The sequence below is a fragment of the Acinetobacter bereziniae LMG 1003 = CIP 70.12 genome (assembly GCF_000368925.1).
Taxonomy (GTDB): Bacteria; Pseudomonadota; Gammaproteobacteria; order Pseudomonadales; family Moraxellaceae; genus Acinetobacter; species Acinetobacter bereziniae.
The window spans coordinates 565,996-623,666 of the sequence record NZ_KB849755.1; the positions used below are offsets into that span (position 1 = coordinate 565,996).

Below are 57,671 nucleotides of genomic sequence, written 5' to 3' on the forward strand. Positions count from 1 at the left end.
AGCGTTGCTTCAGGTAAACTGCCTAAATATGCAGGGCTCATCCCAAAGCTTGCAACCCAACCTACTGAGCCATCCGCTTTAGACAGTTGCTCAATCAATTCACAAAACTGTTTTGGTGACCATTCATTGCCACCAAATCGTTTCGGAACCAAAGCACGATATACACCAATTTTTTTGAGTTTCTCGATAATGTCCTGACTAACATAAGCTTGATTGTCAAACTCACCTGTACAAGCACGCTCGCGTATTTCCTGACATAAAGCGTCTAATTCTGCTGTTTTTGTGTCCATTACAAAATCCTTTGTCGCTAACTGATTCATTACCTGCTTCCTTGTAATTTATTGCCCTGCCTGAACGATGTATTTCGCAATTGCACAGAGATACTCATCTGCATTTTGTTTTGCCACGATTTGTAAACCGATCGGTAAACCTGATGCTGTTTCTAGGGGTATTGAAATTGCTGGGTGTCCTGACAAATTAAAAGGACGAACCAAACTGGTTAAATTCAAAAACGCCACTGTATTTTCAGCCTCACTCACTTTGGGTGGAATCTGTGGCAAGGTTGGTAAAATCAAGGCATCGAATTGCGCCAGTAAAGCATCAATTTCAGCCTTAAAATTGGCTTTGATTTGTTCTGCTTGTTGGACTTGATCCATTGTTGTTTGTGCAGCTTTGAGTAATCGACCGTTGACATCTGCTCCAACCAGTCCTGTTTCGGTTAAAGCTGCATATGCCTGCCAGTTTTCATAATTGATAATCTGCATACCTGCTTCAAATGCTGGATCAAACCATTTTGATTTCACCTTAGTCAGTGTCAAATTAGCCTTGGCAAGATAATTCTGAATGGATTCAATCACTACAGCATCAGCACTGACATCAAGCCAAGCGAGTTTTGGTGCCTGCGCTAAGTCCGTTAAAGGGTGAAAGCTTGGATCAATAATCTGCATTGCGGTTTCAATCATGTTGACTGACATTGCAAATGGTCCAACACAGTCCAAAGAACTTACAGCTGGATGCACACCTTGACGACTGACTCGATCAAACGTTGGTTTTAAGCCATATACACCACAGCATGCAGCCGGCATACGGATTGAACCGCCTGTATCAGTACCTAATGTAAAATCAGCCAAACCTGCTGCTACGGCTGCCGCAGAGCCACTTGAGGAACCACCAGGGATCAACTCAGGATATTTAGGATTAATTGCCGTACCAAAATGATGGTTAATGCCTGTAATGCCAAAGGCAAGTTCATGCAAATTGGTTTTCGCAGTAATTTGACAGTCGGCTGCCAAAATACGATCCACAACTTCTGCATTTTGAGTCGCAGCAGGTGTATTCATTAACGCTTGGCTACCTGCCATCGTTTTCATACCTTGAATGTCGATGGAATCTTTGACCATCACTTTCAAAGCACCTGTGCCTTTTTGTACCTCTTGTACAACGATATTCATTCACTTTTCCATGTATTTTTATAGTTAATACAAATATCGGAAAAAGTAATGTAATTGTCAAGATATTTTTATTGATAAACAACAAAGAAAAATAAATTTAATTTTTGTATAATGGGAAATGTCCATTTTTATAAAGTTATTACTTGGCTATGCTGACTCATTTAGAACAATTTCTACCTAACAATGAACCAAGCAGTTTACAAAGCTACCCTTTTTTCTGGATCTCGCAAGTTAACGGAAAATATACCCAGCTTATTGAAAAATCGATTAAAAAATTAGGTATAGATAACACGCGTCGTAAAATTATCTTGAGTACTAATGCTTTAGAACAAGCCAGTATTACAGAGATTGCCAATCTTTCTACGCTCAAATTAACCACGGCAACCAAAGCGATTTATCGTTTAGTTGAAGATGATATTGTGCAAGTTTTTTCATCAGAGGCTGACGAACGAATCTCGATGGTCAAACTGACTGATAAAGGTAAAGAACTGGTTGAACAAATTAATCAGATCAGTCAGGTGACTTTGTCTGGGATTCTAAATGCCTTTGAAGATGAAGAACTTCATCAGTTAAATGCTCAACTCAAAAAACTGTTTAACCTCATGCCTTCGAGTTAAATTTGATCGTAAAAGCTCATCTCTATCGAGATGAGCTAAGCAGCAAAGTTTAAACGGCATCATTTTGTAAGATATTAAACTGTGGTTTTAAATGCTGGCTGGTGATTCGATCTGCAAATTGATGTAACACTTGCTGTTTGTAATCAGCAATATCGACCTGATCATAATTATAAAAGCCTTGTTTTTCACGTAAGCCATTGCGTTGTTGACGCATATTGTCAGCAATGATTTCAGGTGCTTGATAGCGATCTCCTAGCTCCCTCTGCAAATATTGTGAGGCATAATACAAAATATCACCACCACCCCAATCAATGAATTCTAATAATCCCAAAACAGAAAAGCGCAAACCAAATCCTGTACGAATAGCAATATCAATATCTTCAACAGAGGCTACGCCTTCTTCGACCATTCTTGCTGCCTCATTCATTGCCAATGCTTGAATCCGTGGCACGATATACCCAGCTTTAGCATTACATACAACAGGAACCTTGCCGATGTCATGCAAAAAGTGTTTTAAGTCAGCCACCACCTCATCTGAAGTTTCTTCAGAACGGCTTAATTCCACCAAGGGAATCAAATAAGCAGGATTCAACCAGTGTGCATTGATCACTCTCTCAGGATGAGAAATCATTTGCGCAATATCCGTGACCAAAAAGGTAGAGGTTGTCGAAGCAACGATACAATTGGCTAAAATATAGGGGTCTAGCCAAGCAAAAATTTCCTGTTTGAGTGGTTTTACTTCTGGAATAGCTTCAAGTAATAAATCACAATTGGATAAGATCTCGATTGATGCATCTCGGCTTAAAATACTAATTTGCTTATCTATGAATATATGCTGTTCAGCATTGATAAATTTTATTGTTTCAAGCAATCGAAGCTCTTTTTGCAAATCGCTCTGGATTTGATTGTGATAATCTTGGAATTCTATTTCACTTCGTTGCCTAGCATCAATTAACGCGACCTTAAGCCCTGCGTAGGCAAAAGCAATCGCCATTGCTTTTCCCATTCGACCCGCACCCAATATTGCAATCTTTGAAATTTTCCTCATTTTAAACTCCTTGCAATAAGATCGCTTGCAGTTCAGCTTTACTGTGATGGGCTAGACCTAAATTTTCAAAGGTCCGACCTTCCAGATATAAATCTTTTCCAGTAATTGCAGAGGCAATATTCAGCAAACCCTCTGCCACAGGTGTTGCGACACCCGCCCAACGTCCCACCGAAACTAAAAAGGATAATCCTAAACGCGTGTCTTCCAACATATAACGATGTGACTGTAGATCAATATCTTCTCGCCAATCTCCACTATCAGTTAATTTGCCATGCGCACCTCGACCATACATCCATTCATCTCCCTCATCGGCTTTGTTATAGTGATCCGCCAAAGGGAAATGAGGTGCAGCATAACCTAGTGCCTCACGTACTTGCATTCGCTCAACATCGAGCTGATTGGTCACACGGCGAATTGAAGGTTGCGTACCTTCATTGTGAATATCCCAAGCTTCAAAATGCTCTAGCGGACCAGCATTCATGAGGATCAAAGGAGGATGAATAATTGGACCAGCATTCATCAATGCTCCGCTTAAACTATCTTCAATCGGCTCCACACTTGGATAAGCCTGCTTAAGCTGCTGAAAAGCATGTTCTGACAATGCGCTGGGAAACACACCCGTCGGCAATCTTGTAGCATAACCACTAATTACAATTTGATTGACTCCATGTTTGCGCACTAAATACGGTAAAGTCCCCGTTTCTGCAAAAGCCACTTCGGCATGGTTATCAGCATCTCGCATGGCTTTGGCGAAAATAAAACTACCAAATGTTGCCGGAGGTAAAAACACCACTTGCCCTGCTTTAAAAAATTTTGCCGCTTGTTGGGCTAAATCTTCATGTGTGGTCGCTGGCAAAGGAATAATGATCAATTCGGCATGTTGGATCGCAGCTTGCAAATCATCAGTCAAGTTGATCTGACTCTGTTCAAATCCCACTGTTAAGCTTCGATCTCCTTGATAATCCTTAACCTTCAATTGCCCTGTCATGGCGAATTGTTTTAAGACTGCTGAATCACGACGCCATAACACCACGTCATGTCCTTTTTCTGCCATTTCTGCTGCAGCTGCATAGCATCCATGCCCACCGCCAAGTATTGTAATTTTCATGATCTCTCCTGATGATTCATTTTCAATTGATCATAGGTGAGCCACAATCATCTGGCTTATCCAAATGCGCATGGCTTATTCAATTCACGCAGGCATTTTTTAGTTGAGCTGAGTATTCATTTTTAAGGTCTGAGAAGGCAAACATCCATAGCGCTTTTTATAAATTGTCGAAAAATGTCCAAAACTTTGGATACCGTAACGCAATAAAATATCAGTTACCGTTTCATTGATTTGTGTCGCTTGCAAAGCCTGATGCACATGCTTCAATCGTTGTTCACGAATATACTCTACTGGGGTTTGCTGTAAATATTGCCCAAAGCCTTTTTGTAATGTCCGGATCGACACATCACAGTGTTGACTCAAGTTTGACAATGAAATCGGTTGTTGTAATTGATCTTGAATATACTGTTGGGCTTTTTTCAGATACCGTGGTAAAAGCTGCTGACCTTGTATACGCAACTGCTCGCTATAGTTGTTTGGAATTTTGAGTAAAATCAATTCAATCAGATACTGGCTAAAGCTACTCGAAATAAATTGCCAGTTGTGAATATGATAATAAGCATGACACAGATAATTGAGCGTTTCGATCACAGCATCTATGCGCTCATTCGTACAAGACGGCGAAGTATCAAACTGAAGTGGTTTATGAGCAGAATGTCCCAACATCTTACATAACTGTGCTTCTACATCGTGCTGTGACAATTTTAGAATAATATTGCGACAATCTTGGTTGGTGATAATCTGTTGCCGTGTATAAGGATGTGTGACGGACATGATTCCAGCGGATTGCAGCACATGTTGGTTTGCCAGACTGACTTTGCATTGTCCTTCAAGCGTAAGTCGAAATAAATAAAAGTTAGATCGCTCATCAATCGTAATCATCACAGGCGCACTATATTTCAAATCGTAGAGCGCATTATTTCCAAAACTAAAACCATTTAATCGTGTATTCAATGGTTCTCTTAAAGCAACATCAAAATGATGCGGACATAAGTAATGGCTAATTTGTTCTTTGATGGTCTGATAGTCATCAGACTTCAATAATAAAAATTCATCCAGATAATGAAGGTGATTCAGTTTGACAGATATTTCCATCATTACACTCCCTTGTTATGGATTGATCAAATCAACAGCAACGCCCATCACTAAAGAATGGGCGCGGGTTGGTCATCAAACATGACTAAATCATGAAGCATGTTCCCTTTGCATACTGTCACTAAATGCCTGACAGCCTTTTTTCAATAAAATAAATGCCAATATGCATGAAATTGTTCCCACAATACTCAATGAAGTTCCGACCATCAGTGGGTTTTCAAAAACTTTATCGCTAATTAATGCCACCAAAGTTGTACCTATTCCAACAGCAACCAGATTACTGATGAGTAAAAAGATGGCAGAAATTTGAGCACGGAGTTGATTTGGTGCCAACATTTGCATCGCTGTCGTTGAAATTGGCATCGGAAAAGATGCAAAAAACATGGCAGGGACAAGGAAAACAACTGAGAGCCATAATTGATCGACGTGGGTAAATATCATCATCGGTAAAATTAAACCGACAATTCCAATGACACCAGTAATCATCGGTGCATCTTTACGACCTTTTTGAATAAACCAGTCATTTAACCAGCCTGCACAGAATACCCCTAAAATATTTGCCACCAATAAAACACTTCCAAGCATATAGCCAGCTTCTGTTGGGGTCAGTCCAAATTTACGCATATAAAATGCAGGTGACCAACTGATTAAGCAGTACAACGCCATCGCATAAAATGTAAAACCTAAATAATGACATTTAAATGTTTGTGCATGTTTTTTGATGAATTTGAAAGCATCAGCCATGCTGGTTTTTTCCACTTCGCCTTGTGCATTTAAACGTTGTCCCTTACGTTTTGGTTCTTTGACGGTGAGTAAAACCAATAATCCAATAAATACCCCTGGTAAACCGACAATAATAAATGCCGCCTGCCATGCTTTTAAGGCTCCAAATACAGGAATCAAGATCGTATCCATATTTTTGAGCAAACCAATCACGTACCCACCGACCAGAAAGGCAATACCACCTCCGACAAAAGAACCGATGGAATAAACTGCCACCGCTCGTCCCAATTTATCCTTACTAAACATATCACTAAACATCGAATAGGCTGCTGGGGATAAGGCCGCTTCGCCTACACCTACGCCCATACGACTTAAAAACAGTTGAATAAAGTTTTTACTGAGCCCACAAAATGCTGTTGCGATACTCCAAAAGACCACACCGATTGCAATAATTTTTGGTCGTGAAAATCGGTCTGCCAAATAGGCCAAAGGTAAGCCCATAAACGCATAAAACAATGAAAATGCTAAACCATGTAATAAGCTAAACTGAGTATCTGATAGACCAAGATCGGCTTTAATCGGTTCAATCATCAGTGCCAATATCTGTCGATCAATAAATGAAAATATATATGCCAACATACACAGTAAAACGACATACCATGCATATATATTGGATTGAGCCCTTGTTGGCTCAGTTGTATGAGTATCCATCTTTCTTCCTTGTCCATGCCATTTTTCTAATGGGTCTACTTATTGAAGAATCTTGCGACCAGAACACATCTCCTTTTCCAGTCAATCTTCAATAAGGTAAATCATCCTGTCATATAATTATTATTTTTACATGGAATTTTCCATAATAGTTCAGGTATAAAGTTATACCTTTTTTGCTATTTTGGCTATTCCCGATTTTCCTCAGTATGATAAATAATTGAAAAATACTCTATAAACATCTGATATATTTAGTTTTATGATATTTTTTTGCTTACAGAATTTTCTGACCAAAATATATTTTTTAAATTTATATTGAATTTTACATTTATTTTTGCAATAAAATAAAAAGAGAGAAAAGCTTTCAACGGAAATGGATATGGCACTTTTAAAAGAACACGCAATCGAAAGTATACATACAATGCATGTATTGATCGAAAAGATTTTTACTGGACAACATTCAGAACAAGATCTTCCTCTGCTGATTGATTATTTTGCGGATCATTTTGAAATGGTCGGTGCAGCAGGAAAACGAATTAAACTCCAAGAAGTCAAAGGGCTGTTTGCAAATAATCAAGGAAAGATGCCCGATCTTCAAATTGAAATTTATGATGAGCAAATTCTGACACAGAGCTCAGATACCATCGTACTTAGCTATACTGAGAAACACACCAAATCTTCGGGTGTACTGATTCGCCGTTCATGTGCACTGATTGAGGAAATTGAAGGAAAAATGCGCTGGAGTTATTTACAAGAAACATTCTTATCTTAAACATAACCATCATCAATAAATCATGCCCTGTATCTAATTGATCTGCTAAATGTATATGGGGCATACTCTATTTTGTGATATTCCTCTTTTACTGCCATTTAAAGTTGTTGCGGCTTAAAATGTATTTGTCTTTTTATCCCTTAAAAAAACAATCTTCGATGCATTCAACCCTCCATAAAAATAAATTTATTTCCTCTCATGGTAAAACCCTCTCTTTATTTAGTTTTTTTCTCAATACTTCCGATCTCAACGACAACTGATCATTAAAAAATCACATCATTTTAATGTCTATATTGCATATGAAATTTTAAATTGTTCATAAAATCAAGCAATAACACACCCATCAAAACAATCTAACATTTTTAAAATGTACTCAAATCTGATTCTCTCATCTCGGCAGTATAAGAAAAAAATCGTTTTTAATTTTCTGTTGACATCATCAAGATTAAATTATATACATTAATAACGATACGAATCGTATCATTATAGATAGAATGATAAACGGGATGTTTAAAAATGATCGGACTAATTGGAATAGTCATATCCTTAATGTTGCTGATGTATTTAGCCTATAAAGGATTTAGCGTTATTGTACTTGCTCCACTACTCGCTTTATTTGCAGTGGCTTGGAGTGGATTAAGTAATGAGTTGCTTGGTTTTTACTCGCAAGTGTTCATGACAGGTTTAGGCGGTTATATCATCAAATATTTTCCACTGTTTTTATTGGGTGCAGTATTTGGAAAATTAATGGATGACTCTGGTTCAGCCCAAACCATTGCCAACTTTTTTGTTGATAAATTAGGACATCGTCGTGCAATGTTATCTATTGTGCTGTCCTGCGCTATTTTGACCTATGGCGGTGTTTCGCTTTTTGTAGTTGGTTTTGCTGTATTTCCAATTGCCTCAGCACTGTTTAAAGAACTTGGTATCCCGAAACGCTTGATTCCAGCAGCGATAATGCTAGGTGCGCTCACCTTTACCATGACTGCTCTGCCTGGCACTCCTGCGATTCAGAATGCGATTCCAATGCCTTTCTTTAATACCGATCTATATGCCGCACCGGGTCTGGGCACTTTAGCGTCAATTTTTATTTTGCTGACAGGCATGTGGTGGTTAAACAAGCGTCTTGCACAAGCAGACCTCAATAAAGAAGGCTATGGCAACCATGTTGAAATGCATGTTGAAACAAAGTTGGTGAAATCAAACCCAAGTCTGATCATTGCATTTGCCCCAATTTTAATTGTGATTATCACCAACTTAGTGCTGACTAAATTGATTTTACCTTCGCTGGACACTGCCTATTTAGCAACAGATAAGTTTGGTAATACTTCATTGAATTCAGTGATTGGATTATGGGCAATTATCTGTGCCTTAGTCTTGGCGTGTGTGAGTATTATTGTTCTCAACTGGAAAGCCATTGTGGATATTAAAGATTCCATTCAACAAGGTGTTTCCTCTTCCTTTTTACCCATATTCAATACTGCCTCGGAAGTTGGCTATGGTTCGGTCATCGCATCATTGGCTGGTTTTATTATCTTACGGGACTTTTTGGTCGGCATAGCACCGAACAATCCGCTGATCTCGGAAGCCATTGTGATCAACGTATTGGCAGGTATCACAGGTTCGGCATCTGGGGGATTAAGTATTGCACTCAATACCATGGGTGAAACCTATAAAAACCTTGCGATTGAGCACGGTATTTCTCAAGAACTTATGCACCGTGTCGCTTCTATGGCTTCTGGGGCACTTGATTCTCTGCCTCATAATGGCGCTGTAATTACCATTATTACCTTATGTGGCTTGACGCACAAACAATCTTATTACGACATGTTTGTGGTTGCGGTCATTATTCCACTGATTGCGCTATGTGGCGTAATCACACTGGGAACATTATTCGGTTCATTTTAAAAACACATCATCCATTACGAAAGGAATTAAAGATGTCTCATTCAGTTAACCTTCCAAGGATTATGGAAGTTGGAAAAAATGCCAGAGCGAAGCTCCCGGCGATTCTTGAAAGTTTAGGTGCAAAAAAGCCACTGATCATTACCGATAAAATGATGGTTACGTTGGGTTATATTCAACAGATTCAAAACATTCTTGAGACAGCAGGAATTGAGAGTGACTATTTTGATGAAACGATTCCTGAACCGACTGCAGGTTCAATCGAAGCTGGCGTTCATCATGTGCAAACTCATCAATACGATGCGATTATTGCAATCGGTGGTGGTAGCCCAATTGACAGTGCAAAAGCGATCAGTATTTTGAGCAAACATGGTGGAAAAATTTCGGATTATAAATTTCCTCGTCAAGTCAATGAAATGGGACTTCCAATTATTGCCATTCCCACAACAGCAGGAACAGGTTCGGAATGTACCCGTTTTACCATCATTACCAACGATCTCACCAGTGAAAAAATGCTCTGTGCAGGTTTAGGATTTCTCCCTGTTGCCGCCATCATTGACTATGAACTCACCATGTCCTTACCTGCTCGTACCACGGCAGATACTGGTATTGATGCATTAACGCATGCGATTGAAGCCTATGTCAGTAAGAAAGCCGGACCATATAGTGATGCTCAAGCAATTGCAGCGATGAAACTCATCGGACCAAACTTGCAAGTTGTTTATCATCAGCCTGATCACGAACAAGCTCGTGAAAAAATGATGCTGGGCTCTACTTTTGCAGGCATTGCCTTTTCCAATGCTTCAGTCGCTTTAGTGCATGGAATGAGTCGTCCAATTGGTGCATTTTTCCATGTTCCACATGGCTTATCCAATGCCATGTTGCTGCCGATGATCACTGAATTTTCAATACAAGCTGCACCTGAACGCTATGCAGAATGCGCTAAAGCAATGGGCTGCGCACATCTTGATGATTCAAATGACGTGGCAAATCAAAAACTAATTAATACTTTAATCGAAATCAATCGCGATCTCAAAGTGCCGACTTTGGCGGAGTTTGGTGTAGACAAACAATATTTCGATGAGGTAGTGCAAACCATGGCAGAGCAAGCGCTGGCATCTGGTTCACCATCCAACAACCCTATTGTTCCTACAGTTGAACAAATGGTCTCGCTCTACCAAAAACTTTGGTCATGACTGAACACCCTTTTACTATTTTTTATCACAATGAGGATATCCCAACATGGAATTAATCGGACATTTTATTAACGGTGCTTTAAATAATGAACACAGCAGAACTCAAGCTGTTTTCAATCCATCACTCGGTACGCAAACAAAAGAAGTGGCATTAGCGACCAAAGCTACAGTTGAAGAGGCTATTGCTGCTGCTGAAGCTGCATTTCCTGAATGGCGTAACACCCCTGTGATCAAACGTGCTCGTGTCATGTTCAAATTCAAAGAGTTGCTTGAACAAAATGCTGAAAAAATTTGCCAATTGATTGGTGAAGAGCACGGAAAAATAGTACACGATGCAGCAGGAGAATTACAGCGCGGTATTGAAAATGTCGAGTATGCCTGTAGCGCACCAGAGTTTTTAAAAGGTGAATTTAGTAAAAATGTAGGACCTTCAATTGATTCATGGAGCGAATTTCAACCTTTAGGTGTGGTTGCAGGGATTACGCCTTTTAACTTTCCTGTGATGGTGCCTTTGTGGATGTTCCCGATGGCGATTGTCTGCGGAAATACCTTTGTCTTAAAACCGTCTGAACGTGACCCATCTTCGACCTTATATATTGCACAATTACTCAAAGAAGCTGGACTACCTGATGGTGTACTCAATGTGGTCAATGGTGATAAAGAAGCAGTGGATACTTTACTGCATGATACACGTATCCAAGCTGTGAGTTTTGTGGGCTCAACACCAATTGCAGAATATATTTATAAAACCGCAACAGCGGCAGGTAAACGTTGCCAAGCATTGGGCGGCGCCAAAAACCATGCCATCGTTATGCCAGATGCAGATATTGATAATGTCGTAAACTCATTACTTGGTGCGGCTTTTGGTTCATCAGGTGAACGCTGTATGGCATTATCTGTAGCGGTTGCTGTAGGAGATGAGATTGCAGATCAAATGATTTCAAAGCTCTCTAATGAAATCGGTACATTGAAATATGGTCCATACTCCGACAAAAACAATGACTTTGGTCCCGTCATTACTGCACAACATAAAGCAAAGGTTGAGGGTTATATCAGTAGCGCAGAACAGCAAGGTGCAAAAATTGTTGTTGATGGTCGAAATGCAGCACCAGTTGGCTATGAAAATGGTTTTTATGTTGGTGCAACATTAATCGACCAAGTTCAGCCCAATATGACCAGTTATAAAGAAGAGATCTTTGGTCCAGTACTGCAAGTCATTCGTGTAAAAACCATGCAAGAAGCCATGAATCTGATTGATGATCATGAGTATGGCAACGGAACGTGTATCTATACTCGTGATGGTGAAGCTGCCCGCTATTTTAGTGATCACATCAAAGTCGGTATGGTGGGTATTAATATTCCGCTTCCAGTTCCTGTGGCTTATCATAGTTTTGGCGGATGGAAACGTTCATTATTTGGTGATTTAAATGCATATGGTCCAGATGGTGCTCGCTTCTACACACGTAGAAAAACCATTACTCAACGTTGGCCAAGCACCAATGTCCGTGAAGGCGCACAGTTTGCTATGCCGACATTAAATTAATCCTATTAACTGATGTTACGCACTTGATTTAAATTAAGTAGGTGAAAAAGAAAAAGCTAAATTTACACGACGGAGTCTTACATCCAAAGTTTAAATTTATGGAATAGCCTTCGGCTCGAGGTACTTTTGTTTTGTCAAAAGTACCCAAAACCATTGTCATCCGCAGAACTCGTTCACTATCGTCAAAATATTCAAAGTTTCGCAGAAACTTTACTTATTAGAAGGAGTCCTGCCTCAAGCAATTGCGGATGACGTTTTCGCGTATCCATATTCTTCTAGCTCCAAAATTTAATTTTAGAGTTACTGCGTAACATCAGCTATTAACTTTGTTTTAACAAAAGCAGGCTTTATCGCCTGCTTTTTTATGCAACTTCAATTAATTTATTTAAATCTTGCGCCGCTTGACGTAGTAAAGGTTCAAACTGCAACAGATCTTCAAGCGATTTTCGGATGGTTGGTGCATGTACATATAAGCAGGCAATAATCGTATCACCACGCTGAATCGGTACTGAACATGCCACCATACCCGAAATAAATTCCTCATTGTCTGTTCCAATTTTATTTAAATAAATCTGGTCTAAATTTTCTTCAAGTAATACTGGGTCAGTAATGGTATTTCGAGTGAGTTGCGTAATCGGTAAATGCTCTAAAATACTTTTTCTACGTTGACTGGGTTGAAAACTTAAAAAAAGTTTTCCACTTGAACTACACCATAAAGGAACAGTTGAACCGACAGGTAAATACACCTGCAATGGCCAGTTGGCTTGTACTCGGTCGGTATATAACATTTGATTATTATTTAGGATGGCAATGCCACAAGTCTCATTAATTTGGTCTGAGAGTTTTTGTAATATCGCCAATCGTTCCATTTTTCGCGGCTCTTGCTCCCAAGAACTTAGCAGCAATTTATAGGTTCGATCACCCAAGATATATCCACCATACATATCCGTTTTAACGAATTTTTCTTGTTCCAGTGTCTGTAGTAAGCGATGAATACTGGGTTTTGGTATATCCAGTTCAACGGAAAGATCGAGGGGTGTTGGTGGATGTTTTGCTGTTGATATGGCTTCAATAATGTCTAAAACGCGTGTAATTGATGAACCTTTTTTATTCATTCTGATGTTCCCAACAATTCAATCTGGTCAGTCTATGTTCTGCACTTTGTTTATCATAACAGATTGTATCTGATAAATAATAATTGAGGTTTTATCAATAATTCCAAAGATAGACATCAACCGCCTTATAGACGACTTATATTTAATATTTGGGGCTGTACTTGATAAGGTTTTTCTGAAAGTAAACCCTGAAAGGTCATACATAATCATTTCAAACAAGATGGATTCTAATGAGGATTCAGTAACTTACATGAATCCACCTCAAAAGCATTATTCAAGATCAATGCGTATTGGCATTCAACAATAATGAAAGTGAAAAGATTTTAGTTTGAATCCGTTCCCTCCCTACAAGCATCATTTGATTGACGAAACAACTTGCTTTTATTGCGTCATCATCATCGTTCATTTTTTAATTTTGACGACACCATATGAAGACATCATCGTTAAATTACAATTTAGTCATTTTTAAGAAATTTTAAACATAGAAATAAAAGTGTCATGATCCGTGGCTAGACTCAAATTGAACAAAAAAAAGCCATTATTATTATTCAAAGGGTGTTTGATCTATGTTCTTTCTAAAAACAACCAAGAGGAAAAAACTTCTCGCATTCAGCTTGTTAGCAATCCTCGGCGGTACAACCATTACAGCTTGCTCGGACAATGACAAAGATAATCCGCAAGTGGTTACACCAGTAAAACCAACGACGAAGAATGTCATTTTCTTCTTGGGTGATGGGATGGGCATCACCACCTTAACCGCTGCACGCATCTATTCAGTGGGAGAAGATGGCGATTTAACCATTGATCGCTTACCAGAATCAGCTTTTGTACGGACCTTTTCTGAAGATGGTCAAGTCACAGACAGCGCTCCATCTATGGCTGCATATATGACTGGCGTGAAAATGAAAAACGAAGTTATTTCTATGCAAACAGGAACTGTTGCGACACCACCCAATAGCAATGGAACAAGTAACTGCGACAGTGCTGCCGACAATAAAGATAAAAAACCAGCAGAAACCCTACTTGAACTTGCCAAGTCAAAAGGAATGGGAACAGGCATTGTTACCACAACACGTGTTACTCATGCTACGCCTGCAACCACATATGCTCATGTTTGTCACCGTGATGCAGAAAACGATATTGCAGCACAACTGGTTCCAGGGGGCAAAGGCACAGGTTATGCAGCATATAACACTAAGCTCAAAGATGGTGTCGATGTCATTTTGGGTGGTGGTTTAAGACAATTTAAACCTACCTCTGCGGGTGGAAAACGTGCCGATGGTCGTGATCTTATTCAGGAAATGCAAAAGCAAGGTTATAACTTTGTTGCAAATGGAACTGATTTTGCAAAAGTCGATCCAAGCAAAACTCAAAAACTTTTAGGCTTATTTAATTCTAGTCATCTCAATTATGACCTTGATCGATTGAATAAAAAAATTGATGAACCGAGTCTTGCCGACCTTACCAGCAAAGCGATTGATGTACTACAAGCTAAAAATAAAAGCTTTTTCTTGATGGTAGAAGGTGGACGTATTGACCATGCACTCCATGACACCAATGCAAAACGAGGGCTTCAAGACACTGTGGCATTTGACAATGCAATTAAAACTGCAATTGAAAAAATGAAAAAAACAGACCCTGAACTCAAAAATACATTGATCGTCGTCACTGCTGACCATGACCATACAATGGTTCTGAATGGCTATGCAAAGCGTACAGGGAAATATGTTAAAGGTGGAGAAACCAGTGTTCTTGGACTGGTTAAAAACTATAACGGTGAAGGTGTAGCAAAAGATATTAACGGAAATCCGTATGCCATTATCGGATTTGGTACAGGTAAAAAACGCCTTGATTTTGATCGTAAAGAACCACGTGGTGCGCTCGTCGACAACGATATTTGTAATCCAGTCAAAGGACCTGTTGGAAATTATAAAGACAGTCTCGGTACAGACATCAGTACTGTTGGTTGGTGTACAGGGGTTGCCTCAGATGACTTTCAACAAGAAGCCGTCGTTCAAACAGGTTTTGCTGATGACGAAACACATGGAGGAACAGATGTATTTTTAGGTGCAATAGGAGCTGGATCTGAAAACTTTTACGGCAGCCTTGAAAATACTGAAGTGTTTCAACGTATTCGAAAAGCCATTGGTCTATAAACAAGGAATATAACCATGTCAAAAAATATAAAACGAGACAAAATCAACCTTGGGGCGTCCATCATTGCTGCCACATTATTACTGAGTAGTATGTCTGTTCAAGCAGCGGGTGAAGCCAAAAATGTGATTTTCTTTCTAGGTGATGGTATGGGACCAACCGTGGTCACTGCCAGTCGAATATATGCTTATGGTGAATCAGGTAAACTCACCATGGATACATTTAGCCGTGCTGTGCGTATCAAAACCTTTTCTGAAGATGGACAAACGACGGATAGCGCACCTTCAATGGCAGCCTACATGACAGGACAGAAAACCCGTAATGAAGTGATTGGGATGAGTCCTGGTACAGTAGCCGTTGAACCAGCAGCAGGTAAAGCACCTGATGGGACAAGCGTTCGGAATGCTGTAAATCGTTGTCCAGAACCTGGTTCAAGCACTGCGGCAGGTACAGCTGCAATGACAATTCTTGAATTGGCAAAAGCCAAAGGCAAAAAAGTTGGGGCAATCACCACAACTGAACTGACCCATGCAACCCCTGCTGCAACTTTTGCACATGTATGTAATCGAAATGCCCAATTTGAAATTGCCCGTCAAATTATTCCTGGTGGGGCTGGCTACAACAGCAAACTACTTGATGGTGTGGATGTATTGATGGGCGGTGGTCGTAATCACTTTACCCCATACAGCCCTAGCAATAGCAGAGGGCGTATTGATGGACGTAATTTATTAAGTGAACTGTCGGCAAAAGGTTATACCGTTGGTGCAAACAAAGCCGAAATGCAATCTGCGCCACTCAACAAAAAATATATTGGTCTTTATACGGCAACCTCTCACCTTGCCTATGATCTGGATCGCTTGAATGGTAAGGCACCAGATCAACCTAGTCTTGCAGAAATGACCGTAAAATCACTTGAGATGCTACAGGCACAAAGTGGCGACAAGGGTTATTTTTTGATGGTCGAAGGCGGTCGTATTGACCATGCCCTGCATGGCACTAATGCCAAACGTTCACTACAAGACACTATCGCCTTTGATAATGCGATCAAAGCCGCTTTAGACAAAGTGAAACAAACTGATCCTGATCTCAAAAACACCTTAATCGTGGTCACAGCAGACCATGACCATACCCTAACCTTTAATGGCTACAACGCCCGTACAGGAAAAACTACAACGACTAATCCGGGGATTTTAGGCTTAAGTTATTTATATGCTGTTGCCAACACAGCTGCCGCACCAAATCGCATTTTGGCGGATGGAAAACCACATGCTCCTGCCCTTGATGTAAATGGCAATAATGGATCAGTACTGGTATTTGGTAATGGTGGTGGTCCTCGTCCGACTTCTCGTGTCAACATTTCTGAACAAGATGCTGCTTCTGATGATTATCTACAAGAAGTTGGGATTCGCATGGGTGCACCTGGTTCTGAAACCCATGGTGGTGGTGATGTCATGCTATATGCAGAGGGTGCAGGTTCATCGATATTTAAAGGAACACGTGATAACACTTGGGTCTTTAGCAAATTAAAAGAAGCTTTTGGGTTCTAAATTTTGATCTATTTAAAACCTCAGCGAGGTGTATCTAGCTGAGGTTTTCTTGCTTATACAGGGTTATTTATGCGTTTCATTATCACTGTTTTACTTATCTTCTTCATCCATACTGTTCAAGCCGCACCAGTGCTTAAAGCGACCATTAGCCGAGAGTCTCAAGTGATTGGCAATGATGGTGTTACCCACACTTCAGTATTTCAAGAACACATGTATCGTGATCAAAATAATGTTTGGCTTGAGCGAGTGCTTCCAAAACATCATCAACATTCAACCAATGCTAAAAATAAACCCAGCCATAAACACCTAGATTTATCTGAAACGGCACAACATTATTTTCTCGACAATAAAAAATCAACACGACTCAATTTGGTTTTGCCTGAGGATAAAACTGTCATTCATTTACAAACTGTAGATATTGAAATGCTGGGTTTGACCAACTGCTGGACTTGTGTCTTTTCCATTTTTGATTCCCGATCAGTGAAAAAAATGAAAATCACTCAACAAGGTAATGGCTATACATGGTATGAGAGCCAAAATGCAAAAAATAAGATTAAAGTAAAATGGGACAATAAAAATAATTTAGCGCTGATCATCGATATTCGCAGCTTAAATGGGCAAAGTTACAGCTTGACCAAAACCCACATCCAACAAGTGAATATTACGCCACCATGGACTCAATATGGAAAATTCATCTCGAAAGAATATGCAGATTTTGGGGATTGATTTTGGCTAAAGCATAGATTCAATAAACTTAACGAGATAAATAGCTTAGCTCGAATTATTCTCAAACCTACAAAACTGTACACACTATCCTTACTTTAAAAATTTAAATTTACCGCAAGCAATGCCAATAGCGCTGGGATTGCTTGTATATAGATAATTTTTTTACTGGCAGTCAGTCCACCATAAATACCTGCTACCAATACACAAGCGAGAAAGAAATTCGCCAACGCAGTTGCATAGATTTCAGGTGCACATAAAGACCAAAATAAACCAGCAGCGAGAAAACCATTATACAGACCTTGATTTTGCGCCATCACTTTGGTCAGTTGTGCTTTCTCTAAAGTATTGCCAAATGCTTTTAACCCATAAGCTTTATCCCATAAAAACATTTCTAACACGAGAATATACACATGCAACAGTGCAATTAAACCGACTAAAATTTGTCCAACCATTTTTTTTCCTTATTTTTAAATATGGTAATAGATCAGCACTACTGCCGATCTATGTCAGATACGATTATGGCTTTAACAGTACTTTACCTTGACGCGCGCCTTGAGTGGCTTTCGCCGCAGCTTGTTTAATTTGATCAAAACTAAATATGCCTTCAACTGGGAGTACCAATTTTTTCTGAGCGGCAAGCGTCAATAGTTCAACAATCAAAGCTTTTTTACGTTCTTTAGACAACTGCTTATTCACTACACTTGCCCAAAAACCTTTCACTACGGCTTGTTTAAAAATCAAATCACCCGAAGAGATCTGTATCAGCTCCCCAGTCATGCTTCCGAAAGAAACCAAGACACTATTTTCACTGAGTAGAGCCAACATTTCACCACTGGCTTTACCACCAATTGAATCTACCCCAGCCATCAAAGGCTGATCTGCATGGATTGCTTTGACTTGTTGTTTCCAATCTGCCTGATCTGTAGCAACAACGTTTTCAATACCTAAGGCATTCATTTCTGCAATAGCTTCACTACGGCGAACCAAGTGAATGACTTTTTGACCACGAGCCTGTGCAATCATGGCTACTGTTTTGCCCACAGCACCATTGGCAGTATTTTGAATCAACCAATGATCTTTTTGAAGATCTATAAAATCTAGCAGCATCAATGCGCTGATTGGCATACCAATCAATTGAGCCGCTGTTTCATCGTCAATTGTATCTACTAATGGAACCACACCATGTGCGGGTGCAATAAAATACTCTGCCCAACTGCCATGCACAGCTGCAACAGCAACACGTTGTCCCAGCGATACTTGCTCTACACCCTCCCCCAAAGCATCAATGACGCCGACCCCTTCACTTCCTCCAATTGCTGGAAGTGTAGGCTTGTAGCCATAATTACCTCTTACCGTCCATACATCATGATTATGGATGGGTGATAAAATCATTTTAATACGAACTTCACCTGCTTTCGGTTCAGGTTTAGGCATTTCCGCTGACTCTAATACATCAACTGGTTCGCCAAAATTACGATGGATAATACTTTGCATTTGTTCAATCCTTTAATGGTTTTAGTAATTGCTGTGTTGTTTCCAATGCAAGATAAAGCGGTTGTTTATCTTGTGCGAGTCTTGCCAATAAGGCTGCACCCAACCAGAGCTGATACATGGTTTGTGCCATTTTTTCAGGTTCAATATCTATTGGAATTGAACCATCTTGTTGCCCTTCACGAAGTAAATTCGTAATACGTTGTGTCAGCTTACTTATGCCAAAATTTAAAATTTGACGCATATCTTCAGATAAATCTGAGACCTCAGCTGCAAGTTTTACAATTAAACAGTTTTCAGCCCAACCACCATCATCATGGCTTGGGTCATCAATCCATGCTTGCCAAAGTGCCACTAAACGCGCATATGCATTGCCCTGTTCTATCTGCATAAGCTCATCTATTTTGACTTTATAATTAGCGAGATATTGCTTTAAAAGATCGCATCCAAATGCCTCTTTGGAGGCAAAATAATGATAAAACGATCCTTTCGGAACGTCACAAGTCTTTAAAATTTCCTGTAAGCCCACTCCAACAAAACCCTTATGTAACACTAATTTATAACTAGTGTTGAGAATATGTTGTCGAGTTGCTTCACTTTTATCTGATCTTTTCATGACTACACTATAACCAGTAATAGACCAGTCGTCTAGTTGATTTATTTGTGGTGTAGTATTGCTATTTTTAATCGGTACAAATAGTTAATTCATAACTAATTACATGATATTTATTTAATTTTTAGTTTTAAACTGACAAATTCACTTTCCTCCTCTGCTGGTCAGTATTACTTCTATACATTTTTAGACTGTTTTTTAAACATTAAATTTATTACATAATGACAGCATTTTTTATACACTTTATTCATGATTAGCCAACACATAAACTCAACAAAAAACCTAAAATTATAATCAATTGATATTTATTAATTTTCTAAGCATTCAGTGATCTGGATGTGTTTATGAACGATGTTTTAATCGTACCTCTCCATATTTTATCTTTTGATTATGTTTTTTAGTGAAAACTGTAAAACAGAGTCATAAATCAGGATTAAGCATATATGTATAAAAGAAAAATCAAACCCCTTGAAATCGATGATGTCGAAATTATTGATTATGATAAGACAAAAAAAGCCATTAAAGCAGCAGCTTTAGGAAATGCGATTGAATGGTTTGATTTTGGTGTTTATGGATATGTGGCTTATGTATTAGGTAAGGTTTTTTTTCCTTATTCCTCACCCAGCATACAAATGATCGCTGCTTTAGCGACCTTTTCAATTCCCTTTATATTTCGCCCTTTAGGCGGATTGTTCTTTGGTTTTTTAGGAGATAAATATGGTCGTCAAAAAATTCTGGCAATTACCATTATTATCATGTCGGTCAGTACTTTTGGTATTGGATTGATTCCATCATATGAGAGTATTGGAATTTGGGCACCAATCTTATTACTGATAGTAAAAATTGCACAAGGCTTTTCAGTCGGCGGAGAATATGCAGGTGCAGCAATCTTTGTTGCCGAATATTCACCTGACCGAAAACGTGGCTTTATGGGCAGTTGGCTTGATTTTGGGTCTATTTTAGGTTTTGTCATTGGGGCTGGTGTAGTCTCAATGATCAGTTTTGCCGTAGGTGAAGCAGCCTTTGTCGATTGGGGCTGGCGAATTCCCTTCTTCTTAGCACTTCCTTTAGGATTGATTGGCTTATATCTACGTCACTCCTTAGATGAAACACCGACCTTTCAAGCACATTCCGAAGCGCAATCACAGCTCAAGAAACCACAAAAAGTCGGTTTTAAACAAATTTTACGAGATCACCAACGTAGTTTATTGGTCTGTGTGGGACTAGTGCTGTGTACCAACGTCACTTACTACATGCTTTTGACCTATTTACCGAGTTATTTTTCACACAACTTAGGCTATTCTGAAAATCATGGTGTTCTGATTATTATCGCAGTCATGGTTGGGATGCTGTTTGTACAACCCTTTGTTGGTATGCTCAGTGATAAAATAGGTCGTCGCCCCTTTGTTTTCGCAGGCAGTATTGCACTGATTGTCTTGTCATACCCTGCCTTCTTATTGCTTGCAACCAACAACGTTTATTTGATCTTCTTGGGTTTATTGATGTTGGCACTTTCATTGAATATGCTGATTGGTATCATGGCTTCAACCCTGCCTGCACTTTTCCCGACAGAGATTCGTTATAGCGCACTTGCAATTGCTTTTAATATTTCGGTGGTCATTGCCGGTTTAACGCCAACGATTACGGCGACCTTGGTGGAAACTACACAGAATATTATGATCCCAGCTTATTATCTTGTGGTTTGCGGTTGTTTTGGTGTGATTACTGCAATTTATCTTAAAGAAACTGCAAACTTACCACTAAAAGGTGCAAAACCAATGGCAGTGGATATAGAAGAGGCTGAAGAACTGTTAGAACAGTATCATGACAATATTGAGCAAAAAATCGAAAAAATTGATGAAAAAATCGAGGAGTTACAAGAAAAGCGTGATCATCTTGCAAAACAACATCCTGATATAGATTAGTTTAGGAATTAATTTGTAACGCAAAACACTTTCGTAGAGTGGCACATAAGATACTCAATGAACAAATGAAACTGTCTATTCAAATATTTTAAAGTAGCCAGTTTCATAGTGCATTCAATTTTCTCAACGTCATTTTTTTGAAATATTATTACATTCTAATTTGCAAAATCATTACGCTGAATATATCGACTTGGGCTCATTCCTAAAACACGATGAAACATGGTGCTAAATGCAGCAGGATTTTTAAAACCAAAATCATAAGCAATCTGTTGAATTGAATGCTGTCGAATCAGCCTTTCTAAGCTTAACAATACGCACGCATGTTGTCGCCATTTAGAAAAGGACATCCCCGTTTCAGTTTTGAATAGTCGACTAAAATGACGTTCACTGACACAAAGTTGTGCAGCAAAGTCTTCAGGAGAAAAATGGATATTCGGACGCTGAATAAATGCTCTACAAATCTTCAGCATCGTTGGGTTTTCAGGTAAGGCTAAATGTAAATCGATCACCTCAGACAATTCAAGCTCACTTAAAATCAAATCAAAAATCAATTCATCATGTTTGCAGAAAGGTGGATTAAGTTGGGGCGCTTTTAAAAGTAGCTGTCTCAGTAGAGGAGAAATTGCCAAGACTTCACATTGTGTTGAAGGACGAGGTAAATATTCAGGACGTATATAGATACTACATGTTTTCACATTAAACAAAGTCAGCTGATGTGGAACCTCCGGGGGAATCCATACTGCTCTTTCAGGCGGAATAATCCAATTGCCTTGAGGTGTTTCAACATGCATCACACCTTCTGCACCATACAGCAGTTGGGCACGTTGATGACTATGTTGTGCAAGTCTATAAAATTCAGCATATTGGGTTTCAATGGCAATGATTTTATGCTCTAGATGCTCAATGCTATGAATAGAAATTTGCTTCATACACATGTCTGAATTAAGTAATTGAAAGCTGAATATAACAAACTTGCCTATTTTATAAAGCTCTAAAATCTGAATTATTTTTTAAGATTCTGATTATGGAACTCTATTTTATTCTACTGGGTGCAGGCATTCTTAGCGGTATACTTACCATTTTATTTGGTTTTGCAGGCGGTTTCGTCGTCGTTCCATTGGTCTATTCCACCATTCGCCTGCATGAAGTATCTGATTCATTGGCGTATACGATGGCGTTCAAGAGTGCTGTTGCAACTTCATTGTTATTGATGCTTATCAACTCTGGGCTTGCCTCATATCAACAGTTCAAACGAGGTAATATACAGCGAAAATATCTTTTTCCGATTGCCTATTGGATAGGGATAGGTGCAGTAATCGGGACTTTTTTATCACTCTATATAGCACCTATTTATTTAAAATGGGCATTTGTAACCTATTTATCAATGACAATTCTGGACTGTCTCTCACGACAACTCAAATCACAGCAATTTCAGCAAACTTCTACACGTGTCTTAAACGCCAAAGAACAGCGTCTGGGTGGCATATTCATAGGTGGTATTGCAGCTGCACTCGGTGTTGGCGGAAGTGTAATGACCGTTCCTTTATTTCGCCGTTGTGGCTTAGATATGTCTAGCGCTGTCGCTCTGGCTAATCCTCTCAGTATGCCTGTTGCACTTGCGGGTTGCTTAACCTTAATCATAACTCAATGGATACAACCACCTCACTTAGGGATACATTTTTGGGGATATTTCTATTATCCAGCATTAATATGTTTAATCCTTGGAGGCTTTATAGGGATGAAACTCACCCTTGGTTTATCAAGTAAATTATCCAATACAGCCCATGAACGCGGTTATATTGTCTTGTTAACTTTGGTCCTATTCAGTATTTTACTGACTTAATGAGATAAGTTTGTCTGCTCGTTCTTAAACCAAAATCAATATTTTCAACTGATAAGATCCTGAATAAATTAGGATCTTCATCAACTTAAGAGTAATCACACTCAAACGATGGTATAAAAAACAATAAGTGGCATTCTACTCCACAGACAATGACGCAAATAATGGAATAGACATTGATAATATTGATAATTCAGTCATTCAAAAAATCAGCAATATCATTATGATAATAGAAAATTTCACCACTATCCCCTGTTTCCACACAACTAAAATGGCATTATTTCAATGAATAAAGAGCAAACTTCAGCTTGAAAAGTTAAAATAAATTAATTAACCTACCTAACGTTAGGTAATTTCACAGATCAATCATTATGAATCTAAATATACGCCATCAAAAAATTGGTTTTGCTCTTATTGTGCTGCTTGCGATGCTGACTGCACTAGATGCGTTAGCGATCGATATTTATTTACCTGCATTTCCTGAAATTGCCAAAAGTCTCAGTGTCAATCTGAATGAAATGCAGCAAACTTTATCCATATTTTTAATTGGTTTAGCCATTGGTCAAGGTATTTATGGTCCCTTATTAGAGCGTTTTGGACGCAAATTACCTTTAATCATTGGCGTATTGATCTTTATCATCGGTTCATTGATTGCAAGTTTTGCAAGCTCATTGGAACTTTTGTTGACGGCTCGTTTTTTACAAGCGCTAGGTGCTGCAGCAGGTTTGGTTACACCACGTGCGATTATCAGCGATCTTTGTAATGAACAGGAAGCCGCAAAGAATTTTTCAATTTTAATGCAAGTCATGATGGTGGCACCTATCGTTGCACCCATTGTCGGCAGCTATTTAATTCAGCATAACTCATGGCAGATCATATTTTATACTTTAGCCGGTCTAGGCACGATTCTACTGCTTTGGAGTATCCGATCATTGCCTGAAACTTGCGCTCCTGAAAAAAGACAAGCATTGGATTTTAAAAATATATTCAACAGTTATCGTTCGATCTGCAGCAATCACGCTTATCTATACTTTACCCTTGCAAGTGGCTTTTTATTTGGCGGATTCTTCTTTTATATTAGCAACTCTCCCTATATTTTTATTCAGCATTATCAGCTCAATAGCAGTCACTTTAGCTATCTTTTCGCATTTAACGCCTTCTGCTTTATCGTTACAGGGCAAATTTCAATTTGGCTGCTGAATCAGTTTTGGTCTGCTTATAAAATATTAAAATTGGGTTTGAGTATTTTTTCAATTGCCAGTATAGGGTTATGCCTCAGTAGCTTGTTTGGGCAGCCGACATTAATAGAATATATTTTGACCTTAGGTTTAACGATTTGGTCAACAGGCTTCTTATTTGGAAATTTGACCGCTTTGGCAATGCAACAAGCAGAGCGCCATTTAACAGGAGTCGCATCGTCATTTATGGGATTAATACAATATGCCTTAGGGGCAATGATTGGATTCCTTGCCAGTCTGATGCCTGAGCACATTTCAGTTTTACCTCTTACACTCCTGCTCTGCGGTTTGTTGATGTTCACACTTAGCATTTATGCAAACAAAATGAGTAAATATGAAAAAACCACTTCATTGAACTATTGAAAAACACTCGTTTATTTACAGGTGTTTTTCAATACATCCAATACATTGAGTATTGCGGTTAAACGAAGTTGGTATTTTTGTTTACCACCATAAATTAATTCACTCTGTAAGGCATCCACAAAGCTCATATACATTCGAGCCAAAGTCACATGATCTAACTGATTTTCAGGTAGATCTTTCAGAGCCTGCATAAAAATTTGTTCTAAATGTTCCATAAATAAGTGCATGGGTTCGATTACCTCAGCATAAATATGTTTTGGTGGATTCAACAAAGCATTGACCCAAAATTGCACATCAAATGATTGATCAAATCGCTGATCAATACTACGCAAATACAGATTGAATTGTTGAAATACTTCCTCGCCACCGATCAATATTTGTTTTGCATAATTCAGTTCATGCTCAACCATGATGGGAATTAAACTTAAATACAAATCATCTTTATTTTTAAAATGCGCATAAATTGATGGCTTTTTTATACCGACATCCGTTGCAATTTCGTTCATCGAAGTTGCACTAAACCCTTGCTTTGCAAAACGTTCCAAGGCAGCTTTTTGAATTTTGATAGCAGTCACGAAAACAAAAACCTTTATTGCAAATCGTTGAATGATAGCATGTAAAGCAAATGCAACCCAAGCCTACCGATTGATGCAGTCAAATGACAAAAGTTTATATAATTTAAAAAAATAAAATATATTCAAATGGTTATATTCTTATTATATCTCGGTGTGATATTGGTCTTTTGATGAGTTCTTTAGCCGATATCAAATCGAAATTAAGTTTAAAGATGATTTAACCTCATTTTGTAAATTGGCATAAAAACTTGCAGGTAAAAATAGTGCCCGTCTTTCCGGGCTGCCAACTTTTTTTCGCGAAAGGATAGATGAGAATCTATCGCAACTACGATATTAATAAAATTTAACTTTGATTTCAACAATTCTTCATAACTAAAATTTATAAAAATAATGATCTTTAGCAAGAGCATTTTATGAAATTCATATCTATGTATAATCCGTTATTTATACTCAGTGCGTCGATAATGAGTCTATTGTATCAATCTGATTTTATCGTACTTATTTATTTAAACATCATGTCCATAAAATGAGTGTTCAAGGTTAACTTTTTGGGTTGGTAGGAATGGGAGGCATACGGTTAACTCGACAATCAGTTGACTAGCAAATTAGATTAAAACGTTTAAGGAACAATTCCCCTTCTGCAATCTTATAGAACGCTATGCATTGATTTGCTGATCCACCCAATCCAAAAATTTATTCTTATGATCAATCTCAGGCGCATTGATAATATTGATCATTTTTTTATTTCCAAATTGACCAACAACTTTATCAGGAATTTCGAAAATAAAATCATCATCTACACCTTGATTAAGCACTTTGAAATATTCAACAACTTTTTCAAAATTAGTCTTACTTTTGAAATCAGGTGTAAGCAACAGAAAGTTATAAATCTGTTCTAAAACATATAAATAGTTGATATTTTTCATAATTGATCCAATGTGTAATGTTCAATGCATTCGATAATTTTTTAGCATTCCCACCAATCGTCAATAGAGCCAGCAAGACTCTATTGAAATTGAAGAAAGCACTTACATTTTTCCTCTAGAAATAAAACCAATAATGGTCAGTATGACCGCTACAACTAAAAGAATAACTGCAAAGTCTTTAGAAAGCCCAGCTACACCGCCAAATCCAAGTAAACTTGCCACAAGTGCAATGACTGCAAAAATGATTGCCCAACGAAACATATGTATTACTCCATAAATTAATCTTTTACTTTCACATTAATATTTAAAGAACTTGATACCAATACATGTTTATATCGGCATTTAACTCTTCAATACTTTTATATAAAAAATAATTTTCAAAGAATCATTTTTTATATAACTTATTAAAACTAAAAATGTGATCAATCTCTGCATTCTTCAATTTAGGCATGACAAATTTAATTGAAAATAATACAGCACATGAAATGAATAGCATGACTAATACATCAATCGAATAACTAATCATGAATAACAGGGTATAAAACCCAAAAAAGAAAGATAGACTTAAAAATATTTTTTGAAAATAAATGGTGATGAACGCCCCATAAATTAGCGCTGCTGTAAATAAATTTACATACTTGTTCATTCCCAATCTATCAAAAATAATAATAAGCAAGGAAATAGCGAATATTGAGACAACAAAAATAAATAAATTTTTTAAAATTAACATTTCATTCCCTCATATTTTATAGCTTAGAAAAACCCCTCCTCCTTAGTAAACCGGCTAAGGAGGAGGGCTACCCCAATACACAACAATTTTTATTATGTTCATTAATTTAATAAATGCGTTTTTAATTTAAGTGTTAGCGACAAACAACTTAAATAATTATTCAGCTTTATAATAATGAACACTTGTGGTGTATGTAGGCAGTATAAATAAATGAAAAACAGGCGGTATAATCTATAGCTTACATGATTGTGAGAAATATCTTACATTTGTACATTTTTTAATCAATTTATTTTAATAAAAATTATAATTTTCCTTTTATTTTCAAAATTTTATTTTTAACAAAATAAATATCCATCAATTTAACTTAACAAATCACTCAAACAGCAATAAAAAAACGTTACATTTCATATTTTTTAATAAATTCTTCCAATATGTTCGCTTTCAATTTACAAAACCTGTATGGTAATCATCAGTTCTAATCTTCCTATGTGAAAACATAAAGCTTATTAATAAAATTAAAGCGTTAGCACCGAGTTCGGAGTAAATTTTATGATGGAAGACTACCAATGGAATTTGTGAGAGTTTTATATGCAAGCAAAGCTACGAGTATTCATCCTGATGTCAAAAATGATCTCATAGAGATTTTGAATTCAGCTGTGGATTTTAATTCTCGTAATGAAATTACAGGCGTTCTTTACTATGGGCATGGATATTTTGTTCAATGTTTGGAAGGACGCCAAAGTAAAGTAGATGATCTTTTTTACAATCAAATTTTGAAAGACCAACGTCATCAAAATTGTGAGATTTTATACTATGAAAAATGTGACATTGGATTATTTAAACATTGGAATATGAAATTTGCTCCAGTCAACAAAAGGCTTGGAGACTTTTTTCTAGAAAATCACCGGGATGATTTTAATCCCTTTCTTCTCTCAAGCGAGACGATTCCTTCTTTTATTGATCTTTTAGCTGGAGAGTATGATGTTGAACCTTATAACTTTGATGTCAATGAGTGATCTGGTGATTTATTCTCAAAATGACTTAAGAAAACGCATATGTTAATTCGATTGTGTTATGCGAGTTCTCGCAATCAATTGACTTCTGATTTACTTGAAGATCTGAATAATATCTTAAACACTGCTAGGGAGTTTAATAGCAACAATCAAATTTTTGGTGTTTTGTATTATGCCAATAATTACTTCTTTCAGTGTCTTGAAGGTGATAAAGCGATCGTTCAAACGTTATTTCAGCAGATAAAGAATGACCTTAGACATCACGATATTGTTGAATTCAAAATCATGCAAATTGACAAAATTTACTTTAAGAACTGGTCAATGAAATATGTTCAGAAGTGTTCGAAAATTGATACATTCTTCAATCAAATGGGATATGAATTATTCACGCCAACTGCGCTCAATGAAGATAATTTAGATATATTCTTAAAAGAACTTCTGAGCGAAAAGCAAACTCGTATGCGTAAAAAGGTGGGGCTAAATCAACGCGGCGTATCAACTTTTCTATAAACTTAGATTAGACGAACGTTCGTTCGTCTAATCTACCAAGCATTTAAAGCTTCACAGATTGGCTGCTACCCAGTTGCTCAGTTTCACCAGTGATAGAAGCTTTGGCGAGTTTGAATAAGGTCACCAACTTCCCATTACCTTTCCAATATTGCGCCCCATTACAAACGACACGAATCAATTGGATATTGGGATCATTTTTACCTTGCTCAAAAAATGCTTCATAGGCTGGTGACCATAATTGCTCAAGAATCTCTGGATCATGCACACACTCTGCAATAGCGTTAATTGATATGTAATCATTATTTGAAATATGACTATACCCGAGATTAACCTGCTGACGAGTTGCTATATTTTTAACTAATTCTGAGTTTTTAGCGCCAATAAACCACACGACACCATTAAAATCAGTGTTTTGTGTGGTCATAGGCACTGAATGTAAATGCCCTTCTTCAGTGATAAATGTGACCATCACAAATCGAATATCTTTTATTAATGCATTAATCTGTTCATAATCTTGATTTAAATTTTCCACGTTGATATTCCCTTTATAAACTTGAATCTTAAATATCTACCAATCTGCAAAACAAAACAGTTCCTTTATGTGTATTAAATGTTTAATCATGATAGTTAAACATCATGATTTATGAATAATTTATCTTTTTGTTATTATTAATACTCACAACTTTAAAAATATTTTTTTTATATCTAATATATTGACCTATTTCCGCATGATCCAATTCATCCCATAAATCAAAATAAAAAAATTCAGATGTATCCGAATAAATCCAAAACCACATGAATGATTCATTTTTATGAATGGGATTGTAAATAGTGTCCTTAACCTTAACAAGTTTGTGTAACTGAAATTTCTCATCTTGAAGTACAATTTCATAAATACACAATGGCATATTCTCTAAATTTAAAATAATTCAAACTATAACCTAAATCAGATTCAGCTTAATATTTTTATTTATTAAAATTATGTAATTTATTTTTCAATTAATATTTTTTATCTTATTTTTTAATAGTTATAGCTAGTTAAATAAACTATGCTACATTTAATTAAACCCAATATCTAAAGCCTCAAGAATAGTTTTCTGTTGTTGGCTAACAATATGTCTGACTTTTCTTTTTAGTATAGACCAAGCTTTTTCAATTGGATTGAGGTCTGGACTATAAGCAGGCAAATACATCAGCCTAGCATTGTACTGGCGAGCCAATTCCTCAATTTTTCGACCTTTGTGAATAGAAGCATTATCTAAAATTAGTAAATATTTTTGAGGCTGACCATTTTTATCTCTTGTTAGATCTTTAAGTAAATATTCAAGCCAGCCAGTAAAAGTATTGCGATCACATGAGCCCTTAAAAATTAGGGGAGCAATGAATTTAAATGTTGCACTTGATCGAACAGCACTGATTATATTTAGTCTACTTCCATGCCCACCTGTTCTTAATGCACGACAACGTTTTCCTTTCTCAGACCAACCATATTCAGCAACCTCATTGGTATTTATACCTGATTCATCAATATATAAAATATACTCTTCACCATATTGCTGTTTCCATTGTGGCAGGAACCATTGGAATACTGCTCGTCCTATTTTGCAGGCTTGTCTGTAGAGAAAACTCTTTTTTTATAACTCCACCCCAGCTTTTTTAAAGCAAATAAGATATTGGCATAGCTGACGGAATAACCAAATCTTTGCTCAAATAATGGCACCAGATCTTTAGCCTGTGAAAATGATGTTGTTTCAACAAAGATTTTGAAAGCCTTTAGGTCTTTAATTTTATAGGGTCGACCTGCTTTTTCGGGATGTGGTCTATTCGCATTTCCTTGGAGATGTTCGAGCTGAATCCAGAGATCTAAAGTCGTTCTTGCAATCTTAAAAACAGTACATGTTTTAGACTTATTCTGGCATTCTTTGTAGTAGTCTAGAGCTTTGTATCGAAGATCATTGGAGTATGGCTTAGGCATAGCAGCAGTCAGTAAGGTTTTTTATAGTGTAGCAAACTTTATATATTTAGCTATATCCTTCATAAATCTTAAAATGATCATGTTCATCGAATTAAAGAAGTATTGAAAGTTGTGCCGCCATTAGGATAAAGGTCGGAACTTATGTTGATTTATAGTATTAAAAAGGAGTTATAAAAGAAGCCGAATATGTAAATTTAGTTTAAAGACTCTGATTACTCAGTAGCTTTGAAAAATAGCTAAAGCATCACAGATTAAGATCACACAGCGATTAAAAAAACCATAACAATCATATATATTTAAAAACTGAGTACCCGATCTTGGTAAAAGCAAGACAAAGGACTCAGTTTATTTCTAAATCTTTAAAAATCAAAAAATTATTCAAGCTCCTTTAATATAGCCTGATTAAAAGCAGGGATATCATCGGGGTTACGTGAAGTGATCAAAACCCATCCATGAGTGTTACAACGATGTACTTGCTCGTCAATCCAGTTTGCACCTGCATTCTCTAAATCTAAACGTATACTTTTATATGAAGTTAAATTTTTGTCTCTAATTCGCTCAGCATTAATGAAAGCCCAAGGACCATGACATATAGCCGCAATGGGTTTTTTATTGTCTGTGAATGATTGGATAATTTTTAGTGCATTTTCATCAATTCTTAATTGATCTGCATTCACCGTTCCGCCTGGAATGACCAGTAGATCGTAGTCATTTGGATCTAATTTTTCTAAAGTTGCATTTGGTGAATAGGATGCAGATTTTTCATCATCATGAAGAACGGTCTGTACATCTTTTAATTCAACTGCAGCATGAATACACTCAATTCCTTTACCTGTTAAAAAGTCTAATGGCTTTTTGAGTTCATCATGCTCTACACCAGAGTTTGAAGTGATAAATAATACTTTTTTTGACATTTCTTACTCCACCAATATGTATGTATGTTTTTAAGCTAACAAAAAATTGGCTTTCGGATGTACTTGTTTAAACACCTTCTTGTTAATTGTTGAAATGCATTGTTGTAAGATTTGTTATATCTGTTGATTTAATTTAGACCTTTTTACACAAATCCAAAACGACAGTACACTCAAGTCTGATGGATGTATTCAATCTTAAAAGTTCATTTACCCTTTTTGAAATGAGAGTTTTACGCGCTTTGATGTTAAAGATTGTATTTAATTTTTTATAAAATAATCAATCATATCGATTACTTGATTGCGTTTTATGAATATTAAAATATTGTTCGCCTTCAAGCTATTCCAAATGTCTTATGGTTGTAAAAAATTTTTCACCCATAATTGATCTGTCAAATTGAGTGAATATTGTGTCCTTAAATGTAGACGTGTTTCTTTAAACTCTAAAAATTCGATCTGTATGGGTTTTATGATAAATCCCCCCATGTCTCAGGACGAATCAGATTATGACGATCATATTTACTTTTTTCATCAAGAAATTTTTGTTGCATGGCTTCGAGTGTTCAATTTCTTGGCTTTGATCAAAAATATAAGACACCACTTGAGCGTCATGAACCCGTTTTTCCCAATAGGAATCTGCAAGTTGAGGATCAATTAGCGAACAGAATCCCTGTATTCTGATTTGATGAGCCACATGCTCCCACCAAATCGTTAGACTGACTTTGGGATTATTCAGAATCTCTTTTGCTTTATTTGACTTCAAATCTGTACAAAATATTAACCCTTCTTGATTAATTTCTTTTAAGTCTACGAATCGAGAGTGAGGAAAACCCTGATCATCAATGGTCGAAATACAAATCACATTTCGATGCGGTAGAACACCACTTTGCTTTGCTTTTGACCAAAGATCTTGGAGATGTCTAAGCGGATGATTCATAGCTTTTATCCTAAGTTACGCTCTAACACTTGTCCTGACCACCCTTCATCATTAAAACTCAATGTAGATTGATAACCACAGGATTGATAAAACTTGACTAGATTTCCATTACCGCCCGCATAACAATCAAGCCGTAGATGATGGATTCCCTTCTCTTTAGCTTGCTGATCAGCAAAAGCCAATAATTGACGCCCTATTCCCTTATACTGCTGCCCCCGTTTTACGATAAGTAAACGTACATAACATTCTGGCTGAGCTGCAAGCGGAACATAAGGCATAGCATCCCCCATAACAATAGCAGCACAAACACTACCATCTTGTGTTTCAACAACCCAAGCATCAGGCAAAGCAAGTGCTTCTGAGACACGATCAATCTGTCTGGCTGAAGTTGACCACGGTACTTCTCCCCATTGTTGGGCATTTCCAATGGAAACGAGCCACTCAACAACGCCATCAAAGATATCTAACACATCAGGTAAATCTTGAGCCTTTGCTTTACGAAGCATAAAGCTTTGTCTTGCGGTGGTTATTATTGTTTGCATATCTATTCCAATTTCTTTAATTGAAAATATCTCTTGCTCAAGACAAGCGATTGCCGTATTAAAAAATGTCAATGGTGATCACGCTTACACCGCTATTTTTGTGTCTCATTTATTCGGTTATATAATTTGAAATTTCTATTAAATTTTCATCTGGATCACGAATATATACTGACATGATATTTCCGACAGCGCCTGTCCGCCGAACTGGACCTTCTTGAATTTCTACCTGTTGATGCGCTAAATGTGTGATCACCTCATTCAAGGGTGTAGCTGTGATAAAGCATAAATCAGCAGAGCCCGGAGTTGGATGTTTGGCTTTTGGCTCAAACTCCTTACCTGCTTGATGCAGATTTATTTTTTGCTGACCAAACTTTAACGCTTTTCTATTATTTCCAAATGTAATGATTTCAAAATTTAAGACGTGATGATAAAAAATACAAGTTCTCTCAATATCCGCAACTGTTAAGACCAAATGATCTAAATGTGAAATTTTCATAGAATGCCTTCAAATCGATTGATCATAAATAACCAATTTATCAGCTTTTTAAATGAAATTTAATGTATTTTTTCATACTCAACATCTTTTAAGCCCATGGATGTGGACCGATTCTTTGCCGCATCCAATGTTAAACTGTCTAAATCAATGCAAAGTCGATATAGCCAAACCGTCTAATTTTTCAAACAAGCGACTCATCTTCAATCAATTTTATGCTTTTGATATGAATTTTAAAAAGTTTTGCTTAACCAGTTTTTTATTTTTTTAATTCGCAGATGTTCTTGCTATCGGGAGGCGACATGGATGTCTCCATGTTGGGTAGAGCTATATGGGTTAAAATAAAGCACTGCTTTGTTCGCAACGCAAGAATTCGGTTAAATATATGAATATTCAAAGTGCCTTCTCCATGATGAAGAAGGCAAGGTGCGGGGATTTTATATTGATTTAAAGTTTAAAAAAGACCTATGAACGCAGCCTATCTGATATAGATCAATCCATAAACTTGAATAGCAAAATAACAGCTATTTGCATTTGTGCAGTGAGATTAAGTACAAATCACACCATCAACACGAGCTATTTTTTTTGAATCTAAAGATACGGTCGAAAGTGCTACAGCATCTACGACTCGGTTTAAAGCAGTGTTGGCTGTACTGACGATATCTTGCATTTGTTTATGATTGCCTGTTACGTCTTGAGCAAAACTCATACGGCATGCCAATTGCTGATTTTGGGTAGAGTTTTGATCCAAAGTAATCGTGGGATCATTACGCTTCACAATCCAAGCTACAGACACCTCTATTTTTTCATTCGTTTGATTTGTCGAATGAACAATATCGAAACGTGAAAAATCAGTGGCAATCCGATAAGAAATTTTTCCACCCACCATCCCGCTATTATAACGATCCACTGCCCCCAGTTTTTGTTGCAAACCTGCAGATAAATTATCGCGAAGTTCCGCTCCTAAAGTTGAAGTCCACCGCTCATTATCTAAAATTTGAGATTTACCCGTAATATCCTGAATCACGATAGGAGCACGATTGATACGATCAGGCAATCCTACAGGCAATACCTCAATGACAGTAACCTTTGAGTTGGCTAAAGGAGATACTTGAGTCGTTAAACTATAGTAGTTCGGTACTGGCGAGCTTGAACATGCAGATAACAATATCGCTGTAGATAAAGCGCCAGCGTATCTCATAGTCAAAGCAGCATCGAATAATTTTTTATCTGTTTTTTTCATTTATTAGCCTCTGCTTTTTTACCACGGATTAATGATTCTGGGTGTTGTTCAATATAATCAGCCATTAACTGTAATGAAGCAGCAGCTCGGGTCATTTGTTGCAAAGCTTTACGTACATCCTGCTGCATTGGCGCATCACTGGATAAAATCGATTCACTAGATTGCATTGTCTTACGTACATCATTCAATGTTGCTTGTAAGTTTGGTGCAACTTTATCATCCAACTGTTTAACCAGTTTATCTGTAGATTCAATGGTCTTATTCATATTGCTGAATGTTTTACGTACATCTTGTCCAATTTCATCGAGTGGGAACTTACTCAACTTATCCGCAATTTGTGATACTTGAGCTTGTAAACCACTTAATTCCGTCGCAGTGGTTGGAACCTCAGCTCGCCCATCTACACGCATTTTCAAAGTTGCGGCTTTGGCTTTTGGAAACTTATCAAAGGCAATATAATTTTGACCAGTTAGCAAGTTGCCTGTACGCATCTGTGCACGCCAACCATTTGCGATAAAGTTTTTGAAAATTTCACCATCAGGATCAAGCTCTTTACCATGCGCCAAGCGAGATGGATAAATGGTCGCATCTACACGCATACGCAACTGGGTATAAGATTGATCAAACTCAACATTAATGGCTTTTACATTGCCAATTTCGATACCCATAAAATCAATAGGTGCACCTGCAGTTAGACCTCGTAATGAATGATCAAAGTACATAATAATTGGACGTGGCTTACCATCAGGTTCTTTCATCGCCTCTTTACGAGAGTCTGATAAAGTAAAATAACTATGATTCGGTGCGATACTGCCCGCTGAATTTTCTGGGTAGCCAAAGGCGATCCCTCCAGCAACAATACTGGCAAGGGATTGAGTATCTAAATTAAAGCCTGAAGCATTTAAAGAAACATCTACCCCACTTGCTTGCCAAAAGCGTGCATCTGTAGTTACGAACTTATCATAAGGTGATTGGATAAAGGTTTGTAATTCGACACTTTTCCCATCATTTGCCAATTTATAAGCCGTAATCTGCCCCACATTTATTTTGCGATAATAAATCGGTGCGCCAATATCAAGCGAGCCGAGATCTTGCGCTTTTAAGAAAAAAACTTTGCCGGGAATATCAGAGGCTACAACAGGTGGAACTTCAAGCCCAGTGAAAGTCTCCTGCTTTTGTTCCGCCTTGCCACCATCCACTTCAATATAAGCACCAGACAATAACGTATCAATTCCAGAAATGCCTCCTGTCCCTACACGAGGTCTAACAACCCAAAAGCGTGAATCCTTAGCAGCAAAATTACTGGCATCTTTACGTAATTCAATTTTGGCAATCACGTGTGAACGATCATCAGAAAGATCAATTTGACGGACTAAACCGATATCAACCTGTTTATAACGCACTGTGGTTTTGCCTGCGACCAAACCTTCTGCAGTACGAAATGACACTTCAATCGTTGGACCTGTATCCAGTAGGGCTTTAGCAGCAAGTGACAATGCAATCAAAAGTGCGATGAATGGAACTAGCCAAATCAGCGCAGGTCGCCAACGCGCTTTCTTCTTTTCAGGTTCAGCGAGAAATACACCATTCTCCGTGGTCTCACTTGGGCTTGGTGTAGAATCTTGGTTGTTTGGCGTATTGTCTGGCATAGTGATCATTCTTTAGCATTTAATTATGAGGATTTGGTTTCGTTTTAACTTTTCAGTTGATGAATAACAACTGTGTTCATCTGTTGGGGTTGTTGAGAATTCGCCTTGTGCGCTTTGAAATAATTATCCCAGATCAGTCTTGGATCAAAGCTCAATGAAGCAAACATGGTTAAAACAACGACTGCACCAAAAGCCACAGCTCCGGGTCCAGCCAAGATGGTCGCTAAGGATTGGATTTGAATAAGAGCTGTCAATAAAGCCACCACAAAAACATCAATCATCGACCAGCGCCCAATAAATTCAACAATTCGATATAACAGTGCACAATGTTCAGGTGAAAAATGCCATCTTGAAGATGATTGCATATACACGGCGACCAATAAAAAAATCAAAATTAATAATTTTAAAATTGGAATGAAAATACTTGCCATGAATATGACCACAGACACTAGATAATCTCCATTTTGCCAAAAGTAGATCACCCCACTGATAATGGTATCTTGCTGACGTCCCAATAAAGAATCCGTTACTGTCATCGGCATTACATTGGCTGGAATATATAAAATTGCTGCGGCAATGACTAAAGCAAAAGTTCGATTTAAACTTTGCGGTTTACGCGAGTGTAATGCACTTTTGCATCTTGAACACTTTAGTTCAGAATGTTCGTCTATGCTTGAGCCAACAGAATTCAGTAAGCCACAACAATGGCATTGTATTAATCCAACATCCTTTGCGCGCACATAGCTTTTGACTTGTAAATCAACATCAGAAAGATGCTCTAGCACTGAACTAATCTCATCATCATGATGATTCTTTTGTGTCATGTTAAGCTCCGATCGACTTCATCCCAAAGATCTTTGATCTTCACCGAAGCAATATAAACCAAAAGAATACTTAGGATCGTAAACGCCCAAAGTGCCACACCCGGAATTACCGTCACCATTCCAACCAATTTAACTAAGGTGACCAATACACCAATTAAAAAGACTTCCACCATCCCCCATGTTCTAAATAAAAATAAAGTTTTCAGTGCCAATCTGAGATAGTGAGGTCGGTATTTAAACAAACCAACACAACTTAAGACATAACTCAACAATAACAACTCAATCAATGGAACAATAAATGTAGTCATAAGAATCAGTGCCCCGACAAAAGGACGCTCAATATGAAACATGGTCCACGCAGCTCCAATCAGCGTGGTTTGTGAGGTATTCCCTTGTAACTCCACAATCACGATAGGGAAGCTATTGGCAATAACAAATACAATCAGTGCTGTAATGACTAAAGCAAGCAATGACGAAAAAGGTCGGCTGCGTCGATATAACTCTGCACCACAACATGTGCAATAAGCACGCTCATTCGGTAATAAGTCAACTTTACGATAAATCGCATCACATTCTTCACAACCGACCAACTCATTTAAGTGAAGAGGTTGTGCCGATGCTAAAGGCTGATTATTTTTATTCGCCATAAGCTGACATCCGTTCGATTGATTGTTTCATTTAGAAGAACAGTTCATCTATGTTATACATTTTATTTTTAACATCTCAATCATTGTTTCTCTTAACTACACAATTTTTAAACAAATTAACATTCAATTCAGGCAAGATAACATCAATGATTAAAATAATGTTTTTTTAGACTATTGAGACTTAGTTTTTTTCAAATCAGGAGTAAAAAGTAAAACTCAGAACAATCATTCTGTTACTTCTATTGTTATACGATTGCAAACCTAAAAACACCGATATAGTATTAATCCATCAGTAAATTGATCATTAAGCATAGATAAAAAGCTTTCAAAAAAATTTTCACCTTAAAAACTAAATAAAAGATAGCCTTTTACACAAGGCTATCTTTATCTTTGTTTAAGTACTTTTGATATTCAGTTGCATATTGTTTAGCCAAATCTTTTTTCTCTTTTTCACCTAATATTTTACCTGCTTGTTGGAAAAAACTATGTTCTTCCTCTTTTAAATGATGGTGAACAATTTCTGAAAGTTTTTTTGCAGTTGTTAACCAACTTGGATGACTGAATTTTGTTTCAGTAAGTTGCTCTAACAATTCATCCATTTCATGATGTTCAGAAAGTGCGTGTCTGGTAATATTCAAACCAGGATCTGTCATCATTAAAGGAATATAAAAATATCGATCTTCAGCAACAGCATGAGCAAAAAGTTCATTTTTCAGTGCATCAAATAAATTTCTTCTTTCTTCAGTATCCCCTGAGGTTTGAATGAGTTGTTCAGCGTATTTTCTTTGCTTATCATGACTTCTTCTCAATTCATCAAAAATATTATTATTTACTTTAGCATTCATCATTCACTATCCTTTTCCAATAATTAATATCAATTATTCTTAATGGTTAAAAAAATGTTGTTGAAATTTGTTAGTAAAAAGCAATTCAACGGTATAGCACTGTAATTTTTATAAACTATTGTAAAGTTTTCGTTTTTAAAATCATCCTACTATTTTATTTTATTTACATTAAATTTATTTCAATTAAAACAATCATATAATTGATTTCCAATATACATCATTAAAAATTAAATTTAAAACACTACAAAATTAAAACATCGCAGCCCTCTCCAACAGTTAAATAATAAACAATACAGGATTAGATTCATATTTTTCAATAAAGGCATGAAAATACATAAAATTCTTGACCATAGGTATCACAAATAAAATTAATCATACTTTCCAATATATTATTAATTTTTATATTTCTAGAAAACCCCCATCTAAAAAAACCACTATAAATAAAAAATATTCTCATTATCAATTAAAAATCACCATATAAAAATAATTTTTAAAATGAGAAACAATTAGCCAATAAATAAATTTAAATGAACCAAATTAATAAATAATTAAAAAACACAATTTACAACACATAATCAATAAAACACTATATACAAATATTAAACCTATTAAAAATATTATATAAGACTATAAATAAAATAGAAAATTCCATTTGCTCATAATTAATCATGAGTTTTTTTATTAGTTAAAACATTGCTTTACACTCTTATATAATATTATTATAAATAATAATTAATTTATAATATATATTCTGCCAATAAAATAGGTTCAAAATGATCGAGAGATTTTCGCTTAACTCTTTTAAATTTTTTTATTATGCCGCTATGTATGGCAGTGTAACTATCGCATCAAAAAAACTATTTGTAACTCAAGGAGCTGTTAGCAAACAAATTAGGAATCTAGAAGAAGGCTTAGAAATTCAACTTTTTGACAGAAAATCAAAAAAATTAACATTAACAAAAGAAGGCTTAAATTTATTTAACAGTTGTCAAGATGCCTTTAATAAGTTAGATATATGTCTAGTAGATTTAAAAAACAGAAATATTCAAAATAAAACAAATTTAGTACTTTCTTGTGAGCCAACTTTTTGCATGAAATGGTTAATACCAAAATTAAATATATTTGATGATTTAGGTTTTGATTTTGATATCACTATACTTACTCATCAAGATGTTCCTGACTTTAAAAAATACAATATAGATATTGCCATACAAAGGAATGATATTGAGTTTTCTAAAAATCTTCATACATATAAGTTAATTGATGACATTATGTTCATCGTTAAAAATCCTAATAGTAGTAGGAATAATATTGCAATTTCTAGTTCAATACCTAACTTATGGAATAATTTATTAAGCAGAAGCGAAACGAAGGAATTAGTGATAGGTCACAAGAAAATTGAGCTTGAATATTTGTATCTGTGTATTGAAGCAGCAATATCAGGAAATGCGATCACAGCAACCTCAGGATTTTTGATAGAAAATGAATTAAAAAACAATATTTTAGTCTCAGCAACTACACCTTATCATGATGACTTTTCTTATTATTTAATATCTCATGATAGTATCAGCGAGGATCCTCGAAAAATATTATTTAAAGACTGGTTGACAAATGAGTTGAAGATTTCGTTAGAAAATTTAAAAAACATGTAGATCCTCTAAAATTAAAATCTCAAAAAAAAAATTAAAGAGATTTTAATTTTAAATATAACACCACCCGCTTTAAAACCACAAAACTAAATCCATTACAAAACCTCATGAATAAAATATATAATAAATCGCTTAATTAAAAACTATTTTAATATAAAATAGATATAAGTCATTCGATAGAATCTTCAACACACAAATTAATTCATCAACAGAAATACATTTAAACTCAGCCTAGGTTCCGCTATGAAAAGTAAAAAATCAAACCAATACACTCATAAAAAATATTATCTCAATAATTTTTTTTCAACATATAATTATGATGAAAAATTTTCACTCGTTCTAAATCTAAATATTATTCCTTTTAATAAAAAAAATATAACACTTAACAATGAAGGGATATTTTACTCCGATCATTTTAAAAAAATTTTTTTAGAGTGGAGTGAAATTGAATCTTTTAAAATTATACAAGGATTAGTTATTGACACACTCATAATTAACAACCTTTATATCATAAAAACAATCACATCAAACAGGAATTTACTTCATTTTTTAAAAGAAATATATCCTACACTACAAAGATATCAACAATTAAATAATTTAAATAATATAGGTTTCAATCAAATAAAAACCCACCCACTAAATATAAAAACTTATGATTTATATCCAGAGGTTGTAGCTGCAACATTATCGAATTTATTTCACTTTGCAGCATTAGATAATAAAAATCTATGTGATTTAAAACTATACTCTTCTATTCTTTATATTTTTTTAAAATTCCCTATGTATCAAAAAAAGCTAATTCAAAGGAAACTCCATAGCAGTTTAACTATTCCTAATGAAGCAATATTTGAACAAATTAATAACATCAACCACTTACTATCTATAGAGGTTAGATATTCTATTTTAGAAAATTATATTATTATAACCAACCAAACAAAATCAAAAAATAATCAAAAAATAATCAAAACCTTAAAAGAAAAGCTTAAAATTTAATGACAGTAAATTATAAAACCTTTTTCGAAAGTAGTTTTTTTACCATTTGGGCATTGCACTATGCACTATAAATCAAAGTTCGTATTTTTTAAATTTTGAATACCGAAATAGATCTATTTTAAATAAGTATTAGCATGCAAATCAAAAAAATTATTTTTTATATAAAGATATCTATGATTTTATATTTTTATTAATTTATACCCAAAGACATAGATGAGAATTTCACTTTAAATTAATCAATTTAAAAAACCTGTTAACACCCCCAACTATAACATTAACTTATATATTATCGAGTATTTAAGAATCTGTAATGGCTTAGACATATTTCATTTTTATCATTATTTTCTTCTTACTCCGTAACTCATGATTTATAGTACAAATTACAACCATATCATTTGGTTTAAAAATAAAATTATATGTTCTTACAGTTACATCAGCATCCATGCCTTATCCCAATCAATTAAACTTAAATTTAAACTACATAAACGAAATATTAGATAAAAGCCTTATTTATTGTCCCCATCATCCATTTTTATTCAAAATCAATTCGAAAATACCCTCTAGCCTGAAATGCACCTAGCTTTGGTTCTAATCCTGTTGCACTAACGGGCCATGCTTTGACGATAATATTCGTTGAGTTGGTATTGCTAAATGTAATTTTACTATTGGTATTATTGGGGATCACTAACCTGTCATTTTGATCAGACATTTTGAAGCCAATATCTGGATTGCCCGACATGATGATATCATTATTAGGTCCACCTACATTGTCGGCTTGAATACGTATACTTAAAGGCGCACTAGTTGGTACAAAACTATTACATTTAATTGATAACGCTAAATTTGCTTTATTTACACCTTTGATTTGATTACCTATGCCCGCATTTTTAAAAGCATAACTTCCAATGTTTCCAAAATCATGAATGGTTTCTAAGTTATTATTAATCTCACAACTTTGTGGTACCATAACCTTTCCTCTTAGATGCAATGTTTGTTTTGCACCTTGGGCTTTTGCTGTACCAGCTGGTGTATTATTATCTCCAACATAAAAATCAGCTATAGGAACATCAATATCACTAAATCCCATAAAAGGTTTAGAAATTCGCATTTTTAATGAATAGGTTGTATTTCCAGTATGAGATGCCGTATCATAGCACTGCTCTGAAACCCGACCAAAAACTTGATTTACCGAAGGTACAGGGACAGTGGTACTATTGTAGGTATATGCAACAGAAGCTTGTAGGTAATCATTCACTTGCATATAATTTACTCCACCGATATTAATCGCAGTGCCATTACTATAATCCGCAGTCATATAGATATCACGCTCTCGTAGGCTCGATGTCGGAGCATTACATCTGGTCGTATAACGGTCTCCATTAACGCTAACATTCAATGTTTTACCAAATGTGTTCCCTACCTGGTTACTATTTGGATTAGTAATAGTTTCGGTTCCGAAGTCAGCATATAACACCGGCTTTTGTTCCACTCGCCACCAACCTGCCGATGCATCTATCGCTATAACCAAAAGCGGTATACAAATAAACGAATTCTTATTCATAATTTTTTCTCTTTACTTTAACAAGTATTGAAAGATAACCCGTAGGAGCAAGCATTAACTGCTATATCCTTGCGTTTTAAAGTCCGAATTTGAAGGATAGCTATAATTACTTATTGATACTCTATTCTAAATTCAGCATTTGCATTGGCAACGCCAGCCGTAGCAGCACCATCTGTTGCTACATAATTGGCATAAAATACCACTGAAAGATTTCCGTTGTCGTCAGCTAAAAATATTGGACTTTTATTCAATGTACCTCCTGATAAACTAATCGGCACCCGATTATGGTTCGCATCAGTGATTTCGATTGCGACATGTTTTGCAGTTGTTGTTGCATTGGCATTACTGAGCGCTAACAACTCTTTGTTAACAGTGTTCTGTTCTCCAACAAAACTAAATGTAATCTGTGCGTTAGCTGGGCATTGCATCAGATTAAATGGGATTGGCATACGTGGACTTTTATCTCCAGGCTTTTTTAAATTCCGTATTGACATTGTGCCCATCTTAATTGTTTGAGTTGCTGCTCCCTGATCAACCCCACAAGTGAAAAGTGTGACATTTCCTTTTAAAGTAAAGTTATACGTTCCCAACACTGCATGCGCATAACTATGCAGACCGAAATTTATCATAAGAAAACACAAGGTATGATAAAGGCACTTGTTCATAATATTCATGATTATCCCTTTACTCGAAATCAATTCGGAAATATCCTCGTGCCTGAAATGCACCAGATTTTGGTTCGCTACCAGTTACACTTACAGGCCATGCTTTCAGCACTATATTGGCTGGATTGGTATTGTTAAATTGAATTATACTATTAGCACCATTTGGGATCAGCAATCTGTCATTTTGATCAGATATTTTAAAACCTACATCTGGATTATCAGATACAATGATACCATTGGCAGGACCTCCAACATTGTCAGCTTGTACTCGAAGCGTCAGGGGTGCATTGTCTGCTACATGAGTATTACATTTAATTGATAACGCTAAATTTGCTTTATTTACACCTTGGATTTGATTACCTATGCCCGCGTTTTTAAAAGCATAACTTCCAATGTTTCCAAAATCATGTATGGTTTCTAAGTTATTATTAATCTCACAACTTTGTGGTACCACAACTTTTCCTCTTAAATGTAATCTTTGCTTAGCACCATTGGCTTTCCCCGAGCCATAAGGTCTGGCATTATCACCCGTATAAAAGTCTGCTACTGGTACATCTACATAACTGAATCCCATAAAAGGTTTTATAAGTCTCATCGTGAGAAAAAAGCTTGTTCGACCAGTATGTATATTTGTTACATTGCATCTTTCTGCGGTATAACCAAAATATCGATTAGCACTTGGTACAGGAATCTCCTGATTACCATATGTGTAGGTTACTGAGGCTTGTAAATAATCATTCACTTGCGAATATTGTTTACCACCAATATTTACTGGCAGACCATTAACATAATCGGAGGTCAAATAGATTTCTATTTCTGATCCATCTAAATTGGTTCCATTATTACAGCGTGTAGTATACTTATCCCGATCTACACTTACAGTTACCCTACTACCAAACCAACTTCCTGCCTGATTTTGGCTTGGATCGGTGAATGTATAAGTACCAAAGTCAGCATATATAACTGGTTTATCTTCAACTCGCCACCATCCTGCCATACTCTGTGTAGTGATCAACAATAAAGATAGTGAAGGAAATAAATTGTTTTTCATCAATAATCTCCCGTTACTTACATTCGACAACAAATTGTTGGACTGCAAGGCTTAAATCAACGGTACCCATATCATAATCTGCTACACATTTTTGTTCCTGTGTGTCCCCCCAAATTACGTTTAAACTGCCTTTCAGAGACAATCCTGTCAGATAAACACGACCTTGTTCAGCTGCCATACCGGATGATTTCCCATTTGCTTCAGTTACAATACTGGCATAAGGAATTGGCTGCCCTTTGTATGTAATGTTTATCAGCGCACGGACACCGATACTGGTTTCAAAAGTCGCACGACTGATTGCACCACGTATTGGCACAACATTATTTACATTACTATTGATATCAAAATTTGATTCAAAACTATTTGCATCTAGTGCCACGCGGTTTAAACGATATTCAGATGCATATGGTAAGATCGCATAGCCACGCCAATCCGTTTTAACGCCATTATAGTTTTCAATTTTCACTCCTTTTGCCCCAGGCGCTTTAACTAAAATACTGGTATCTCCAAGAGTTTGACCGAATGTTAAACCATCTTTATGCAATAACATTCCCCCCGTTGCACTGTAATTAAAGCTACGATTATTACCATCATAGCTATAAGCAGCACCTATATTCCCGTAAGCACCATTGTAATTTGCGCTAATAGCACCAGCAGAACCTTGTTCTGTGACATAACCTTGTCGAATGCTATAACTCAAATTTCGGCCCTTTAACAAAGTACCGCTGATACCAGCCTGATACGAATTATTGCCTTCCGAATTTTGGGTAGTTGACATTGTTGCATAAGTATTACCCAGTACGTCATTACGTAAGTTTGCTTTTGAGCGCAAGCGATCTAATGGAAATGCGATATTAGCGGTATATACGGTATTTGCTTCACTCGCCTGTGAATGCATATTTCGGTTCATACTTAATGAATAGCTAATACCATTCCACATACCGTTATAACCCGCTTGGAACCATTCATCTTTTTCTGATTTACCCCAATAGCTTTGCTGATTTGCAGCAAAATAAAGTGAACCGTAACGTCCCATTGAATGAGAAATATTGGCTTGTAAGCGACCTTTTTTAGGATGGTTGAGATCATACCCATTATTTGCAATACCCACATTTGCCGAGTTGCCATCCTGGGTTTCCCCCTCTCCATAGCTATCACTCATTTGCCCATAGAAGACATCATTGAGCGTATAAAAACCACGGGTTGAATAGCGGTACCCCAAGAGTTGAAAACTCGTACCAGAACGTAGTAAAGATTTTGAATATAAAAAGCGTATTGACTCACCACTATGCTTTGAACCATCGATTAATTCACTATTTGCATGAGTTAAATCAAACGAAAATGCGCCATATCTCCCCATATTGCTTCCAAAACCAAGCAAAGCACTTTGGTAATTCTTTGAAAGTTGCGATCCGGCATAAACTGAAAGCCCACGTTTCAACCCGTGTACAGCAGCAGCTTGTACGACAGTTTTGCTGTCTTTACTTCTAAGCGAACCATCCCGATAATCACCAGCCAAAACACTATAATGCGTTCTACCTTCTCTTTGTAAAACAGGTAAGCTCGAATAAGGCACAAGATAAGCCTGAATACTGCCATCGCTTTCTTCAACCGAGACATGTAAGTCACCACTACCATAAGCAGGGTTTAAGTCTTGAATGAGAAAAGGACCTGGTGCAACATTAATCTGATAAATAATATTATTATTTTGTCGGATTATCACTTTAGCATTGCTTTTTGCAATTCCACGTACATTCGGTGCATAACCTTGTTGACTGTCAGGATACATTGCATTGGCCGTCGATAGTTCAATACCTCGATAACCAAAACTATCAAAAATAGATCCTTCACTTGTTCCATCACCAATTCTAACCTGGCTCTTGATAGGAATCAGCGATTTCTGCAGATAAGTATTTAGATTAATCCATTCATGTTTACTAATATTATTCTGCGAGTTGTAATTAAAATTACCAGAGTTACGTAACTGCCATGAACCTAAATTTATTCCACTATCAACATTAACGAATAGCCCATTACTGCTTGTCATCGAACCTAAATTGTTATATCCAGACATGCGATAGTTTAAGAACATTGCATTGATGCCCTGGTCCCATTGTTCAGGTGAAACATAACCTTGTATTTGATTTTTTAAAGAGGCTTGCGGCAAACTGATATAAAGCTTTTGTTTGATAAATTCGTAACGACTACCAGCCCCCTCAATCAATTGAGCAACATCTAAACACTGTTGGTTTTCTTCCGATAGTAATTGCGGATATCCCGCAATATTCACCCCAATACGCTCTAATAATTTCACATCCAAACAAGCTGCCAGACCTGTTTGATCCTGTGTATTTTGCTTTTCAACAAATTGAACATCACGTGTTAAAACATATTGATCATTGGCATAAAGTTCAACACGATAAACACCGGGCAATTGTTGTTGAGAGCTTTCTAATTTTGATAAATCTGCGACTTGTGCATTTGACAAACTGTCCGATAAAAATGCAGGATTAAACACCTGTTCAGCATACACATAATCTATGCATACAACATTTACGAACACTATCGATGTAAGACACATCGGCAATGCCTTTATTTTTGCACACATTGATTTAATTGGTATCATTACAAAGCACCTACACAACTTATATTAATTCAATTTAACTTCCACTTTTGGCTCCACACCGCCATAATCATTGACGATTTGATAAGTCAGCTTGTTGCCTACTATTTTTGAAATTTTGGTTTTCTCAAACGGTGCCGCCATTACACTATTTAATTTGGTTGTATCGACTTCCAAATTGATAAATGAGATGTGATATGGTGACTGGTTATCAACTTCCACCCCATCTGCAGATTTTATAAATTTAACTTTTGTTAAAGCATCAGCTGGCGTAATCTTTAAGTTTTCTGGACGAACAAATAATTTAATTCGAGACAATACTGCAAGTTGCAAAATATTCTTTTCAGCGAGAACTTCTTTATCTACCGCTGGAATCGACTTAACATTTAACCAAAAAACCGACTCACGATCTTGCGGTAAGTTTTTTACCAAATTCACAATTCTTAATGTATTTTCTGTCGAAGGCTCAGCCACAAATAAAGGTGGTGTTAAGACAAAATCACTGGTTTTTTCTTCTGTTTTGGTTTCCACCCAAGAGTTAATCAAATACCGGTCTTTTTGACTATGATTAATCACAGGCAAAGAAAATTGTTTAGCACCCAGTGGATAAATCACTCGAGTAGAACCCAATGATATCCCACCACTTTTCTTATCGCCGTCTGCACACGCGTACGAGCTAAGCCCCAACAAAGCCACAGCCAACATACCATTCTTAAATAATTTTAAATTCATATAAAAACTCCAAAACAACCTATGGGTAAATGACAGAAATCAAAAAATTTGCCCCATTTTGAGACATCTGATCTTTTGCAATAGGCAATGGCAATTCCATTTCCTTATCACCTGTACCATCCTTTATTATTGAGCTTTTATCTGGGTACCCAATCAGTCCAATCGAATGATGTAATTCATTCTGAGGCATTAAACCAATCTGCTCACCACTCATCACCTGTGAAACAGAAACATGTGCATTCTTAGTTACATATTTCATTACAATCCGAAGATTGTAATAGATTGGTAAAGAACAATTAGTTACGTTCAACTTCAAAACAACCCCACCACTATCATGATCAAACCTCTTTAAATCTCCATCCTGCACAAACACACAACCCGAGCCAACTAAAGCACCATTAAAATGAGCCCTCCCACCAAATACATAGCTATTTGCGAAAGCATTTAAAGACAAACACATCCCGATCAATACAACTAAATATCTTTTCATGTGAAATAGGCTCATAAAATGAGTTACATTCAAATCTTGATTTGCATGTACACTTAGTTATAGTTCACAACAAAAGTTGCATCTGCGTTTGCTTTACCAGCTGTAAGTGTAGGACCGGCATCAACCGTAGATACGTAACGCGCAGTAAATCCGAATGAGTTTGTGCCGTCGTTAAGAGCTATCTCCTTGGTAAAGCCTGTACCATCAAGTGCCAAAGCTGTAGAACTACTATCTGAGATTTGAATACCAACACCTTGTGCTGCTGCATCGTTACTCGCACCCGCACCTACAACCAACAATTTAGGATTTGTCGCAGTTGTTGACCCTTTAAATGCAATAGAAACACCCTTAGTAACTAAAGCCGCTTCGCAATCAACCAAATTAATTTGAAAAGGAACTGGACCACTCATATCACCAGCTTTTTTAAATTTCGATACACGATGCTGACCTAAATCAACAGTTTGCCCATCAGAATTAACGTCAACCGCACAGGCCGCATTTACCAAGTCCCCAGTAAAATGAACTTGACCACCAGTTACAGTTGCAGCAAATGAAGTAGATGAGGCAACTAAAGCAAAAGCAATAAGACTAATTTTTTTCATGATTAATATCCTATGAAAATTAAATTTTGAGACCATTGTCACACAATGTTTTTTCATTCTATAAATTATAAAAAAAATAATAAATGGAATAATATTCATTCCAATTAATGAGGTTTTTTCATATTTCAATCTTTATTTAATCAAGCAAATTAAATACAAAATAAAGTATTTAATTAATCACATTAAAAACATAAACTTATATTAAAAATTAACAAAATTATTCCATAATGGAATATAAAATTCAAAAAAAAATTCTCTTCTCTTAATCAAAATTACATGAAACGATAATATAAAAGGAGAAACTTGATGTACAAAGTAGATATTTCATTTAATAATAAGGAGTGGATTTGCAAAAAATGTGGCTTATTAAAACCATCTTCAAAAATCAAATTAAAAATTGGTGATGAGGTTTTTTTTTTAGTGAGTAAAAAAAGAAATGAATCTGAAACTATTTCTAAAGAAGTTAATGGAACAATACTAGATATAAATGATAATCAATTGATAATATTGGATAAAAAAGAAATAAAAACATATTTTATCAATAAAAATGAAGCTTTCTTAAAAGGAAGACCTGCTTTTTTTTTATACAATATGTATGGTGAATGCATGTGTAAAAATGAATAGCGCTCATTAAAATATTTTCAATACAATATGATTTAAGTTTATTTAAAAACGTATAAATTCAATTAAGAAAATAAAATATTAAAATCACCATTAATATATTTCATATCTTAATTAAAAATCTAAGAATATACTTTTAATCAAATAAAAATCTTACAAAATCACCCCAAAACAATAATAACATTCAAGACTTATAGCGCATTTATTCTAAGAATTTAAAATTTTCGTTCATTATCTTCATATAAAATACCTCGACTTAAAAATATTTCTGATTCTTTATTCAAGTTTTATCTAGACATAATTCACTTAATATTTTCCCTATGATTGAATAAATGCAATACAATCTAAATACTCTCTCAAAATTCTAAAAAATTGAAGGAAAGTTACAGTGTTAAGAAAACAACAAATGTTTAAGCTACAAGCACTCGTTCATTGTCAAACACAGAAAATACTCAGTTTAGCTATGAGAAAATGCACTAAATAGCTTTGAATTATTTAAATTTACTTCATAGTCAAATTGTATAATTCTTCATAACAGAAATTTGATTTCGCTGATTTATATCTAATAAATTTTATAGTTTCATACAAATTGTTAGAAAATTTGTTAGTTGGATTATTTTTTACTATTTAAATGATTAGTGGTTTTTCTGTCCTGAGGTGATATAGATGTAGCTATGCTTATTGGTCGTATCGGATATCCACACTAGCCCAACAAAAGATTTTTATCGTCTCTGAAAAGTAAAGCATCATCTACAAAAATTTATTAAAGAATTAATTACAAAGTGCGTAATGAAAAGCTTTATTTTAATTAAAAATACATTCATTACCTTATTTTTAGTGATCAAGATAGTTTATATTTTACTTCGTAAATTTTCTACATAGATTGGCAATAAATTTAACTTCATAATTTTATTCTTACAAGTAAATATTATCACTGGCTTAGGTTTAATATTATGATCACTAAATACTCATAAGGCTAAAAAAATCTAAATCATATTTACCACCACAAAATTATTACCAAAAAAAATATTAACAAAACAATGACTTAAAATAAAATTTTTAAAAATCATTACAAAACAAGATAAAATAAATTGATTTAGAAATTAAATTTAATAGGAAATATTTAAAATTTAACTAGAATTTTTTTATGAAATTAAGCATACAATATATAACTAAAAAAACAACAAAATTATTAAATTTGTGATTAAATTAACACTTATCAAACCTATTGTAATAAATCAATAAAAAATATAGATCATTTAATAAAAATAAAGTAATTTAAAGATTCATTAGTAAGTTATTATTTAAATTATGTGGAAGTTTATTAAAAGTTTTAACACTCTAAACACCTACCTAACATTATCCATACTATTGCTTATAGGAGTTATCATGCTGTTTTTTATCTAAAATCCATTACTTCACATCATACCTCCTTATAATAATAATTGAACTTTTAAACACAATCATTTCAACCTTCTTTCAAAAGAAAGAAGGTATTTTAAATACCGAAAAATTATTAATTTTAAATAGAATTCTTGCTAAATTAATTTTCTAATTATTTAATTAATCAATCCTAATATCAAATTCATTCTTAAATCAAAGCATTTACACCTATTTCTTTAGCGCTTAAAAAGTATGCGAAAAGTCTTTAATTTTGAATTAATATGTTCTATTAAAATTCTACATTGACTAATTTCTTTATTAATTCATTTAGCTTCTTTCGGTAATTGCATTTTCTTGAGTTCGGTATCTTTATTGGAATTGATAACTTACTTTTAATTTTCTTGCTGGCTAAATCTGTCATTACACTGATAAATTGAGAAAAATCTTTTGTATGTTATCGAGTAAGAGTCAAATCATGAAGTCTTACTGTATATCTCAATACTTCGTATGTCATTGTGGTAAGGACTACAAATAACTTAGATTTTAAATGTATGCTTTTTCTTTTTGCCACTATAAAAGTTCATCTGCTTTTCAAGACGTTCTATCGCTGATTCTATTAGGTCTACAATAACACAATCATAATCTGTAATACCCTAATTTCTTTTAGGTAAAGAAAATGTTCAGACCGTATAAGCCCAATCTCAATTTTTTGGATGGTTCGATTGATATTACTTTTAACTATTGCAAGTTCAATAGCCAATTCTAGCTAAGTACTACAAGATCGTAAATATTTCAATGTTAATAGCAATTGATCCTCAAGTGCTAAGCTGCGAAGATGACCAGATTATTTCTTCAAACGTTCAGCCTCTTCTAAAATTGGAATCATTTTAGAAAATAAATGAGGGCTCACTCCGACTAAATATTTGAATTCAATATTATTGAACTATGTTAATTTTTTATATTCCATAAAACTATTATATATAGTTTCTATTTTCTTAAGAAGTTTAATTAATAAAATTACCATTAACAAAAAACATATTATAATTTTAAAAAACATTAAAAATCAATATTATAAACAAAATATATTTATAAATCCTAAATAAAAAAACCATGAAATCGGGGATAGGATGTTCATGGTATAAAAGGGGTAAAATAACAAAGATCTTAATCAAACAGAATCACTAGATCTAGATAAAGTGATAGTATTCTATTTTTTTATTTAAATCATTAAAAAAAACAAATAAACACATAGAGGAACCCAAATGATAACCAATTCACAAAACCCAAAATTCATAATTCTGCACAAGATATTTAAAAATCAAGCTTATGCCTTACAATTTTTTAAAATCCATATAACTTATTATTCTCTAAATCCAGCTATTAATATATCTTTTTAAATAAATTAACAATACAGTTTACACCGCTCCAAAATTTCATCTCAAGAATAGACACTTCCCACTAACTTAAATATATTTTACTTGTATTTTTAATATTAATTCCTAAATGTAGCTTAATTCATTTATTCAAATTTTATCATTACATCTTTTCAATACTCTAAGATTAGGATTCATATATTTAAAATTAGAATTTTCTATGTCTCATTATTCACACCATACCAACGGGTCAAAATCATTACTGCTATCTTTGATTTTATAAAAGATAGATAACTTATATTTACTGTATAAATTATGAACACCAAATATCTACATTAGTATTGGAAACATGATAATTAAAGCAAATACTTTACGAGAAAGCCCATTTTTTTACTTTCACTTATATAACAAAAGAACTAAAAACTGCCAACAAAATCAAATAATGCGTCAAAATTAACACTATTCTTTAAAATTTTTATATATTTCAAAAAATAAATAATAAAAGTGATACATTTCAAAATTATTAGGTGACTAAACAAAGTACCTAATGAGTTTAGTTATGAATGCTAATGTTTTATTAGAAATAATTAACTTAAACAAAAATGAACTTAACTTTCTGGAGAGAAAAAAGAATGAATAAAATTTACAAAGTTGTTTGGAATCCAACACTAGAAACTTGGATTGCTGTTTCTGAGCTTGTTAAAGGGAAAACAAAAAAAACGACGACATTAATACAATCTACGAGTGTTGAACATATTTTGTTAACAGTTGGCCGTTCTAGAAAACAGTTCCTAAAAAGTACACTCATCATTGCAATGAGCATTTTTACTCCAGTAGTTTGGGCAACTAATGGTATATATATAAATGATTCAAATGATAATGGTTGTACTCATATTGCTGATCCTAACAATGGGACAGGGGGAATAATAAGTTCAAGTTGTCAACCTACGGATAAAGCAACTCAAACTAATCGAACATTATTCTACAATCCCATTGATGGAAGCGGCTCAACATCATTAACACTAGGAAATGAATTGTATGTCAATGGAGGTAAGTTAGGTTTAAGTGATCAAAGTGGTCAAACATACTCGTTGAGAATAGGTAGTGCTTCAACTTTAAATGGCACGCCTGGTATTAACTCAATAGCTATTGGTTCAGCACAGACAAGTGGTACAAATGGTGCTACTACTCAAGCAACCTTGGCGAGTGGAACGAATTCTATTGCAATTGGCAGTGCAACCAATGCCAGTGGTACAAATAGTGCATCAATAGGTTCAAATGCACATGCTTTTACAGATAACAGCGTAGCATTAGGTTCAAACTCAATAACGACAGCGATTACAGGTACTGGTTTTTTAACCTCACAAACAACACCTACTGTTGGAGCTGTATCTGTTGGTAATGGTACTGTCACAGGAAACCGTCGTATTCAGAATCTTGCAGATGGCTCAGCCAATTCAGATGCTGTTACTGTTGGTCAATTGGATAGATCATATGATAATACAAATAATAGTTTAGTTACTGTTTTAGGTGTTGGCAGTGGAGCCAAATATAATTCATTAACAAACGTGTACACAGCCCCGTCTAATATTGGTGGTACTGGTAAAGCTACTATTGATGAGGCGATTAAAGCAACCCAACGGACTATTGAAGCTGGTTCAAATATTGTTGTTACCCCTACTACTGCTTCTGATGGTTCGATAACATATTTAGTTGCTACAAGTGCTACACCAACATTTACAAGTGTAGTATCAGATAAAATGACTGTTGGAAATATCATTATTGATAAAGCTACAGGAATCAATGGAGGTGGTAAAACAATCAGTAACATTGCAAATGGTATTAACACCTCAGATGCTGTAAATAAAGGACAGTTGGATAGTGCAATTAATAATGTGAACAATAATATTAATGTGATTGCCAACAATACTGTTCAGTATGACAATGCATCAAAAGATAAAATCACACTTGGTGGTGGAACAAATGGTACAACGATCACCAATGTAAAAGATGGGGTAATTGCTCAAGGTTCTAAAGATGCTGTGAATGGAGGTCAATTGTGGAATGTTCAGCAACAAGTAGATAAAAATACGAATGACATTCAAGATATTCAAACTGACATTAGTAATATTAACAATGGTAAATCAGGCTTAGTGCAACAACAAACATCAAATGGTGAAATTACTGTTGGGAAAGATACTGGTGGTAAAAATGTGAATTTTGCAGGTACAGAAGGTGATCGTGTTTTGACTGGAGTTAAGGATGGCTCTGTTAATTCAACATCTACTGATGCTGTGAATGGTTCTCAATTACATGCAACAAACCAAAAAATTGAGGCAACGAATCAAAAATTAGACACAACGAGTCAAAAGGTTGTGGATTTTTTGGGTGGAGGAGCTGGTTATGACAACATTACAGGAAGTTTTACTGCACCAAGTTATAGTGTAGGTAATGCAGTGCATAACAATGTTGGTGGAGCAATTGATGCATTGAACAAAGCAGATCAAGTATTGGATAGTAAAATCGAAGATGTTAGTAACAAACTAGATTATTCTTTCCGGGTGACCAATGATCGTATTGATGATGTTGAGAAAAAGGCAAATGCAGGTATCGCAGCGGCAATGGCACTTGAAGCAGCACCTTATGTAGCAGGTAAATATACTTACGCAGCAGGTGCAGCATACCATGGTGGAGAAAATGCAGTGGGTGTAACTCTCCGTAAAACTTCAGAGAATGGGCGTTGGTCTATTACAGGTGGTATCGCAGCAGCATCTGAAGGGGACCCAAGTGTCCGTATCGGTATTAGTGGTGTAATGAATTAACTGGCTCATATAAGAGAATCTTAGAGTTATTATTATCCTACGAATATTTAGTCTGAACCTCTATCGAGGTTCAGACTCCTTGATCCTAAACAACACTGACTTTTCAATTGAATCATTAATTTGAATCAAGTGCTATGTCCCTCAATACAAGACCAAGAAAGGCTTTAGATTGATATACTTCGTTAGAGAAATTTACTCAATTAATTGATTATCATCAGGATTTTAAATCTGTCACACCTCATGTTTGAATTCGCCCCATATCCAAACATGGCTTGTGTTGAATATTTAGTTCGTATTATCTGATTTTAATCAATAACCTTAGAAATCCCCCATTCTGGGTTTGTAGATAAAGCTAAGTCTAAAGGTAAATACTCGTTTTCAGTTTATGTTTTCATGAATATCACCCATATATTTGTGTTAAAAATACATGGGATATTTTTCCTATCCAACTTCACATCTCGTTCACAACTATTTATCTACAGTATTAGATAAGACTCCAAATGGATAATGAACGTGAAAAACTCAAAAAAAATATTTGCCTCCATCTTCACACTTCTTTGTGTATCTGGATGCAAAAGTATTCCTAGTTACTCCGCAGATTATGGTAAAGCTAGAAATAATGTAGTTGGTATTCCATTGACCGATACTCAAGCATTAGATATTGGCACCCGCTTTACATCCACCTTCAATACCTTAGGTACAGCTGAATTCATCGATAAGGCAAGTTCGTTATACGCAGATCAACTCTATATCAATGACACTCTTTCTCAATTTTCATCGCGACAAAATTTGATTGAACATTTTAAAGGCATGAATAAACGAGTTAGCAATGTCACAGTCAAATTATTAAACACGACCTATCACCGAGATTCTGCATATATCCATTGGTTTATGGCTTATGATTTCAAAATTTTTGGTGTGAATAAAACGATGGCGTCTTATGGCATCAGCGAAATCAAAGTCAACAAAGATCAACAAATTATTTTCCAACAAGACTTTTGGGATCCAGCAAATGGTTTGTTTCGCCAGTTACCTTATTTCGGAGGCTTATATTCATGGGTATTAACATTCAAAAAATCACCGTAATGATTATATCTGTAGCAAGTTTATCCATCAGTATTTCAAATGTTCAAGCAGCAACATTTAAACAGTGTGGAAATGGTGCGATTTTAGTTGGTACAAAACAGATTGGTCAGGCAAGCTACTTTGCAGAATCTTGTAAACAGACTTGGGAAAATCAAAGTATTCAAATGAATTTTTTATACAACCAGAATATTCCTGAATGGGCTTTCAAACGTGCAGCCACTCATTTTTTAAAGAAAAATATTCCTGATTTTAAAGAAACATCGGCTTTAAACCAAATTACACAGCTTTATAAACCAGTTAAAAATGGGGATTTATATACCTTAAGTTACGTCCATTCATCCCGCATATTAACGCTTTCACTGAATGGAAAAATATTAGGTCATATCCAAAATGATCAAGCCAATCAATATTTTAAAATTTGGTTAGGTTCAGCGCCATTTAATGCTAAATTGAAGCAACAACTCTTAAATTAACAACATAAAGTTATTGTAATGACAAAATATTTTATCCTTATGGTGGAAGACCATTACGAATTAGCCTCTACACTCTGTGAATTTTTAGAAGCACATGATTTTGTCATTGATCATGCACGTAACTTAGATACAGCACGTAATTTATTAAAAAATCATCCTTATCATATTCTTTTATTGGATATCAATTTACCTGATGGTTGTGGTTTCGATCTTTGCCACTGGTTAAGGACTGAACAAGATCTAGATATCCCTGTGCTTATGCTAACAGCACGTGACACATTGGATGACAAAATTAAAGGTTTTTCTTCAGGAACCGATGATTACTTGATTAAGCCTTTCGACTTTAACGAGTTGGTTATGCGTGTTCGAGCATTGATCAAAAGATCTATAGGAGAGGTCTCGAATAGCAAATTACAAATTCATGATCTGATCTTAGATAGTTCACAACAGACAATTCACCGTGCCGGAAAAAATATAGAACTTCCACCTATTCAATTTAAATTATTAAAATTATTGATGAGGAATTCACCCAAAGTTATGACTAAACAA

54 protein-coding genes and 2 pseudogenes (2 of these 56 only partly in view) are annotated in these 57,671 nt (G+C 35.6%); 21 read left to right on the forward strand and 35 right to left on the reverse strand.

The annotated features are described in order from the left end of the window. Window positions 1-320: the start of an acyl-CoA dehydrogenase family protein gene (locus F938_RS04520; protein WP_005029794.1), read on the reverse strand. 847 nt of this gene lie to the left of the window's left edge; only the first 320 of its 1,167 coding nucleotides appear in the window; it begins with the start codon at window positions 318-320; its stop codon lies off the left edge, out of view. Window positions 321-338: 18 nt separating this feature from the next. Then, on the reverse strand, window positions 339-1,451 hold the full coding sequence (locus tag F938_RS04525; RefSeq protein WP_005029796.1) for an amidase: 1,113 nt from the start codon (window positions 1,449-1,451) through the stop codon (window positions 339-341). 149 nt (window positions 1,452-1,600) lie between these two features. On the opposite strand from F938_RS04525, the gene F938_RS04530 reads away from it, so the two are divergent. After that, on the forward strand, window positions 1,601-2,068 hold the full coding sequence (locus F938_RS04530; protein WP_004831289.1) for a MarR family winged helix-turn-helix transcriptional regulator: 468 nt from the start codon (window positions 1,601-1,603) through the stop codon (window positions 2,066-2,068). A gap of 49 nt (window positions 2,069-2,117) precedes the next feature. Here the strand turns inward: F938_RS04530 and F938_RS04535 are convergent, their stop codons facing one another. The 4 genes from F938_RS04535 to F938_RS04550 form a co-directional block, all read right to left on the reverse strand. After that, on the reverse strand, window positions 2,118-3,116 hold the full coding sequence (locus tag F938_RS04535; RefSeq protein ID WP_005029799.1) for a 3-hydroxybutyryl-CoA dehydrogenase: 999 nt from the start codon (window positions 3,114-3,116) through the stop codon (window positions 2,118-2,120). A gap of 1 nt (window position 3,117) precedes the next feature. Next, window positions 3,118-4,224, reverse strand: a complete 1,107-nt coding sequence (locus F938_RS04540; RefSeq protein ID WP_005029801.1) for an NAD/NADP-dependent octopine/nopaline dehydrogenase family protein — start codon at window positions 4,222-4,224, stop codon at window positions 3,118-3,120. Window positions 4,225-4,323: 99 nt separating this feature from the next. Continuing rightward, complete coding sequence (locus F938_RS04545; protein ID WP_005029803.1) at window positions 4,324-5,319, reverse strand: AraC family transcriptional regulator; 996 nt, start codon at window positions 5,317-5,319, stop codon at window positions 4,324-4,326. 90 nt (window positions 5,320-5,409) lie between these two features. Further along, window positions 5,410-6,753 carry a spinster family MFS transporter gene (locus tag F938_RS04550; RefSeq protein WP_004831293.1) on the reverse strand — a complete coding sequence of 448 codons (1,344 nt, stop codon included), beginning with the start codon at window positions 6,751-6,753 and terminating at the stop codon, window positions 5,410-5,412. Window positions 6,754-7,129: 376 nt separating this feature from the next. Here F938_RS04550 and F938_RS04555 point away from each other — a divergent pair, with 376 nt between their 5' ends. From F938_RS04555 to F938_RS04570, 4 genes are all read left to right on the forward strand, one after another. Beyond that, window positions 7,130-7,522 (forward strand): hypothetical protein, encoded by a 393-nt coding sequence (locus F938_RS04555; protein ID WP_005029804.1) that lies wholly within the window; start codon window positions 7,130-7,132, stop codon window positions 7,520-7,522. A gap of 516 nt (window positions 7,523-8,038) precedes the next feature. Continuing rightward, the gene (locus tag F938_RS04560; RefSeq protein ID WP_004831296.1) at window positions 8,039-9,430 is read left to right on the forward strand and encodes a GntP family permease; all 1,392 of its coding nucleotides are present in this window, start codon (window positions 8,039-8,041) and stop codon (window positions 9,428-9,430) included. Window positions 9,431-9,462: 32 nt separating this feature from the next. Then, the gene (locus F938_RS04565) at window positions 9,463-10,623 is read left to right on the forward strand and encodes an iron-containing alcohol dehydrogenase (protein ID WP_005029808.1); all 1,161 of its coding nucleotides are present in this window, start codon (window positions 9,463-9,465) and stop codon (window positions 10,621-10,623) included. A 46-nt stretch (window positions 10,624-10,669) separates the two neighbouring features. Beyond that, a complete protein-coding gene (locus F938_RS04570; RefSeq protein WP_005029809.1) occupies window positions 10,670-12,166 on the forward strand; it encodes a CoA-acylating methylmalonate-semialdehyde dehydrogenase in 1,497 nt (498 codons plus the stop codon). 362 nt (window positions 12,167-12,528) lie between these two features. On the opposite strand, the gene F938_RS04575 is transcribed toward F938_RS04570, so the two are convergent. Then, window positions 12,529-13,281 (reverse strand): IclR family transcriptional regulator, encoded by a 753-nt coding sequence (locus F938_RS04575; RefSeq protein WP_004831299.1) that lies wholly within the window; start codon window positions 13,279-13,281, stop codon window positions 12,529-12,531. Between the two features lie 566 nt (window positions 13,282-13,847). Here F938_RS04575 and F938_RS04580 point away from each other — a divergent pair. From F938_RS04580 to F938_RS04590, 3 genes are all read left to right on the forward strand, one after another. Then, window positions 13,848-15,437, forward strand: a complete 1,590-nt coding sequence (locus tag F938_RS04580; RefSeq protein WP_005029812.1) for an alkaline phosphatase — start codon at window positions 13,848-13,850, stop codon at window positions 15,435-15,437. A 15-nt stretch (window positions 15,438-15,452) separates the two neighbouring features. Further along, window positions 15,453-16,982, forward strand: coding sequence for an alkaline phosphatase (locus F938_RS04585; protein ID WP_005029815.1), 1,530 nt, complete (start codon window positions 15,453-15,455; stop codon window positions 16,980-16,982). Between the two features lie 69 nt (window positions 16,983-17,051). Continuing rightward, window positions 17,052-17,708: a hypothetical protein gene (locus tag F938_RS04590; protein ID WP_005029817.1), complete on the forward strand. Its 657-nt coding sequence runs from the start codon at window positions 17,052-17,054 to the stop codon at window positions 17,706-17,708. Between the two features lie 95 nt (window positions 17,709-17,803). On the opposite strand, the gene F938_RS04595 is transcribed toward F938_RS04590, so the two are convergent. From F938_RS04595 to F938_RS04605, 3 genes are all read right to left on the reverse strand, one after another. Further along, window positions 17,804-18,160, reverse strand: coding sequence for a DUF1304 domain-containing protein (locus F938_RS04595; RefSeq protein WP_004831305.1), 357 nt, complete (start codon window positions 18,158-18,160; stop codon window positions 17,804-17,806). Window positions 18,161-18,224: 64 nt separating this feature from the next. Further along, entirely contained in the window at window positions 18,225-19,202 is a 978-nt protein-coding gene (locus tag F938_RS04600) for a zinc-binding dehydrogenase (protein ID WP_005029818.1), read from the reverse strand. Between the two features lie 4 nt (window positions 19,203-19,206). Beyond that, window positions 19,207-19,815: a TetR/AcrR family transcriptional regulator gene (locus F938_RS04605; RefSeq protein ID WP_005029820.1), complete on the reverse strand. Its 609-nt coding sequence runs from the start codon at window positions 19,813-19,815 to the stop codon at window positions 19,207-19,209. Between the two features lie 440 nt (window positions 19,816-20,255). Between F938_RS04605 and proP the strand changes: the two genes are divergently transcribed. Next, window positions 20,256-21,737 (forward strand): glycine betaine/L-proline transporter ProP, encoded by a 1,482-nt coding sequence (gene proP, locus F938_RS04610; protein WP_005029822.1) that lies wholly within the window; start codon window positions 20,256-20,258, stop codon window positions 21,735-21,737. A gap of 155 nt (window positions 21,738-21,892) precedes the next feature. On the opposite strand, the gene F938_RS04615 is transcribed toward proP, so the two are convergent. Then, a complete protein-coding gene (locus tag F938_RS04615) occupies window positions 21,893-22,666 on the reverse strand; it encodes an AraC family transcriptional regulator (RefSeq protein ID WP_010591082.1) in 774 nt (257 codons plus the stop codon). Between the two features lie 95 nt (window positions 22,667-22,761). Between F938_RS04615 and F938_RS04620 the strand changes: the two genes are divergently transcribed. Together F938_RS04620 and F938_RS04625 are read left to right on the forward strand one after the other, a co-directional pair. Then, the gene (locus tag F938_RS04620) at window positions 22,762-23,580 is read left to right on the forward strand and encodes a sulfite exporter TauE/SafE family protein (RefSeq protein WP_005029827.1); all 819 of its coding nucleotides are present in this window, start codon (window positions 22,762-22,764) and stop codon (window positions 23,578-23,580) included. Window positions 23,581-23,948: 368 nt separating this feature from the next. Beyond that, window positions 23,949-25,178 carry a multidrug effflux MFS transporter gene (locus tag F938_RS04625; RefSeq protein WP_005029829.1) on the forward strand — a complete coding sequence of 410 codons (1,230 nt, stop codon included), beginning with the start codon at window positions 23,949-23,951 and terminating at the stop codon, window positions 25,176-25,178. 11 nt (window positions 25,179-25,189) lie between these two features. Here the strand turns inward: F938_RS04625 and F938_RS04630 are convergent, their stop codons facing one another. The 3 genes from F938_RS04630 to F938_RS23655 all read right to left on the reverse strand — a co-directional run bounded on the left by F938_RS04630 (window position 25,190) and on the right by F938_RS23655 (window position 26,940). After that, the gene (locus F938_RS04630) at window positions 25,190-25,753 is read right to left on the reverse strand and encodes a TetR/AcrR family transcriptional regulator (protein WP_005029831.1); all 564 of its coding nucleotides are present in this window, start codon (window positions 25,751-25,753) and stop codon (window positions 25,190-25,192) included. Between the two features lie 656 nt (window positions 25,754-26,409). Next, a complete protein-coding gene (locus tag F938_RS04640; RefSeq protein WP_005029833.1) occupies window positions 26,410-26,679 on the reverse strand; it encodes a hypothetical protein in 270 nt (89 codons plus the stop codon). 102 nt (window positions 26,680-26,781) lie between these two features. Continuing rightward, window positions 26,782-26,940 (reverse strand): DUF1328 domain-containing protein, encoded by a 159-nt coding sequence (locus tag F938_RS23655; protein ID WP_004831314.1) that lies wholly within the window; start codon window positions 26,938-26,940, stop codon window positions 26,782-26,784. Between the two features lie 1,035 nt (window positions 26,941-27,975). Between F938_RS23655 and F938_RS04655 the strand changes: the two genes are divergently transcribed. Together F938_RS04655 and F938_RS04660 are read left to right on the forward strand one after the other, a co-directional pair. Next, window positions 27,976-28,425 carry a BLUF domain-containing protein gene (locus tag F938_RS04655; RefSeq protein WP_005029837.1) on the forward strand — a complete coding sequence of 150 codons (450 nt, stop codon included), beginning with the start codon at window positions 27,976-27,978 and terminating at the stop codon, window positions 28,423-28,425. A 39-nt stretch (window positions 28,426-28,464) separates the two neighbouring features. After that, window positions 28,465-28,932 carry a BLUF domain-containing protein gene (locus F938_RS04660; RefSeq protein ID WP_005029839.1) on the forward strand — a complete coding sequence of 156 codons (468 nt, stop codon included), beginning with the start codon at window positions 28,465-28,467 and terminating at the stop codon, window positions 28,930-28,932. Window positions 28,933-28,975: 43 nt separating this feature from the next. On the opposite strand, the gene F938_RS04665 is transcribed toward F938_RS04660, so the two are convergent. The 13 genes from F938_RS04665 to F938_RS04725 all read right to left on the reverse strand — a co-directional run bounded on the left by F938_RS04665 (window position 28,976) and on the right by F938_RS04725 (window position 39,001). Beyond that, window positions 28,976-29,464, reverse strand: coding sequence for a pyridoxamine 5'-phosphate oxidase family protein (locus F938_RS04665; RefSeq protein WP_005029843.1), 489 nt, complete (start codon window positions 29,462-29,464; stop codon window positions 28,976-28,978). Between the two features lie 526 nt (window positions 29,465-29,990). Continuing rightward, a complete protein-coding gene (locus F938_RS24960) occupies window positions 29,991-30,533 on the reverse strand; it encodes an IS630 family transposase (protein WP_082179804.1) in 543 nt (180 codons plus the stop codon). Further along, window positions 30,530-30,907, reverse strand: a complete 378-nt coding sequence (locus tag F938_RS04680) for an IS630 transposase-related protein (protein WP_005029849.1) — start codon at window positions 30,905-30,907, stop codon at window positions 30,530-30,532. Before F938_RS04680 ends, F938_RS24960 begins: the two co-directional genes overlap by 4 nt. Window positions 30,908-31,281: 374 nt before the next feature. After that, on the reverse strand, window positions 31,282-31,821 hold the full coding sequence (locus tag F938_RS04685; protein WP_005029851.1) for a type 1 glutamine amidotransferase domain-containing protein: 540 nt from the start codon (window positions 31,819-31,821) through the stop codon (window positions 31,282-31,284). A 351-nt stretch (window positions 31,822-32,172) separates the two neighbouring features. Further along, window positions 32,173-32,304, reverse strand: coding sequence for a pyridoxine 5'-phosphate oxidase C-terminal domain-containing protein (locus F938_RS24965; RefSeq protein WP_080740834.1), 132 nt, complete (start codon window positions 32,302-32,304; stop codon window positions 32,173-32,175). 13 nt (window positions 32,305-32,317) lie between these two features. Next, window positions 32,318-32,755, reverse strand: a complete 438-nt coding sequence (locus tag F938_RS04690; protein WP_005029853.1) for a pyridoxamine 5'-phosphate oxidase family protein — start codon at window positions 32,753-32,755, stop codon at window positions 32,318-32,320. 5 nt (window positions 32,756-32,760) lie between these two features. Continuing rightward, window positions 32,761-33,297, reverse strand: coding sequence for a GNAT family N-acetyltransferase (locus tag F938_RS04695; RefSeq protein ID WP_005029855.1), 537 nt, complete (start codon window positions 33,295-33,297; stop codon window positions 32,761-32,763). A 109-nt stretch (window positions 33,298-33,406) separates the two neighbouring features. After that, window positions 33,407-33,793: a VOC family protein gene (locus F938_RS04700; RefSeq protein ID WP_005029857.1), complete on the reverse strand. Its 387-nt coding sequence runs from the start codon at window positions 33,791-33,793 to the stop codon at window positions 33,407-33,409. A 544-nt stretch (window positions 33,794-34,337) separates the two neighbouring features. Then, window positions 34,338-35,033: a PqiC family protein gene (locus tag F938_RS04705; RefSeq protein ID WP_005029859.1), complete on the reverse strand. Its 696-nt coding sequence runs from the start codon at window positions 35,031-35,033 to the stop codon at window positions 34,338-34,340. Then, complete coding sequence (locus tag F938_RS04710; protein WP_034714907.1) at window positions 35,030-36,682, reverse strand: PqiB family protein; 1,653 nt, start codon at window positions 36,680-36,682, stop codon at window positions 35,030-35,032. The genes F938_RS04705 and F938_RS04710 overlap by 4 nt, the downstream gene beginning before the upstream one ends. 44 nt (window positions 36,683-36,726) lie before the next feature. Next, entirely contained in the window at window positions 36,727-37,506 is a 780-nt protein-coding gene (locus F938_RS04715) for a paraquat-inducible protein A (RefSeq protein WP_005029863.1), read from the reverse strand. Next, on the reverse strand, window positions 37,503-38,153 hold the full coding sequence (locus tag F938_RS04720) for a paraquat-inducible protein A (protein ID WP_004831328.1): 651 nt from the start codon (window positions 38,151-38,153) through the stop codon (window positions 37,503-37,505). The genes F938_RS04715 and F938_RS04720 overlap by 4 nt, the downstream gene beginning before the upstream one ends. A gap of 368 nt (window positions 38,154-38,521) precedes the next feature. Further along, complete coding sequence (locus F938_RS04725; RefSeq protein WP_004831329.1) at window positions 38,522-39,001, reverse strand: hemerythrin domain-containing protein; 480 nt, start codon at window positions 38,999-39,001, stop codon at window positions 38,522-38,524. A 770-nt stretch (window positions 39,002-39,771) separates the two neighbouring features. On the opposite strand from F938_RS04725, the gene F938_RS04730 reads away from it, so the two are divergent. Beyond that, a complete protein-coding gene (locus F938_RS04730) occupies window positions 39,772-40,650 on the forward strand; it encodes a LysR family transcriptional regulator (protein ID WP_005029867.1) in 879 nt (292 codons plus the stop codon). Window positions 40,651-40,890: 240 nt separating this feature from the next. After that, window positions 40,891-41,640 carry a hypothetical protein gene (locus tag F938_RS04735; RefSeq protein WP_005029869.1) on the forward strand — a complete coding sequence of 250 codons (750 nt, stop codon included), beginning with the start codon at window positions 40,891-40,893 and terminating at the stop codon, window positions 41,638-41,640. A 532-nt stretch (window positions 41,641-42,172) separates the two neighbouring features. On the opposite strand, the gene F938_RS04740 is transcribed toward F938_RS04735, so the two are convergent. The 7 genes from F938_RS04740 to fimA form a co-directional block, all read right to left on the reverse strand. Beyond that, the gene (locus F938_RS04740) at window positions 42,173-43,201 is read right to left on the reverse strand and encodes a fimbrial protein (RefSeq protein WP_005029871.1); all 1,029 of its coding nucleotides are present in this window, start codon (window positions 43,199-43,201) and stop codon (window positions 42,173-42,175) included. A 110-nt stretch (window positions 43,202-43,311) separates the two neighbouring features. After that, window positions 43,312-43,875: a fimbrial protein gene (locus tag F938_RS04745; protein ID WP_005029875.1), complete on the reverse strand. Its 564-nt coding sequence runs from the start codon at window positions 43,873-43,875 to the stop codon at window positions 43,312-43,314. A 10-nt stretch (window positions 43,876-43,885) separates the two neighbouring features. After that, entirely contained in the window at window positions 43,886-44,917 is a 1,032-nt protein-coding gene (locus F938_RS04750; protein ID WP_005029877.1) for a fimbrial protein, read from the reverse strand. Between the two features lie 13 nt (window positions 44,918-44,930). After that, entirely contained in the window at window positions 44,931-47,543 is a 2,613-nt protein-coding gene (locus tag F938_RS04755) for an outer membrane usher protein (protein ID WP_005029879.1), read from the reverse strand. Between the two features lie 24 nt (window positions 47,544-47,567). Beyond that, the gene (locus F938_RS04760) at window positions 47,568-48,272 is read right to left on the reverse strand and encodes a fimbria/pilus periplasmic chaperone (RefSeq protein WP_005029880.1); all 705 of its coding nucleotides are present in this window, start codon (window positions 48,270-48,272) and stop codon (window positions 47,568-47,570) included. A gap of 19 nt (window positions 48,273-48,291) precedes the next feature. Further along, a complete protein-coding gene (locus tag F938_RS04765) occupies window positions 48,292-48,762 on the reverse strand; it encodes a hypothetical protein (RefSeq protein ID WP_005029882.1) in 471 nt (156 codons plus the stop codon). A gap of 53 nt (window positions 48,763-48,815) precedes the next feature. Beyond that, window positions 48,816-49,364 carry a type 1 fimbrial major subunit FimA gene (fimA, locus tag F938_RS04770; RefSeq protein ID WP_005029884.1) on the reverse strand — a complete coding sequence of 183 codons (549 nt, stop codon included), beginning with the start codon at window positions 49,362-49,364 and terminating at the stop codon, window positions 48,816-48,818. Between the two features lie 306 nt (window positions 49,365-49,670). Between fimA and F938_RS04775 the strand changes: the two genes are divergently transcribed. Next, window positions 49,671-49,988, forward strand: a complete 318-nt coding sequence (locus F938_RS04775; RefSeq protein WP_005029886.1) for a hypothetical protein — start codon at window positions 49,671-49,673, stop codon at window positions 49,986-49,988. A 1,619-nt stretch (window positions 49,989-51,607) separates the two neighbouring features. On the opposite strand, the pseudogene F938_RS24460 reads toward F938_RS04775, so the two are convergent. Next, a pseudogene (locus F938_RS24460) lies at window positions 51,608-52,302 on the reverse strand (transposase family protein); the annotation flags it as partial. Window positions 52,303-53,373: 1,071 nt separating this feature from the next. On the opposite strand from F938_RS24460, the gene F938_RS04780 reads away from it, so the two are divergent. The 5 genes and pseudogenes from F938_RS04780 to F938_RS04795 form a co-directional block, all read left to right on the forward strand. Then, window positions 53,374-55,563 (forward strand): ESPR-type extended signal peptide-containing protein, encoded by a 2,190-nt coding sequence (locus F938_RS04780; protein WP_005029888.1) that lies wholly within the window; start codon window positions 53,374-53,376, stop codon window positions 55,561-55,563. A 131-nt stretch (window positions 55,564-55,694) separates the two neighbouring features. After that, window positions 55,695-55,811: pseudogene (locus tag F938_RS24095) on the forward strand (IS30 family transposase); the annotation flags it as partial. 259 nt (window positions 55,812-56,070) lie between these two features. After that, a complete protein-coding gene (locus F938_RS04785) occupies window positions 56,071-56,649 on the forward strand; it encodes a hypothetical protein (protein ID WP_004831331.1) in 579 nt (192 codons plus the stop codon). Further along, the gene (locus F938_RS04790; protein ID WP_004831332.1) at window positions 56,619-57,122 is read left to right on the forward strand and encodes a chalcone isomerase family protein; all 504 of its coding nucleotides are present in this window, start codon (window positions 56,619-56,621) and stop codon (window positions 57,120-57,122) included. The genes F938_RS04785 and F938_RS04790 overlap by 31 nt, the downstream gene beginning before the upstream one ends. 18 nt (window positions 57,123-57,140) lie before the next feature. Next, a protein-coding gene (locus tag F938_RS04795) for a response regulator transcription factor (protein ID WP_005029890.1) crosses the window boundary here: on the forward strand, window positions 57,141-57,671 show its 5' portion. The gene runs 168 nt beyond the window's last position; 531 of the gene's 699 nt are visible here — the first part of the coding sequence; the start codon lies at window positions 57,141-57,143; its stop codon lies beyond the right edge, outside the window.

Coding starts and splice junctions, on each gene's coding strand:
- F938_RS04535 (WP_005029799.1), bottom strand. CDS start 3,116: ATGAGGAAAATTTCAAAGATTGCAATATTGGGTGCGGGTCGAATGGGA.
- F938_RS04625 (WP_005029829.1), top strand. CDS start 23,949: ATGAATCTAAATATACGCCATCAAAAAATTGGTTTTGCTCTTATTGTG.
- F938_RS04615 (WP_010591082.1), bottom strand. CDS start 22,666: ATGAAGCAAATTTCTATTCATAGCATTGAGCATCTAGAGCATAAAATC.
- F938_RS04705 (WP_005029859.1), bottom strand. CDS start 35,033: ATGAAAAAAACAGATAAAAAATTATTCGATGCTGCTTTGACTATGAGA.
- F938_RS04550 (WP_004831293.1), bottom strand. CDS start 6,753: ATGGATACTCATACAACTGAGCCAACAAGGGCTCAATCCAATATATAT.
- F938_RS04580 (WP_005029812.1), top strand. CDS start 13,848: ATGTTCTTTCTAAAAACAACCAAGAGGAAAAAACTTCTCGCATTCAGC.
- F938_RS24965 (WP_080740834.1), bottom strand. CDS start 32,304: ATGGGGGGATTTATCATAAAACCCATACAGATCGAATTTTTAGAGTTT.
- F938_RS04790 (WP_004831332.1), top strand. CDS start 56,619: ATGGGTATTAACATTCAAAAAATCACCGTAATGATTATATCTGTAGCA.
- proP (WP_005029822.1), top strand. CDS start 20,256: ATGTATAAAAGAAAAATCAAACCCCTTGAAATCGATGATGTCGAAATT.
- F938_RS04775 (WP_005029886.1), top strand. CDS start 49,671: ATGTACAAAGTAGATATTTCATTTAATAATAAGGAGTGGATTTGCAAA.
- fimA (WP_005029884.1), bottom strand. CDS start 49,364: ATGAAAAAAATTAGTCTTATTGCTTTTGCTTTAGTTGCCTCATCTACT.
- F938_RS04755 (WP_005029879.1), bottom strand. CDS start 47,543: ATGATACCAATTAAATCAATGTGTGCAAAAATAAAGGCATTGCCGATG.
- F938_RS04760 (WP_005029880.1), bottom strand. CDS start 48,272: ATGAATTTAAAATTATTTAAGAATGGTATGTTGGCTGTGGCTTTGTTG.
- F938_RS04720 (WP_004831328.1), bottom strand. CDS start 38,153: ATGGCGAATAAAAATAATCAGCCTTTAGCATCGGCACAACCTCTTCAC.
- F938_RS04640 (WP_005029833.1), bottom strand. CDS start 26,679: ATGAAAAATATCAACTATTTATATGTTTTAGAACAGATTTATAACTTT.
- F938_RS04730 (WP_005029867.1), top strand. CDS start 39,772: ATGATCGAGAGATTTTCGCTTAACTCTTTTAAATTTTTTTATTATGCC.
- F938_RS04750 (WP_005029877.1), bottom strand. CDS start 44,917: ATGAAAAACAATTTATTTCCTTCACTATCTTTATTGTTGATCACTACA.
- F938_RS04560 (WP_004831296.1), top strand. CDS start 8,039: ATGATCGGACTAATTGGAATAGTCATATCCTTAATGTTGCTGATGTAT.
- F938_RS04685 (WP_005029851.1), bottom strand. CDS start 31,821: ATGTCAAAAAAAGTATTATTTATCACTTCAAACTCTGGTGTAGAGCAT.
- F938_RS04660 (WP_005029839.1), top strand. CDS start 28,465: ATGTTAATTCGATTGTGTTATGCGAGTTCTCGCAATCAATTGACTTCT.
- F938_RS04715 (WP_005029863.1), bottom strand. CDS start 37,506: ATGACACAAAAGAATCATCATGATGATGAGATTAGTTCAGTGCTAGAG.
- F938_RS04530 (WP_004831289.1), top strand. CDS start 1,601: ATGCTGACTCATTTAGAACAATTTCTACCTAACAATGAACCAAGCAGT.
- F938_RS04545 (WP_005029803.1), bottom strand. CDS start 5,319: ATGGAAATATCTGTCAAACTGAATCACCTTCATTATCTGGATGAATTT.
- F938_RS04690 (WP_005029853.1), bottom strand. CDS start 32,755: ATGAATCATCCGCTTAGACATCTCCAAGATCTTTGGTCAAAAGCAAAG.
- F938_RS04525 (WP_005029796.1), bottom strand. CDS start 1,451: ATGAATATCGTTGTACAAGAGGTACAAAAAGGCACAGGTGCTTTGAAA.
- F938_RS04555 (WP_005029804.1), top strand. CDS start 7,130: ATGGCACTTTTAAAAGAACACGCAATCGAAAGTATACATACAATGCAT.
- F938_RS04575 (WP_004831299.1), bottom strand. CDS start 13,281: ATGAATAAAAAAGGTTCATCAATTACACGCGTTTTAGACATTATTGAA.
- F938_RS04735 (WP_005029869.1), top strand. CDS start 40,891: ATGAAAAGTAAAAAATCAAACCAATACACTCATAAAAAATATTATCTC.
- F938_RS04590 (WP_005029817.1), top strand. CDS start 17,052: ATGCGTTTCATTATCACTGTTTTACTTATCTTCTTCATCCATACTGTT.
- F938_RS04680 (WP_005029849.1), bottom strand. CDS start 30,907: ATGCCTAAGCCATACTCCAATGATCTTCGATACAAAGCTCTAGACTAC.
- F938_RS04600 (WP_005029818.1), bottom strand. CDS start 19,202: ATGCAAAGTATTATCCATCGTAATTTTGGCGAACCAGTTGATGTATTA.
- F938_RS04595 (WP_004831305.1), bottom strand. CDS start 18,160: ATGGTTGGACAAATTTTAGTCGGTTTAATTGCACTGTTGCATGTGTAT.
- F938_RS04605 (WP_005029820.1), bottom strand. CDS start 19,815: ATGAAAAGATCAGATAAAAGTGAAGCAACTCGACAACATATTCTCAAC.
- F938_RS04780 (WP_005029888.1), top strand. CDS start 53,374: ATGAATAAAATTTACAAAGTTGTTTGGAATCCAACACTAGAAACTTGG.
- F938_RS04570 (WP_005029809.1), top strand. CDS start 10,670: ATGGAATTAATCGGACATTTTATTAACGGTGCTTTAAATAATGAACAC.
- F938_RS04740 (WP_005029871.1), bottom strand. CDS start 43,201: ATGAATAAGAATTCGTTTATTTGTATACCGCTTTTGGTTATAGCGATA.
- F938_RS04710 (WP_034714907.1), bottom strand. CDS start 36,682: ATGCCAGACAATACGCCAAACAACCAAGATTCTACACCAAGCCCAAGT.
- F938_RS23655 (WP_004831314.1), bottom strand. CDS start 26,940: ATGTTTCGTTGGGCAATCATTTTTGCAGTCATTGCACTTGTGGCAAGT.
- F938_RS04620 (WP_005029827.1), top strand. CDS start 22,762: ATGGAACTCTATTTTATTCTACTGGGTGCAGGCATTCTTAGCGGTATA.
- F938_RS04540 (WP_005029801.1), bottom strand. CDS start 4,224: ATGAAAATTACAATACTTGGCGGTGGGCATGGATGCTATGCAGCTGCA.
- F938_RS04655 (WP_005029837.1), top strand. CDS start 27,976: ATGGAATTTGTGAGAGTTTTATATGCAAGCAAAGCTACGAGTATTCAT.
- F938_RS04725 (WP_004831329.1), bottom strand. CDS start 39,001: ATGATGAATGCTAAAGTAAATAATAATATTTTTGATGAATTGAGAAGA.
- F938_RS04695 (WP_005029855.1), bottom strand. CDS start 33,297: ATGCAAACAATAATAACCACCGCAAGACAAAGCTTTATGCTTCGTAAA.
- F938_RS04565 (WP_005029808.1), top strand. CDS start 9,463: ATGTCTCATTCAGTTAACCTTCCAAGGATTATGGAAGTTGGAAAAAAT.
- F938_RS04585 (WP_005029815.1), top strand. CDS start 15,453: ATGTCAAAAAATATAAAACGAGACAAAATCAACCTTGGGGCGTCCATC.
- F938_RS04785 (WP_004831331.1), top strand. CDS start 56,071: ATGAACGTGAAAAACTCAAAAAAAATATTTGCCTCCATCTTCACACTT.
- F938_RS04745 (WP_005029875.1), bottom strand. CDS start 43,875: ATGAATATTATGAACAAGTGCCTTTATCATACCTTGTGTTTTCTTATG.
- F938_RS04700 (WP_005029857.1), bottom strand. CDS start 33,793: ATGAAAATTTCACATTTAGATCATTTGGTCTTAACAGTTGCGGATATT.
- F938_RS04765 (WP_005029882.1), bottom strand. CDS start 48,762: ATGAAAAGATATTTAGTTGTATTGATCGGGATGTGTTTGTCTTTAAAT.